Origin of the sequence: Paraburkholderia diazotrophica, from assembly GCF_900108945.1 — a bacterium.
Lineage (GTDB): Bacteria > Pseudomonadota > Gammaproteobacteria > Burkholderiales > Burkholderiaceae > Paraburkholderia > Paraburkholderia diazotrophica.
The window spans coordinates 1-55,371 of record NZ_FNYE01000017.1 but is presented as its reverse complement, the minus strand read 5'-3'; the positions used below and the strand labels follow the sequence as shown (position 1 = coordinate 55,371).

Annotated in this window: 58 protein-coding genes and 1 pseudogene (1 of these 59 only partly in view); 38 read left to right on the top strand and 21 right to left on the bottom strand. The window is 63.4% G+C overall.

What is annotated here, in order from left to right:
- The 3 genes from gcvA to BMW76_RS21485 all read left to right on the top strand — a co-directional run.
- Positions 1 to 700: the 3' portion of a transcriptional regulator GcvA gene (gene gcvA / locus BMW76_RS21490; RefSeq protein WP_090868714.1), read on the top strand. The gene continues 224 nt to the left of window position 1, outside the view; 700 of the gene's 924 nt are visible here — the last part of the coding sequence; the start codon falls outside the window, past its left edge; it ends in the stop codon at positions 698 to 700.
- A 55-nt stretch (positions 701 to 755) separates the two neighbouring features.
- A complete protein-coding gene (locus tag BMW76_RS40420; RefSeq protein ID WP_143062292.1) occupies positions 756 to 986 on the top strand; it encodes a hypothetical protein in 231 nt (76 codons plus the stop codon).
- Between the two features lie 175 nt (positions 987 to 1,161).
- Positions 1,162 to 2,076, top strand: coding sequence for a tyrosine-protein phosphatase (locus BMW76_RS21485; RefSeq protein ID WP_245763297.1), 915 nt, complete (start codon positions 1,162 to 1,164; stop codon positions 2,074 to 2,076).
- Between the two features lie 178 nt (positions 2,077 to 2,254).
- Here BMW76_RS21485 and BMW76_RS21480 read toward each other — a convergent pair whose 3' ends face one another.
- Positions 2,255 to 3,541 carry an ATP-binding protein gene (locus tag BMW76_RS21480; RefSeq protein WP_177200452.1) on the bottom strand — a complete coding sequence of 429 codons (1,287 nt, stop codon included), beginning with the start codon at positions 3,539 to 3,541 and terminating at the stop codon, positions 2,255 to 2,257.
- A 16-nt stretch (positions 3,542 to 3,557) separates the two neighbouring features.
- Positions 3,558 to 4,295, bottom strand: coding sequence for a response regulator (locus tag BMW76_RS21475; protein ID WP_090868708.1), 738 nt, complete (start codon positions 4,293 to 4,295; stop codon positions 3,558 to 3,560).
- Between the two features lie 364 nt (positions 4,296 to 4,659).
- Here BMW76_RS21475 and BMW76_RS21470 point away from each other — a divergent pair, with 364 nt between their 5' ends.
- The 4 genes from BMW76_RS21470 to BMW76_RS21455 are packed head-to-tail and all read left to right on the top strand — an operon-like array spanning position 4,660 to position 6,544.
- A complete protein-coding gene (locus BMW76_RS21470; RefSeq protein ID WP_090868864.1) occupies positions 4,660 to 4,851 on the top strand; it encodes a hypothetical protein in 192 nt (63 codons plus the stop codon).
- Between the two features lie 16 nt (positions 4,852 to 4,867).
- Positions 4,868 to 5,077 (top strand): DUF6726 family protein, encoded by a 210-nt coding sequence (locus BMW76_RS21465; protein WP_090868706.1) that lies wholly within the window; start codon positions 4,868 to 4,870, stop codon positions 5,075 to 5,077.
- Positions 5,078 to 5,107: 30 nt separating this feature from the next.
- Positions 5,108 to 5,833: a hypothetical protein gene (locus BMW76_RS21460; protein WP_090868704.1), complete on the top strand. Its 726-nt coding sequence runs from the start codon at positions 5,108 to 5,110 to the stop codon at positions 5,831 to 5,833.
- Between the two features lie 27 nt (positions 5,834 to 5,860).
- Complete coding sequence (locus BMW76_RS21455) at positions 5,861 to 6,544, top strand: flagellar basal body L-ring protein FlgH (RefSeq protein ID WP_090868702.1); 684 nt, start codon at positions 5,861 to 5,863, stop codon at positions 6,542 to 6,544.
- 17 nt (positions 6,545 to 6,561) lie between these two features.
- Here the strand turns inward: BMW76_RS21455 and BMW76_RS21450 are convergent, their stop codons facing one another.
- The 4 genes from BMW76_RS21450 to BMW76_RS21435 all read right to left on the bottom strand — a co-directional run bounded on the left by BMW76_RS21450 (position 6,562) and on the right by BMW76_RS21435 (position 9,822).
- Positions 6,562 to 7,308, bottom strand: coding sequence for a response regulator (locus BMW76_RS21450; protein ID WP_090868700.1), 747 nt, complete (start codon positions 7,306 to 7,308; stop codon positions 6,562 to 6,564).
- 164 nt (positions 7,309 to 7,472) lie between these two features.
- Positions 7,473 to 8,051, bottom strand: coding sequence for a hypothetical protein (locus BMW76_RS21445; protein WP_245763308.1), 579 nt, complete (start codon positions 8,049 to 8,051; stop codon positions 7,473 to 7,475).
- A gap of 42 nt (positions 8,052 to 8,093) precedes the next feature.
- Positions 8,094 to 8,591, bottom strand: coding sequence for a hypothetical protein (locus tag BMW76_RS21440; protein WP_090868696.1), 498 nt, complete (start codon positions 8,589 to 8,591; stop codon positions 8,094 to 8,096).
- Positions 8,592 to 8,865: 274 nt separating this feature from the next.
- The gene (locus BMW76_RS21435; RefSeq protein WP_090868694.1) at positions 8,866 to 9,822 is read right to left on the bottom strand and encodes a LysR substrate-binding domain-containing protein; all 957 of its coding nucleotides are present in this window, start codon (positions 9,820 to 9,822) and stop codon (positions 8,866 to 8,868) included.
- Between the two features lie 118 nt (positions 9,823 to 9,940).
- On the opposite strand from BMW76_RS21435, the gene BMW76_RS21430 reads away from it, so the two are divergent.
- From BMW76_RS21430 to BMW76_RS21370, 13 genes are all read left to right on the top strand, one after another.
- The gene (locus tag BMW76_RS21430; RefSeq protein ID WP_090868692.1) at positions 9,941 to 11,692 is read left to right on the top strand and encodes an IlvD/Edd family dehydratase; all 1,752 of its coding nucleotides are present in this window, start codon (positions 9,941 to 9,943) and stop codon (positions 11,690 to 11,692) included.
- Between the two features lie 24 nt (positions 11,693 to 11,716).
- Positions 11,717 to 13,300, top strand: coding sequence for an aldehyde dehydrogenase (NADP(+)) (locus tag BMW76_RS21425; protein WP_090868862.1), 1,584 nt, complete (start codon positions 11,717 to 11,719; stop codon positions 13,298 to 13,300).
- Positions 13,301 to 13,408: 108 nt separating this feature from the next.
- Complete coding sequence (locus tag BMW76_RS21420) at positions 13,409 to 14,338, top strand: dihydrodipicolinate synthase family protein (RefSeq protein ID WP_090868690.1); 930 nt, start codon at positions 13,409 to 13,411, stop codon at positions 14,336 to 14,338.
- A 5-nt stretch (positions 14,339 to 14,343) separates the two neighbouring features.
- Positions 14,344 to 15,273 (top strand): Gfo/Idh/MocA family protein, encoded by a 930-nt coding sequence (locus tag BMW76_RS21415; RefSeq protein ID WP_090868688.1) that lies wholly within the window; start codon positions 14,344 to 14,346, stop codon positions 15,271 to 15,273.
- A gap of 48 nt (positions 15,274 to 15,321) precedes the next feature.
- Complete coding sequence (locus BMW76_RS21410) at positions 15,322 to 16,326, top strand: arabinose ABC transporter substrate-binding protein (RefSeq protein WP_090868686.1); 1,005 nt, start codon at positions 15,322 to 15,324, stop codon at positions 16,324 to 16,326.
- Positions 16,327 to 16,368: 42 nt separating this feature from the next.
- A complete protein-coding gene (gene araG / locus BMW76_RS21405; RefSeq protein WP_090868684.1) occupies positions 16,369 to 17,919 on the top strand; it encodes an L-arabinose ABC transporter ATP-binding protein AraG in 1,551 nt (516 codons plus the stop codon).
- Between the two features lie 65 nt (positions 17,920 to 17,984).
- Positions 17,985 to 18,995, top strand: coding sequence for an L-arabinose ABC transporter permease AraH (araH, locus tag BMW76_RS21400; protein ID WP_090868682.1), 1,011 nt, complete (start codon positions 17,985 to 17,987; stop codon positions 18,993 to 18,995).
- Positions 18,996 to 19,198: 203 nt separating this feature from the next.
- The gene (locus tag BMW76_RS21395; RefSeq protein ID WP_090868680.1) at positions 19,199 to 20,167 is read left to right on the top strand and encodes an ABC transporter substrate-binding protein; all 969 of its coding nucleotides are present in this window, start codon (positions 19,199 to 19,201) and stop codon (positions 20,165 to 20,167) included.
- Between the two features lie 110 nt (positions 20,168 to 20,277).
- Positions 20,278 to 21,789 (top strand): sugar ABC transporter ATP-binding protein, encoded by a 1,512-nt coding sequence (locus BMW76_RS21390; protein ID WP_090868678.1) that lies wholly within the window; start codon positions 20,278 to 20,280, stop codon positions 21,787 to 21,789.
- A complete protein-coding gene (locus BMW76_RS21385; protein ID WP_090868676.1) occupies positions 21,789 to 22,829 on the top strand; it encodes an ABC transporter permease in 1,041 nt (346 codons plus the stop codon). The genes BMW76_RS21390 and BMW76_RS21385 overlap by 1 nt, the downstream gene beginning before the upstream one ends.
- Positions 22,826 to 23,905, top strand: coding sequence for a galactofuranose ABC transporter, permease protein YjfF (gene yjfF / locus BMW76_RS21380; RefSeq protein ID WP_245763296.1), 1,080 nt, complete (start codon positions 22,826 to 22,828; stop codon positions 23,903 to 23,905). The genes BMW76_RS21385 and yjfF overlap by 4 nt, the downstream gene beginning before the upstream one ends.
- A 318-nt stretch (positions 23,906 to 24,223) precedes the next feature.
- Entirely contained in the window at positions 24,224 to 24,472 is a 249-nt protein-coding gene (locus BMW76_RS21375; protein WP_090868674.1) for a helix-turn-helix domain-containing protein, read from the top strand.
- Between the two features lie 2 nt (positions 24,473 to 24,474).
- On the top strand, positions 24,475 to 25,818 hold the full coding sequence (locus BMW76_RS21370) for a type II toxin-antitoxin system HipA family toxin (RefSeq protein WP_090868672.1): 1,344 nt from the start codon (positions 24,475 to 24,477) through the stop codon (positions 25,816 to 25,818).
- A gap of 79 nt (positions 25,819 to 25,897) precedes the next feature.
- Here BMW76_RS21370 and glcF read toward each other — a convergent pair whose 3' ends face one another.
- From glcF to glcD, 3 genes are read right to left on the bottom strand one after another with little or no spacing between them, the layout of a single operon-like run.
- Complete coding sequence (gene glcF / locus BMW76_RS21365; RefSeq protein ID WP_090868670.1) at positions 25,898 to 27,175, bottom strand: glycolate oxidase subunit GlcF; 1,278 nt, start codon at positions 27,173 to 27,175, stop codon at positions 25,898 to 25,900.
- 13 nt (positions 27,176 to 27,188) lie between these two features.
- Positions 27,189 to 28,265 carry a glycolate oxidase subunit GlcE gene (gene glcE / locus BMW76_RS21360; RefSeq protein ID WP_090868669.1) on the bottom strand — a complete coding sequence of 359 codons (1,077 nt, stop codon included), beginning with the start codon at positions 28,263 to 28,265 and terminating at the stop codon, positions 27,189 to 27,191.
- Positions 28,265 to 29,764, bottom strand: coding sequence for a glycolate oxidase subunit GlcD (gene glcD, locus BMW76_RS21355; RefSeq protein WP_090868667.1), 1,500 nt, complete (start codon positions 29,762 to 29,764; stop codon positions 28,265 to 28,267). The genes glcE and glcD overlap by 1 nt, the downstream gene beginning before the upstream one ends.
- Before the next feature lie 225 nt (positions 29,765 to 29,989).
- On the opposite strand from glcD, the gene glcC reads away from it, so the two are divergent.
- Positions 29,990 to 30,766 (top strand): transcriptional regulator GlcC, encoded by a 777-nt coding sequence (glcC, locus tag BMW76_RS21350; protein WP_245763306.1) that lies wholly within the window; start codon positions 29,990 to 29,992, stop codon positions 30,764 to 30,766.
- A gap of 85 nt (positions 30,767 to 30,851) precedes the next feature.
- Here the strand turns inward: glcC and BMW76_RS21345 are convergent, their stop codons facing one another.
- Entirely contained in the window at positions 30,852 to 31,487 is a 636-nt protein-coding gene (locus BMW76_RS21345; protein ID WP_090868664.1) for a hypothetical protein, read from the bottom strand.
- A 273-nt stretch (positions 31,488 to 31,760) separates the two neighbouring features.
- Positions 31,761 to 32,468, bottom strand: a complete 708-nt coding sequence (gene phoU / locus BMW76_RS21340) for a phosphate signaling complex protein PhoU (RefSeq protein ID WP_090868663.1) — start codon at positions 32,466 to 32,468, stop codon at positions 31,761 to 31,763.
- A 426-nt stretch (positions 32,469 to 32,894) separates the two neighbouring features.
- Between phoU and BMW76_RS21335 the strand changes: the two genes are divergently transcribed.
- Together BMW76_RS21335 and BMW76_RS21330 are read left to right on the top strand one after the other, a co-directional pair.
- Positions 32,895 to 33,155, top strand: coding sequence for a hypothetical protein (locus BMW76_RS21335; protein ID WP_143062291.1), 261 nt, complete (start codon positions 32,895 to 32,897; stop codon positions 33,153 to 33,155).
- Positions 33,156 to 33,203: 48 nt separating this feature from the next.
- Entirely contained in the window at positions 33,204 to 33,401 is a 198-nt protein-coding gene (locus BMW76_RS21330; RefSeq protein ID WP_090868660.1) for a hypothetical protein, read from the top strand.
- 91 nt (positions 33,402 to 33,492) lie between these two features.
- Here BMW76_RS21330 and BMW76_RS21325 read toward each other — a convergent pair whose 3' ends face one another.
- Positions 33,493 to 34,398, bottom strand: a complete 906-nt coding sequence (locus BMW76_RS21325; RefSeq protein WP_090868658.1) for a LysR family transcriptional regulator — start codon at positions 34,396 to 34,398, stop codon at positions 33,493 to 33,495.
- A 111-nt stretch (positions 34,399 to 34,509) separates the two neighbouring features.
- On the opposite strand from BMW76_RS21325, the gene BMW76_RS21320 reads away from it, so the two are divergent.
- Positions 34,510 to 36,045 carry an MFS transporter gene (locus tag BMW76_RS21320; RefSeq protein ID WP_090868656.1) on the top strand — a complete coding sequence of 512 codons (1,536 nt, stop codon included), beginning with the start codon at positions 34,510 to 34,512 and terminating at the stop codon, positions 36,043 to 36,045.
- Between the two features lie 67 nt (positions 36,046 to 36,112).
- Here the strand turns inward: BMW76_RS21320 and BMW76_RS21315 are convergent, their stop codons facing one another.
- Entirely contained in the window at positions 36,113 to 36,754 is a 642-nt protein-coding gene (locus BMW76_RS21315; protein WP_090868654.1) for a DUF1109 domain-containing protein, read from the bottom strand.
- Positions 36,751 to 37,296: a sigma-70 family RNA polymerase sigma factor gene (locus tag BMW76_RS21310; RefSeq protein ID WP_090868860.1), complete on the bottom strand. Its 546-nt coding sequence runs from the start codon at positions 37,294 to 37,296 to the stop codon at positions 36,751 to 36,753. The genes BMW76_RS21315 and BMW76_RS21310 overlap by 4 nt, the downstream gene beginning before the upstream one ends.
- Before the next feature lie 329 nt (positions 37,297 to 37,625).
- Here BMW76_RS21310 and BMW76_RS21305 point away from each other — a divergent pair, with 329 nt between their 5' ends.
- The 3 genes from BMW76_RS21305 (at position 37,626) to BMW76_RS21295 (ending at position 39,374) form a co-directional block, all read left to right on the top strand.
- Complete coding sequence (locus tag BMW76_RS21305; RefSeq protein ID WP_090868858.1) at positions 37,626 to 38,264, top strand: cytochrome b/b6 domain-containing protein; 639 nt, start codon at positions 37,626 to 37,628, stop codon at positions 38,262 to 38,264.
- 20 nt (positions 38,265 to 38,284) lie between these two features.
- Positions 38,285 to 39,061: a molybdopterin-dependent oxidoreductase gene (locus BMW76_RS21300; protein ID WP_090868652.1), complete on the top strand. Its 777-nt coding sequence runs from the start codon at positions 38,285 to 38,287 to the stop codon at positions 39,059 to 39,061.
- 64 nt (positions 39,062 to 39,125) lie between these two features.
- Positions 39,126 to 39,374 (top strand): pentapeptide MXKDX repeat protein, encoded by a 249-nt coding sequence (locus BMW76_RS21295; RefSeq protein WP_090868650.1) that lies wholly within the window; start codon positions 39,126 to 39,128, stop codon positions 39,372 to 39,374.
- 80 nt (positions 39,375 to 39,454) lie between these two features.
- Here BMW76_RS21295 and BMW76_RS21290 read toward each other — a convergent pair whose 3' ends face one another.
- Complete coding sequence (locus tag BMW76_RS21290; protein ID WP_090868648.1) at positions 39,455 to 40,516, bottom strand: class I SAM-dependent methyltransferase; 1,062 nt, start codon at positions 40,514 to 40,516, stop codon at positions 39,455 to 39,457.
- A gap of 229 nt (positions 40,517 to 40,745) precedes the next feature.
- Here BMW76_RS21290 and BMW76_RS21285 point away from each other — a divergent pair, with 229 nt between their 5' ends.
- Entirely contained in the window at positions 40,746 to 41,165 is a 420-nt protein-coding gene (locus tag BMW76_RS21285; RefSeq protein WP_090868646.1) for a MarR family winged helix-turn-helix transcriptional regulator, read from the top strand.
- Positions 41,166 to 41,256: 91 nt separating this feature from the next.
- Positions 41,257 to 42,570 (top strand): chloride channel protein, encoded by a 1,314-nt coding sequence (locus BMW76_RS21280; RefSeq protein ID WP_090868644.1) that lies wholly within the window; start codon positions 41,257 to 41,259, stop codon positions 42,568 to 42,570.
- 99 nt (positions 42,571 to 42,669) lie between these two features.
- Here the strand turns inward: BMW76_RS21280 and BMW76_RS21275 are convergent, their stop codons facing one another.
- Positions 42,670 to 43,035 carry a hypothetical protein gene (locus tag BMW76_RS21275; protein ID WP_090868856.1) on the bottom strand — a complete coding sequence of 122 codons (366 nt, stop codon included), beginning with the start codon at positions 43,033 to 43,035 and terminating at the stop codon, positions 42,670 to 42,672.
- Between the two features lie 858 nt (positions 43,036 to 43,893).
- Here BMW76_RS21275 and BMW76_RS21270 point away from each other — a divergent pair.
- Positions 43,894 to 44,265, top strand: a complete 372-nt coding sequence (locus BMW76_RS21270; protein ID WP_090868642.1) for a porin — start codon at positions 43,894 to 43,896, stop codon at positions 44,263 to 44,265.
- 97 nt (positions 44,266 to 44,362) lie between these two features.
- Here BMW76_RS21270 and BMW76_RS21265 read toward each other — a convergent pair whose 3' ends face one another.
- The gene (locus BMW76_RS21265; protein WP_090868640.1) at positions 44,363 to 45,616 is read right to left on the bottom strand and encodes a LysR family transcriptional regulator; all 1,254 of its coding nucleotides are present in this window, start codon (positions 45,614 to 45,616) and stop codon (positions 44,363 to 44,365) included.
- A gap of 581 nt (positions 45,617 to 46,197) precedes the next feature.
- Here BMW76_RS21265 and BMW76_RS21260 point away from each other — a divergent pair.
- The 6 genes from BMW76_RS21260 (at position 46,198) to BMW76_RS21235 (ending at position 52,918) form a co-directional block, all read left to right on the top strand.
- The gene (locus tag BMW76_RS21260) at positions 46,198 to 47,502 is read left to right on the top strand and encodes a gallate dioxygenase (RefSeq protein WP_090868638.1); all 1,305 of its coding nucleotides are present in this window, start codon (positions 46,198 to 46,200) and stop codon (positions 47,500 to 47,502) included.
- 110 nt (positions 47,503 to 47,612) lie between these two features.
- Positions 47,613 to 48,974, top strand: coding sequence for an MFS transporter (locus BMW76_RS21255; RefSeq protein WP_090868636.1), 1,362 nt, complete (start codon positions 47,613 to 47,615; stop codon positions 48,972 to 48,974).
- Between the two features lie 105 nt (positions 48,975 to 49,079).
- Positions 49,080 to 50,105, top strand: a complete 1,026-nt coding sequence (locus BMW76_RS21250; protein ID WP_090868634.1) for an amidohydrolase family protein — start codon at positions 49,080 to 49,082, stop codon at positions 50,103 to 50,105.
- Between the two features lie 2 nt (positions 50,106 to 50,107).
- Positions 50,108 to 50,791, top strand: coding sequence for a 4-carboxy-4-hydroxy-2-oxoadipate aldolase/oxaloacetate decarboxylase (gene ligK / locus BMW76_RS21245; protein ID WP_090868631.1), 684 nt, complete (start codon positions 50,108 to 50,110; stop codon positions 50,789 to 50,791).
- Between the two features lie 14 nt (positions 50,792 to 50,805).
- Complete coding sequence (locus tag BMW76_RS21240) at positions 50,806 to 51,513, top strand: substrate-binding domain-containing protein (RefSeq protein WP_090868629.1); 708 nt, start codon at positions 50,806 to 50,808, stop codon at positions 51,511 to 51,513.
- A 184-nt stretch (positions 51,514 to 51,697) separates the two neighbouring features.
- Entirely contained in the window at positions 51,698 to 52,918 is a 1,221-nt protein-coding gene (locus BMW76_RS21235) for a porin (protein WP_090868627.1), read from the top strand.
- A 124-nt stretch (positions 52,919 to 53,042) separates the two neighbouring features.
- Here the strand turns inward: BMW76_RS21235 and BMW76_RS21230 are convergent, their stop codons facing one another.
- The 4 genes from BMW76_RS21230 to BMW76_RS21215 form a co-directional block, all read right to left on the bottom strand.
- Positions 53,043 to 53,327, bottom strand: coding sequence for a hypothetical protein (locus BMW76_RS21230; RefSeq protein WP_090868625.1), 285 nt, complete (start codon positions 53,325 to 53,327; stop codon positions 53,043 to 53,045).
- Positions 53,328 to 53,456: 129 nt separating this feature from the next.
- Positions 53,457 to 53,735 carry a hypothetical protein gene (locus BMW76_RS21225; RefSeq protein WP_090868623.1) on the bottom strand — a complete coding sequence of 93 codons (279 nt, stop codon included), beginning with the start codon at positions 53,733 to 53,735 and terminating at the stop codon, positions 53,457 to 53,459.
- 10 nt (positions 53,736 to 53,745) lie between these two features.
- The gene (locus BMW76_RS21220; protein WP_090868854.1) at positions 53,746 to 53,955 is read right to left on the bottom strand and encodes a hypothetical protein; all 210 of its coding nucleotides are present in this window, start codon (positions 53,953 to 53,955) and stop codon (positions 53,746 to 53,748) included.
- A gap of 24 nt (positions 53,956 to 53,979) precedes the next feature.
- The gene (locus tag BMW76_RS21215; RefSeq protein WP_090868621.1) at positions 53,980 to 54,225 is read right to left on the bottom strand and encodes a hypothetical protein; all 246 of its coding nucleotides are present in this window, start codon (positions 54,223 to 54,225) and stop codon (positions 53,980 to 53,982) included.
- 311 nt (positions 54,226 to 54,536) lie between these two features.
- On the opposite strand from BMW76_RS21215, the gene BMW76_RS21210 reads away from it, so the two are divergent.
- Both BMW76_RS21210 and BMW76_RS21205 read left to right on the top strand, forming a co-directional pair.
- Positions 54,537 to 54,857: a hypothetical protein gene (locus BMW76_RS21210; protein ID WP_090868852.1), complete on the top strand. Its 321-nt coding sequence runs from the start codon at positions 54,537 to 54,539 to the stop codon at positions 54,855 to 54,857.
- A gap of 199 nt (positions 54,858 to 55,056) precedes the next feature.
- Positions 55,057 to 55,371, top strand: a pseudogene (locus BMW76_RS21205) (hybrid sensor histidine kinase/response regulator); the annotation flags it as partial.

The window sequence follows — 55,371 nt, the reverse complement described above, 5'->3', positions numbered from 1 at the left end:
CGCGCTGGGAGAGCTGACGAGGGAGGCCGAACGTCTTCGTGCCCATGACAATGTCGCGCGCCTGAAGATCAATGCCAGCGTTTCGTTCGCGAACAAGTGGCTCGCGCCACGGCTGCATCGGCTGAAGGCGCTGCACCCGGAACTCGACGTTCATCTCGATGTGACCGACACGTATGTCGATCTGAACGACAGAGAGGTGGATGTGGCGATACGTTACGGGAGCGGTCGCTATCCGCGTGTTCTCGCCGAGCGGATTCTGGAAGAGACCGTGACGCCCGTTTGCAGTCCTGCCTATCGGGAGAAAATGGGGGGATTGTCGTCTGTGGCGAGTCTTGCTGGCTGTACCTTGTTGCACGAGGACGGCATGCTGGCCAACTGGGAGCAATGGTTCGCGCTGACGGGAGTAAGCAGCGTGCGTAGCGATCGCGGTTCGGCGTACAGCCACGGGAGCCTGGCCATCGAGGCGGCGATTCGCGGCGAAGGCGTCGCACTGGGACGCAGCGTGATCGTGGCGGACGACATCGCAGCGGGACGTCTGGTTGCCCCGTTCCCGCAGTTTCGTCTCAAGGCCGAGCGCGGCCATGACCTCGTCTATCGGATCGGAAGCCGGGACGACCCGAAGGTGTGCGCGTTGCGCGACTGGCTCGCTGACGAAGTCCGGCTGTTTCTGTCAGCTTCGCTACTGCGCTTCGAGCGATGAATCGCGATCGCGCAGACTGCTGTGTTCGCGATCCCGTAAGGCGAGCCTCGCGCTCGTGCTCGCGACGTTCGTTGCGATCGACGTGCTCAAGCTGCCGTTGCTGCTGGTGATCGCGTTGCTCGGGCCGGTCGGCGCGTGGCCCATGTATCGCGCGCGGCGCAACCGTCTGCGCATGCTGACGGAGAGATCTGCCAATCGATTTCAGGTGGATTGGGATCAACGAAAAGCCGCCGCACACACAAATACCGGCGCCCATTCCAATTCCTTACCGATTGCTACCGTGTAACCATGGACCAGTTTGGGTCCATTACACTGCGCACTGCGCGTTAATCCGTCGAACAACGATCGGCGCGTCAGCCCTGCACGCAGACCGCGTGCGTCTTCTTTCCGGCGCCCAGCACCTCATAGACACCACGATGAATTTCACCGCGGAAGCGGATTCTGCCCACGATCTCCGCCCCATGCCGCCCGAGATGCCGCAACGGCGCGCGCGCGCGCACGCCGATCCGACATCATCGCGCAGGCGCTTCCTGAAGAGCACGGCGGGCGCGCTGCTGTTGCCCTGCGTGGGAAGCACGCTTTTAATGACGGGATGCGGCGGCGGCAGCGTCGGATCGGATCAGCCGCCGACGCCGCGCCTCGCTTCGTTGGAAAATTTTCGCGATGTCGGGGGCGCGGCGGCCGGCTATTCGACCGTCGATGGCCGCATCGTGCGCCGCAATGCGTTCTATCGCTCGAACGCACTGACGGAAAACGCAACCGATGCAGCCCTGCTCGATTCGCTCGGGATCGTGGCCGTCTACGATCTGCGCACGCCCGGCGAAATCGGGCGCGCGTCCGACGCACTGCCTGTCAACGCGGCGTATCACCAGATCAACGTGACAGGGCTCGAAGACGTGAGCACGCCCGCTTTGGACAGCGCGGTGAGCGCGATTGCCGCAATGGAAAACGCGCAGCGGCTCTATGTAACGGATGCCGTGCAGCGCGCGGCGTTCGGTGCGTTGCTCACGCAGTTCGCGAGCATGCCGGGGCCGCAGCTGTTTCATTCGAGCGCCGGCAAGGATCGCGCGGGCTGGGCGGCGGCACTGCTGCTCAGCATCGCGAACGTGCCGTTCGACGTCATCATGCAGGACTATCTGCTGTCGAACACCTATCTGGCGAACTCGATTTCGGTGCGCGTCGAGGTGCGGCGTGAGGAGGGCGGCGACCTCGCTGCGAGCATCGAGAGGCCGCTCGCCAGCGTGCAAAGCAGCTATCTGCAGGCCGGCTTCGATCAGGTGCAGGCGAGCTACGGCACGATGTCGAGTTATCTGACGCGCGGGCTGGGTCTCGCGCAATCTACCGTCGATGCGCTGCGCGACCGGCTGCTGCTCTGATCTTCGATGTCGGAAAGAAAAAGCGGCCCGTCCCACGTGGCAGCGGGACGGACCGAACAGGGGAGCGCCGAGGACGCTGCCTGATTCCCCGTTCCACTATAGAGCGCGAGCCGCCGAAAAACGCCTGCTGGTAAGGCGAGGTAAGCGCCGCCGCCGGACGCGTAACGCACGCGTTACTTCACACTTCCGGCACGGCGTGCGGCAGCGCGATGCGCACGTGCAACCCGCCTTCGGGATGATTTTGCACGATGCACTTGCCGCCGCGATGATGCGCAAGCCGCACGACGATCGCGAGCCCCAGGCCGCAATGTCCTTCGCCGCCGCGCGCCGCATCGAGTCGCACGAACGGTTTCATCGCGGCCGCGATGCGCTCCTCGGGAATGCCTGGTCCGTGATCGCGTACATCGACGATCCACTGCTGTCCTTCGCGCGATGTCGCGATTTCGACGGGCGGAGCGCCGTGTTCGAACGCGTTGTCGACGAGATTGGTCACCAGCCGGTCAAGCAGCGTGCGCGGCAGCGTGAAGCGCGGTCCGGCCTGCAGATCGAGCGTGAACAGCGGCGCGTCGCCGTCGCCTTCATCGCCGCCGCCCGTGGCCGAAAACTGTTCGCGCAGGAAGGCGTCCACTTCCGTCATCGGTCCCGATTCCGCGGATTGCCCTGCGAATTCCAGAAACTGCTGAACGATATTGGTCAGCGAATCGACATCGCGGATCAGGCCCGCGCGTTCGTTTTCATCGGCCAGCACGCTTGCGCGCAGCTTCAGACGCGTGAGCGGCGCCTTCAGATCGTGCGCGACGCCCGCGAGCATCACGGCCTGATCGTCGCCTGCTTCGTTCAGGCGCCGCATCATGTCGTTGAACGAGCCGATCAGGTCGCGCAGTTCGCGCGGCCCCTGTTCCACGACGGGATCGGGCCGGCCGCCCGAGCCGAACGCGCGTGCGGCATGCGCGACGCGCGTGAGCGGCCGCTGCATCTGCCACACCGCGAGCAGCGACAGCAGCAGCGCGGCGAGCAGCATCGACACCGATTCGATCACAAAGCGCGGCCGTGGCGGAATGTCGACGGGTATCACGACCCACATCGACTTGCGCGGAAGGCGCACCCACATGCGCGGCTGATGCGTGTCGTCGACGGCGATTTCGGTGTCGGGCGGCAGGCTTGCGCGCAAGCGCCTCGTGAGCTCGACAAACGGCTTGCGGGTGGGTGCTTCGAGATGCACGGTCGACGGCATGTTCCATGTCGGCACGAGATGCACGCGCAATGCGGGCGCGACGTCTGCGCCGTTGACGGGCTCGCCGTTCGCAGCCTGCAGCGCAAGCAGAATGCCGCGCGCGTAACCATCCACTTCGTGATGCGGCGGCTGCATTACGACGAGCACGAACCAGCCCGCCTGAATCGCGAACAGCACGGCGGACGACAGCAACGCCATTCTGCCGAACAGCGTGTTCAACGGGTTCCTGATGCGGGTCACGCGCGAGCTACGCGGTATCGGCGGCGAAGGGCGCGCCGTTGGGGTCCGCGTCGGGGACGAACACATAGCCTTTGCCGCGCACCGTCTGCACGTAGCATGGGTTCGACGGATCGTTTTCGATCACGCGGCGCAGGCGCCAGATGGGCACGTCGAGACTGCGATCGCGGAACGGCAGGTCGTCGCGATGCACCAGATCGTGGATCAGCACGCGCGAGAGCACCTTGTACGGATTATTGACGAAGATTTTCAGCAGCGCGAATTCGCTGTCGCGCAGCGTGACGCGTGTGTCGTCGCGCGACAGCGTGCGCGTCGCGAAGTCCAGTTCGAACGTGCCGAACCGATAGCGCTTGCGCGGCTCGGGCGCGCTCGTCGTTGCGGGGCCGCGCCGGCGCAGCACCGTCTGGATGCGCGCGAGCAGCTCGCGCGGATCGAATGGCTTCGTCAGATAGTCGTCGGCGCCGAGCGACAGACCGATGATGCGATCGGCCACCGTGCCGCGCGCCGTCACGAAGATCACGGGAATGTCGTCGCCGGCGGCGCGCAGCGCGGTCAGCGCGCGCAGGCCATCCGTGTTCGGCATCATGATGTCGAGCACGACGACAGACGGCCGCTCGCGTTCGAGACGACGTTGCAGATGCGTGCCGTCGTGCAGCACGGACGCATCGTAGCCGTTCGATTGCAGGAAGCGGCAAAGCAGATCGCGCACGACGGGATCGTCGTCGACGATAAGGACCTGTGGATTCATGCCGAAATTCTAGCCCGGCGCGCTCGGGCGGCGCTTGACGCTTTTCTTACCAATGCTTACTCAAACTGTCCTGCCGCGTTTCCGCGCCGCGCGTCCCGGCGTCCGCGCGATTTGTTTGCGCTCGCAGCGCCTTCCCCTCGGCACGAGCGTCTGTGGATCTTTCAATGCATGGTTGCGGAAAGAATCCGCGTGCATTCGCAAGCGGTCGTAAGCACCTCCGGAATGGGCGTGTTGTTTGAGCGATCGCCGCAACGCATCGGAGCACATCATTCGTTCCGCCATGCGCCGTTGTGTCCCTGCGCACTTGAGCGTCGACGCGACGGTGCGGCGTTTTCAAACACTCTCGTCCTTCATGAGGTTCGCGATGACCGTTCAGAACAATCACTTTTCCACGCAACTGCAGCATGTGAATCATCCATCCGCAGTCGAAAGGCCGGCCGCGCGCAATTCGACTACGACGGCCGCATCGACGGAAACGGCGGAAAAGACCGACGCGACACCGGCGTCCGCATCGCCGGCCGGCCTCGTCGGCAATCACGTCAACACGACGGCCTGATACGGCGGAGCCTGATGTGTCGAAGAAACGGTTATCCGGGCGCGCTCGTCGTGCCGCCGCCTGGCTCGCGACGTGGTCGGTAGCGGGCGCGGCGCTGCTGTCGCTTAACGGCTGCGCCGTCGCCGCGCTGCCGTGCCGATTGACCTCGGCGACGCTCAAGATTTTTCCCGTTGTCGGCCATGCTGCCGCGACGCCGTTTGACGCCTGTGCAGCCGCAATCGACTGAGCCGCTGCGATCAACGCTATGAGTCGAGCCATGAAAGTCATTTCGATCCGACGCGCGCTGCTGGCTTGCGCCGTTGGGGTGTCGTGTGCAGGCGCCACGGGCACGGCGTTCGCGCAAAACATGTTGTCGCCGCAAAAGGCGGCCGCGCTGCGCATGGCGGCGATCGGCACGAAGAAGCGCACTCCCGGCAAGCCCTTTGCGTTTCGCGGCATTGCGCTTGGCATCACGCTCGACGAGTTCCGCGCCATCGGCCGCGTACGTGCGACGCCGCCCGGAAGCGTACCCGTCTGCGAGACGGATGGCGTCGCGGGCGCGCTCGGCATGCGGCTGAAGACATCGCGGAGCCTGACTGTCGCGTGTCGATGGGCGCATCGCGAGGCGAACGGCTGGGAAGTGTCGCGCGCCGTCGTCGATGGCGCGCCCGCCGACGAACATGTGCTGCGCTTCGTGCGCGTCGATGGGGAAAGCGCATTTCGGCTGTACGAAATCTCGTTCGTGATCGACGAGATCACCGCCGACGATCTGCGCGACGCATTCGAAGACCGCTACGGCGCGCCGCGCATATCGACGCAGACGGAATCGACCACGACGCGCATGTTGCCCGTCTACATCTGGGAAAACGACGTGAGTTCGATCACGTTGTGCCTCTTGCCCGCGACTCACAACGCGACGCTCACGTACCTGTTGAAGGACCCTGACGCGTACATCAAATCGGTCGTCCGTCAGTGGCAGGTGGGCAGTCCCGACGCGGGTTGATCCTGAGTGTTACGGGAGACAGCAACCATGAAACCGATACATACGTCGCGCGCGCTTGCGCCGATAAGTGCGGCGATTTTGCTCGCGCTCTGCGCATGCGGCAGCACGCACGATTCGATCGTCGATACGCCAATGCTGCCGCCAACCGTGTCCCCGCCGCTGAATGTGAACACTCAAGGCGCGATCTATCAGGCGGGAACGGGTATGTCGTTGTACGAGACACCGCGCGCCCAGCATATCGGCGATGTGCTGACGATACGTCTGTCGGAGTCGTACACCGGTTCGAGCAGCGCGAGCGCGCAGGCGAGCCGCGCAAGCGACATTACGGCAGAAGCAGCCGACAAGTCGACGGGTGCGGCGGCGCACCTTGCACGGCTCTTCAACATCGGTTCGGCGAACACGACGTTCAAGGGACAAGGATCGATTGCCGACACGAGCGGCATGACGGGCACGCTGGCCGTCACGGTAATCGGCACGTTGCCGACGGGCAATCTGATCGTGTCGGGAGAGAAGGTCATTTCGATGGGCGGCAATCGCGATCGATTGCGGCTGTCGGGCATCGTGAACCCGAAGGATATCGAAGCGGGCAATTACGTTGCGTCTGGCAAGGTGGCGAACGCGCGCATCGAACAGGCGGGCCAGGGCATGCTCGCCGATTCGACGACGCTCGGCTGGCTTCAGCGGATGTTCATGAGTGTTTTGACGTTCTAGCTTTCGCGGGTTTCATATCAGGCATTGCCGACGGGCGCGTCGTAACGGTCGGCCGCGCCCGTCTGGCCGTTCGGCACGAAAATATAGCCTTTGCCCCATACCGTCTGCACATAGCGCGGCTCGGACGGATCGACCTCGATCAGGCGGCGCAAACGCCATATCGACACGTCGAGGCTGCGGTCGCGATGCGTGTCCGTCGCACCGTATATCTTTTCGAGAAGTTGAGCGCGCGTGAGCACCGTCATCGCGTGCGAGACGAATACCTTTAGCGTGGCGAACTCGCTCGAACGCAGCGTGATCCGTTCGCCGTCGCAACGCAGTTCGCGTGCGGGAAAGTTCACTTCGAAGCGTCCGAAGCGATACGGTGCACGGTTTTCGGGCGCAGCGGGCGCTGCGCTTTCGCGCCGTCGCAGCACGCTGCGGATGCGGGCGACCAGTTCGCTCGGATCGAACGGCTTGCCCAGGTAATCGTCCGCGCCCAGTTCGAGTCCGATCACGCGATCGATCACATCCGCGCGGGCGGTCAGCAGGATCACGGGAATGTCGTCGCCCGCGTGCCGCAGCGCGCGTAATGCGCTGATGCCATCGAGCTCGGGCATCATGATGTCGAGCACGACGAGCGCGGGCCGCTCGCGTTGCAAAGCCTGCTGCAATGCGATGCCGTTTTCGAACACGGAGACCGCGAAGCCCCTGCCTTGCAGATAGTCGCGCACGATGTTGCGGATAACGGGATCGTCGTCGACGACCATGATGGATGGATTCATGCAGCAGATGGTAGTGGCGCGTCGGCTTGCGCGAAAGCGGGCGGTGCTTTCGAAATCTTTCGTGCGTGGTGATTTGTCTTTTTCGACTGCGATGCGGTTTTTACAGCCCACCAGGCTTGCTAGCGAAAACAGTTGCGAATGAGAAGAGGATGGCCGCGCGGCGATCAGTGCTCAAGCGCCGACGTTTGCATCGTCTCCGACGGCAAGTCGAGCCGGTTGACGACCATCTTGTCGATGAGTCCGTTGACCTTCACCGACGTGCTCGAAAACCTGTCGACGCCCAACCCTCCCGTCTGATATCGCGCCGTCACGAGAATACGTCCGTGCTGAATCAACGTGAGGTCGATCATCGAAAGATACTGAACGGCCTGGTCGCTAAACGAGCGGCGCCCGTAGTCGACAGAGGCGTTATACACGAGCCGCGCCTCGCAGCCGGCCGGCGACGTGCCCGGGTTATACACATCGGAACGCACGCCGCGCCGGTCGAGCGCGAGTTGCAGAGCAGGCACGAAGTCGCCGACCGACACCGTCTGGTTCACTTCGATGCATACGGTATCGACCTTCGCGGGGCGTCCGTTGACGAAGGTCGGCGACGAGTAGTTCGACGCGATCGCGTAGCCCGCCTGAATGACGGAACCCGTCGCGTCGGCGGCTGTGATCAGCGTCCATGCGCAGCCGTTCAGCAACGACAAACACAGCGCGGCCAACGCGATCCTCTTGACCTGCGGGATCAAAGAGGCGATCACGATGCGCTCGCGCATGGCGTATCGACGGCGCAAGAACGTTCAGCGCGCAATGCGCAGGCGCAACTCGTTCTGGCTTCGCACGCTGGCCGTGACGCTCACGCGCCGATCGGCGGTCTTCACGATGAAGTGCTGACGCGTCGGCGTATTGATGTCGTGCACGGCGTTGGGAAAACACGCGGCCATGTCCGCACCGATTTCTTCGAGCGGATCGTTGACGAAGCCGTCCGCTTCCCAATGCGCGCGCCAGTGGCAATCATATGAGTGCGCGTTGGCACGGCAGTCGTCGATGGAGTCGACGCCTGGTAGCTTTGCATCCCGTTCGCCGTCCAGTTTCTTGAAGTCAGCGGACGATACGATGTGCGACAGCGCAGGGCAAATGTCGACGGGCTCCTCGCGTGTGACGGGCGTCATCTGCGCGGCATGTGCAGCCGTCGCGAACAGCAGCGCAGCGGCGCCCATCAGCGTGGCGTCACGACGGGACTGCGCAACGCGAAAGGATAAACGGGACAGCAGGGAAAGGCGGCGGTCGATTGACATGGCAGATATTTCCAGTGACGTTGAACATGCGTCGCGGGCCACGTCGGGGAGCGCGTGGCCCACGATTCAATCGTCGCTGGAATGGGCTGCGCACAAAGCATCGAACAGCGCACGCGTTCCGGAAGTGCTTTCGAACTGTTCGCGGTTCTTTCCGGATGTTGCCTTGAACGGCGATCGATGCGCCCACAAGCGGAGATCGCGCGCCTGGTCGTGAACCCTGCGTCCAGTCGGCCTCTGCGCGCGAGCCGGGTGTGCGTGCATCAATGGCACCTGTTCAGGCACTGTAGGGCAGGTCATACGTCTCGCGGCTCGCTGCGCGCAGCGCGTCGATCATCAGAGCCGCAGCGGGGGACAGCAGTTTTTCACCGTGAGTGATGAGCCCGAAGTCGTCCATCCTGCACTCCATCGGGAGAGGCAGAATCTCCACCATGCCGTGCGCCGCGTAGTAGCGCGCCACGTCTTCCGCGAGCACGGCGATCATGTCGCTTTTTTCCAGCACACGCGTGACGAAGAGCAAAGCCGCCGTCTCGACGACGTTCGACGGCGGTGGGAGGCTTGCACGCTGAAACATCAGCTCGAAACGGTGTCGTAGCACACTGCCCGCTGGCGGCACGATCCACGCGCTGCGCTGGACGTCGGCCAGCTCGACTGGCGTACCCGTCAACAGCGGATGACCGCTGCGAACCACGGCGCGCACGGGTTCTCCCGCGAGCGCCTCGTAGCGCAGCTGAAGCTTGTCGTGCTCCGCCGACAGCCGCCCGATTACGATGTCGAGCTTGTCTTGCCCCAGCCGCTCGAGCAGCACATTGCTGGTGTCTATTTCAACCGAGATGCGGATGTTCGCGTGCATGCGCTTGACAGCCGCGACGGCTGCCGGAAGAACCCGCACGCCCGGCGACGTGATCGCGCCGACTGCCACATGACCGAGGCGTCCTGCCTTGAGAGCGGCGAGTTCATCCTGGGCCTGTTCGAGACTGCCCAGTACGACACGTGCATGCCGGACCAGCGCATCGCCATAGAGCGTTGGCCGTACACCGCGCGGCATGCGTTCGAACAGAACGGCCCCGACCATCTCTTCGAGTTCACGCAGCAGTTTCGACGCGGCTGGCTGCGTCATGTTCAGCGCCGCCGCGGCGCGATGAATGTTGCCTTCCTCTGCAAGCGCGACGACCAGCAGCAATTGCCGTGTTTTCAGGCGCGTGCGCACGTACCAAGGGTTCGTATCCAGCATGGACTAAGTATTAATACCGATATATGAATTGATATGGGAAACGTCCAACTTTTCATTAGTAGGTTATCAATTTTATTCATACACTGCACGCAAATCTGGCCTACCTAAAAGACGGACGATGTCGGCAACCAAACCCAAATTGCGGTCACAACAGTGGTTCGGCACCACTGACAAGAACGGCTTCATGTATCGAAGCTGGATGAAAAACCAGGGCATTCCCGATCACGAATTCGACGGCCGGCCGATCATCGGCATCTGCAACACGTGGTCGGAACTTACGCCCTGCAATGCGCATTTCCGCAAGCTCGCCGAGCACGTCAAGCGCGGCATCTATGAAGCGGGCGGTTTCCCTGTCGAGTTTCCGGTTTTCTCGAACGGCGAATCGAACCTGCGCCCTTCAGCGATGCTCACGCGCAATCTCGCGTCGATGGACGTGGAAGAAGCGATCCGCGGCAATCCCATCGATGCTGTCGTGCTGCTGTGCGGCTGTGACAAGACCACGCCCGCGCTGCTGATGGGCGCGGCGAGCGTCGATGTGCCCGCGATCGTCGTGACGGGCGGTCCGATGCTCAATGGCAAGCTCGAAGGCAAGGACATCGGCTCGGGTACGGCAGTGTGGCAACTGCACGAATCGCTCAAGGCGGGTGAGATCGATCTGCACCATTTCCTGTCGGCGGAAGCGGGCATGTCCCGCTCGGCGGGTACGTGCAACACGATGGGCACGGCTTCGACGATGGCCTGCATGGCCGAGTCGCTCGGCGTATCGCTGCCGCACAACGCGGCGATTCCGGCTGTGGACGCGCGCCGCTACGTGCTCGCGCACATGTCGGGCATCCGTATCGTGCAAATGGCGCTCGAAGATCTGAAGCTCTCGAAGATCCTCACGCGCGAGGCATTCGAGAACGCGATCCGCACGAATGCGGCGATCGGCGGCTCGACCAATGCCGTGATCCATCTGAAGGCGATCGCGGGACGCATCGGCGTGCCGCTCGAACTCGAAGACTGGATGCGCATCGGCCGCAACACGCCGACCATCGTCGATCTGCAGCCGTCGGGCCGTTTCCTGATGGAGGAGTTCTATTACGCAGGCGGTCTGCCGGCCGTACTGCGGCGCCTGGGCGAAGCGAACCTGCTGCCGCATCCCGGCGCGCTGACCGTCAACGGCAAGTCGATCTGGGACAACGTACGCGAGGCGCCCAACTACAACGACGAGGTGATTCGTCCGCTGGACAGACCGCTCATCGCGGACGGCGGCATCTGCATCCTGCGCGGCAATCTTGCTCCGCGCGGCGCCGTGCTCAAACCGTCGGCGGCTACACCGGAGCTGCTCAAGCATCGCGGCCGTGCCGTGGTGTTCGAAAACTTCGATCACTACAAGGCAACGATCGGAGACGAATCGCTCGACGTCGACAAGGACTCGATCCTCGTGATGAAGAACTGCGGACCGCGAGGCTATCCGGGCATGGCCGAGGTCGGCAACATGGGCTTGCCGCCGAAGCTGCTGCGCCAGGGCGTCAAGGACATGGTGCGTATCTCCGACGCGCGCATGAGCGGCACCGCATATGGCACGGTGGTGCTGCACGTCGCGCCGGAAGCGGCGGCGGGTGGTCCGCTTGCCGCTGTGCGCGACGGCGACTGGATCGAACTCGATTGCGAGGCGGGGCGCCTGCATCTCGACATCAGCGACGAAGAACTGAAACGCCGTCTCTCCGACATCGATCCGGCCGCTGCACCGGGCGTTGCCGAACAGATGGGCAAGGGCGGTTACGCGCGCCTCTATGTCGATCACGTGCTGCAGGCCGACGAAGGCTGCGACCTCGATTTCCTCGTTGGAAAACGTGGCGCTGCCGTGCCGCGCCATTCGCACTGACGCGCATCAAGGCAGATCATGACGATTCAACTCACGGGTGAGCTGCTGATCGCGGGCCGCGCCAGGCGCGGCGAAGGCGCGCTCTTCCAGGCGCTCGATGCGGCCACGGGCGAACCCATTGCGCAACCCGTATTCCACAGCGCGTTGAGCACCGACGTCGACGAAGCCTGCGAGCTTGCCGACGAAGCGTTCGACGTCTATCGCGCGTTGCACGCCGAAAAGCGCGCGCAATTCCTCGACGATTGCGCGGCGCGTATCGAAGCACTCGGCGATCGACTCATCGAGCGCGCGATGGCAGAAAGCGGTCTGCCGCGCGCGCGTCTCGAAGGCGAACGCGCGCGCACGGCGAACCAGTTGCGCATGTTCGCAGCACTCGTGCGCAGCGGCGATGCACTCGATGCGCGCATCGAACCCGCATTGCCTGACCGTCAGCCGCCGCGCACCGATCTGCGCTTCTGGCGCATCGGCGTCGGTCCTGTGGCGGTATTCGGCGCGAGCAATTTTCCGCTGGCGTTTTCGGTTGCGGGCGGCGATACGGCTTCGGCACTCGCGGCCGGTTGCCCCGTCGTCGTGAAGGCCCATCCCGCGCATCCGGGCACATCGGAGCTCGTGGGCCGCGCAATCCAGGAAGCAGTCGCGGCAGCCGGTTTGCCTGCGGGCGTGTTTTCGCTGCTGTTCGACGCGGGCCACGAAGTGGGCAGCGCGCTGGTCCAGCATCCGGCAATCCGCGCGGTGGGATTCACGGGCTCGCGGGCAGGCGGTCTTGCATTGATGAAGCTCGCAGCGGCGCGCGCCGAGCCGATTCCCGTTTATGCCGAAATGAGCAGCGTGAATCCAAACGTGCTGCTGCCCGGCGCGCTTGCCGCGCGCGGCGAGACGCTGGCGCGCGAGTTCGCCGCATCGGCGACGCTGGGCTGTGGCCAGTTCTGCACCAATCCCGGCCTGATGCTCGGGCTTTCGGGCAACGAGTTCGACGCTTTCGCTGCCGACGCCGCGCGGGAATTCAGCGGTGCGAGCGCTGGCGTGATGCTGACGCCGGGCATTCTGCGCAACTACGAACGCGGCATCGAACGGTTGATACGACACCCGCACGTGACAACGCTCGCACGCGGTAGCGCAGCGCCCGGCCGTGCACGAGCGGCACTGTTGCGCGTGAGCGCACAGGACCTGCTCGCGGACCCGACGCTCGGCGAAGAAGTTTTTGGACCCAGCAGCGTGCTCGTGGAATGTGCCGATGCGCTCGAGTTGCGCGCAGTGCTTCGCAAGATCGAAGGTCAGCTGACGATCACGCTGCACGCAGAATCCGCCGACGGCGAACTCGTGCGCTCGCTGCTGCCGCTCATCGAGCGCAAGGCGGGCCGTGTGCTTGCGAACGGTTTTCCGACGGGCGTCGAAGTCTGCGACGCGATGGTTCACGGTGGCCCGTTTCCGGCCACCTCGGATGGCCGCAGCACCTCGGTGGGCACGGCGGCCATCGAGCGCTTCCTGCGCCCGGTCTGCTACCAGAATCTCGCCGATGACCTGCTGCCCGACGCACTGCGCGACGCCAATCCGCTCAACTTGCGCCGGCGCTATGCGGGCAAACCGGAAACGCAGCGCACGCCTTAAAGCGCGGACCAGGAAGATCCGCGGGTGCCAGTGCGCGTCGCGAATCGTGAACGTGGTGAGAGCGCCGATCGCGCGGGGCAACGAAATATTTGAAGCAGGACTGACAACATGAATATGAGCCGTACGCCCCGTTACCGGGGCATCTTCCCCGTCGTGCCGACCACTTTCACGGAAACGGGCGAACTCGATCTGGCCAGCCAGAAGCGCGCTGTCGATTTCATGATCGACGCGGGCTCGGACGGCCTGTGCATTCTCGCGAACTTCTCGGAGCAGTTTTCGCTGTCGGACGACGAACGCGAAGTCATCACGCGCACCGTGCTCGAACACGTCGCGGGCCGCGTGCCCGTGATCGTCACCACCACGCATTACGGCACCAACGTGGCGGCCGCGCGCAGCCGGCGCGCGCAGGAGCAGGGCGCGGCCATGGTCATGCTGATGCCGCCGTATCACGGTGCGACTTTCCGTGTGCCCGAGTCGCAGATCTACGAGTTCTACGCGCGCGTGTCCGACGCCATCGACATTCCGATCATGATCCAGGACGCGCCCGCGAGCGGCACCGTGCTTTCGGCGGCGCTGCTTGCACGCATGGCGCGCGAGATCGAGGAGGTCTCGTACTTCAAGATCGAAACGCCGGGCGCGGCAAACAAGCTGCGCGAGCTGATCCGGCTCGGTGGCGATGCAGTGGAAGGACCGTGGGACGGCGAGGAAGGCATCACGCTGCTCGCTGACCTGAACGCGGGCGCGACGGGCTCGATGACGGGCGGCGGTTTTCCGGACGGCATTCGCCCGATCATCGAGGCGCATCGCGAAGGCCGCATCGACGACGCCTTCAACCTTTATCAGAAGTGGCTGCCCCTGATCAATCACGAGAACCGCCAGGCGGGTCTGCTCGCCTGCAAGTCGTTGATGAAAGAAGGCGGCGTGATTGCGTGCGAACTGCCGCGCCATCCGCTGCCCGCGATGCATCCGGACACGCGCGCCGAACTGATCGACATCGCGCGTCGTCTGAATCCGCTTGTATTGCAGTGGGGCAAATAAAAAGCATGAACGCACCCTACAGATTAGGCATCGTCGGCGTGGGCAAGATCGCGCGCGACCAACATCTGCCGGCGATCGCAGGCAACGCGGGGTTTGCGCTCGTCGCGGCCGCGAGCCGAAATGCGCATCTGGAAAACGCGCGCAACTACACGCATCTCGGCGCAATGCTCGACGCCGAACCCGACCTCGATGCCGTCACACTGTGTGCGCCGCCGCAGGTCCGCTATGAACAGGCGCGCGCCGCGCTCGAAGCGGGCAAGCACGTGATGCTGGAAAAGCCGCCGGGCGCGAGCGTGAGCGAGGTCATCGCGCTTTCTGAATTTGCGCGCAAGCAAAACCGGACACTGTTCGCCACCTGGCATTCCCGCTGTGCCAGCGCTGTCGAGCCCGCGCGCAGCTGGCTCGCCGAACGGACGATCCGCGCGGTGCATGTGCGCTGGAAGGAGGACGTGCGGCGCTGGCATCCGGGGCAGCAATGGATCTGGGAACCGGGCGGCCTCGGCGTGTTCGATCCAGGCATCAACGCGCTGTCGATCGTGACGCGCATCCTGCCGCATGAAGTCCTTCTGCGCGGCGCAACGCTGCATGTGCCGGCCGATTGCGCGACGCCCATCGCTGCGGAACTCGACTGCATCGACGCAGATGGCGCGCCCGTGCGCGTCGAATTCGACTGGCGTCATGGCCCTGTCGAGCAATGGCAGATCGATGTCGAAACGACGGATGGCCTGCTTTCGATCAGCGAAGGCGGCAAGCGCCTCGCAATCGCGGGTGTTCCTGTCGAGCTCGAACCAGAGCGCGAGTACGCGGCGCTCTATGAACGCTTTCACTGGCTCATCGCGCACGGCACCGACGACGTGGACGTGCGACCGTTGCGCCTCGTCGCCGATGCATTCCTGCTTGGCAAGCAGATTGAAGTTGAGGCCTTCGGCCGCTAGACGCTTTATCGACCCTTAGCAACGACCATATCAGAGGAGACTAGAAACATGACCAGCAAAATCCGCCGTTTCACGCTTCGTGCGATGTTTGCGGCAATGTGCATTGCGCCGCTCGGCATGAACATGGCGGCGCACGCCGATTCGCCGACCAAGATCGGCTTTCTCGTCAAGATGCCTGAGCAGGCGTGGTTTATCAACGAGCAGAAGGCCGCTACGGCGCTCGGCCAGAAAGAGAACTTCTCGGTCGTCAACATCGGCACGCCCGACGGCGAGAAGGTGCTCGCCGCGATCGACAATCTCGGCGCGCAAGGGGCACAGGGCTTCGTGATCTGCGCGCCCGACGTGCGTCTCGGACCGGCTATCCGGGCCCGCGCAAAGCGTTACAGCATGAAGTTCGTCACCGTCGATGACCAGTTGGTCGACTCGTCGGGCAAGCCGCTCGGGGACGTCCCGCACCTCGGCATGTCCGCGTTCAAGATCGGCAATCAGGTCGGCCAGGCGATCTCCGATGAAATGAAGAAGCGCGGCTGGAAGCCGGAAGAAGTGGGTGCGATCCGCATCACCGACTACGAACTGCCGACTGCGAAGCTGCGCACGGATGGCGCGACGCAGACGCTGCTCGCGAACGGTTTCAAGAAGGACAACATCTTCGACGCGCCGCAAAAGACCACTGACGACGAAGGCGGCTTCAATGCGGCATCGCCCGTGTTGTCCAAGCATCCGAACATCAAGAAGTGGGTGGTTTTCGCGCTGAACGAGGAAAGCGTGCTGGGTGGCGTGCGTGCGACCGAGCAACTGCACATCCCTTCAGCGGACGTGATTGGCGTCGGCATCAATGGCGCGGGTGAGGCGTTCGCCGAGTTCCAGAAAAAGGAACCAACGGGCTTCTTCGGCACGATCGCTGTCAGCTCGACGAACCACGGCAAGCAAAGCGCACAGAACCTCATCGACTGGATTCGCGGCGGCAAAGAACCGGCCGCGGACACCCAGACCACCGGCAAGCTGATGACGCGCGAGAACTGGCAGGCCGTGCGCACGGAACTGGGTATCTGACGATCGCGTCGAGCGTAAAGGCGAAAGAAGAGCAGGGATGCAATGACTGAAACCATGACTTGTGCGGACGCGACGGAAGCGGCGAACGCTGAAGCTCAACAGGGCAAGCGCGCCTATCTGGAACTTAACGGGATCACCGTGAGCTTTCCGGGTGTGCGCGCGCTCGACAGGGTGTCGCTGGAAGTGCGCGCGGGTGAAGTGCACGGCCTGATGGGAGAGAACGGCGCGGGTAAATCCACGCTGCTCAAGGTACTGTCGGGTGTGAATCAGCCGCAGGAAGGCACGTTGCGTCTGAACGGCGTCGAACACAGGTTCGCGACGACGAAGGCCGCGATCGAGGCCGGCATCGCAATCATCTATCAGGAACTGCATCTCGTGCCCGAGCTGACGGTCGCTGAAAACCTGATGCTCGGACAACTCCCCAATCGTCTTGGCGTGCTCGACGAGCGTGCGCTCGTCGAGCGTGCGATGGATGAGCTCAAACGTCTCGGCGAGCGCATCGATCCACGCACGCCCGTCAAGAACCTCTCGATCGGCCAGCGCCAGATGATCGAGATCGGCAAGGCGCTGATGCGCGACGCGCGCGTGATCGCCTTCGACGAACCCACGAGTTCGCTCTCGGCGCGCGAAACCGAGAACCTCTTTCGCATCATCAACGCGCTGCGTGCAGAAGGCCGCGCGATCGTCTACGTCACACACCGCATGGACGAGGTGGATGAGCTGTGCGATCGCGTCACGGTGTTTCGCGATGGCAAGCGCATCGAGACCTTCGAATCCGTGGCCGAACTCGACCGCAACCGGCTGATCGCCGCGATGGTGGGCCGTTCGATTTCGGATGTCTACGGCTATCGTCCGCGAGAGGCCGGCGATGTCTTGCTCGAAGCGAAAGGACTGCTAGGGCCGGGACTTGCCGAACCGATCTCGTTCACGGCACGGCGCGGCGAGATCGTCGGTTTCTTCGGGCTCGTGGGCGCGGGCCGCTCGGAGCTGATGAAGCTGATCTATGGGGCGACACGCGCCAGTGCGGGGCACGTCGAGCTCGACGGCAAGCGCGTGAACTTCGCGAGCCCGCGCGATGCCGTGCGCGCCGGCATCGCGCTGTGTCCCGAGGACCGCAAGCAGGAAGGCATCGTCGCAATCGCCTCGGTGGCGGACAACCTGAATATCAGCGCGCGCCGTCACTTCAGTCCCGCGAGATTCCTGCTCGATCCGAAACGCGAGCGCGAACTGGCGCAGGACTACATCCAGAAGCTCGCGATCAAGACGCGCAACGGCGAAACAGCGATCGGCACGCTCTCGGGCGGCAACCAGCAGAAGGTCATCCTCTCGCGCTGGCTCGCCGAACGCATTGAAGTGTTTCTGATGGACGAACCCACGCGCGGTATCGATGTCGGCGCGCGTGCCGAGATCTACAACCTGCTGTACGAGCTGGCCGAGGCGGGGCGCACGGTAGTGATGGTGTCGAGCGATCTCGCCGAAGTGATCGGCGTAGCAGACCGCATCATCGTCATGCGCGAAGGGCGCATGGCAGGCTGCGTGCCGAAGGCCCAGGCATCGCCTGATGAACTGATCAGAATGGCGCTGCCGCACTGAAGCAACTGATTTGCCGTGCGCGCTCGCAGCACTGCAGCGCTCACGATTCGAATGATGAACCAGAGATGAGTCAAGCCATGCAATCACAGGGCACTTCCGCCGCCAACCAGTCCGCTGCGCCTGTCACGCCTTCGCGCGCACGCGCATGGGACACGATCAACAGGTCGGGCATCGTCGTGGTATTCGTGGTGCTGTTTGCGGTGCTTTCCGCAACGGTGCCGGACTTCCTCACGTCCCGCAACATCCAGGGCCTTCTGCTCTCGGTTACGCTGATCGGCTCGATCGCGGTCACGATGATGTTCGTGCTCGCGCTGGGCGAGGTCGATCTTTCCGTTGCTTCGATCGTCGCGTTTTCGGGTGTTGTCGCGTCGACCGTGATTACGCAGTCGCATAGCGTGCTGCTCGGTGTCGCTGCGGGCGTGTTGGCGGGCGGAGCCGTAGGGCTCGTCAACGGCGTGCTGATCGCCCGCTTCAAGATCAACTCGCTGATCGCCACGCTTGCGATGATGGAAGCCGTGCGCGGCCTCGCGTTCCTGACTTCGAACGGCGATGCCGTGATGATTTCCGAGGAGAGCTTCTTCGATCTCGGCGGCGGCTCTTTCCTCGGAATCTCGTTTCCGATCTGGAGCAACATCATCGGCTTTGCCGTTTTCGGCTTTCTGCTCAAGAAGACCGTGTTCGGCAAGAACGTACTCGCGGTCGGCGGGAACAGCGAAGCGGCGTTGCTGGCGGGCCTGCCCGTCACGCGCATCAAGGTCGCAGTGTTCGTCCTGCAAGGTCTCGTGACAGGCTTTGCCGGCGTCATGCTCGCATCGCGGATGAGCCTCGGGGACCCGAAGACTTCCGTGGGCCTCGAACTCGGCGTGATCTCCGCATGTGTGCTGGGCGGCGTGTCGCTCACGGGCGGCGTGGCGACGATTTCGGGCGTGCTGGTCGGCGTGCTGATCATGGGCGCGGTCCAGGACGCGATGAGCCTCATGAACGTGCCCACTTTCTATCAATACCTGATTCGCGGCGGCATTCTGCTGCTCGCGGTGTTGTTCGACCAGTTCCGCCGCAGCAAGCGGGCGGTTTGACTTTAACCGGGCCCGCGCGGCGAAGATTCCGGATCAGCATGCGCGGGCACTTGTAATCAGTAATCCGTAAAGGAGGACACGAGCGAAGTAGGGCCTCGCAGACGCGCTCTGACCGCGCAGATGGTCGTTATGCCACGTCGAGACGTCGGCCCGTATCAAGCGGGAAGGCAGTACTAACAGATTTAGTACATAGGAGACAGAACATGAGACTCATCAGCAGGCTTGCGTTCGCCGCGTTCGTCAGTACGGCACTGACATTTGCGGCGGGTACCAGCGCATCGGCTCAGGAAAAGCAGATTACGCTCGGGTTTTCACAGGTCGGCGCAGAAAGCGCGTGGCGCACGGCCAATACCGTGTCGGTGAAAAGCGCTGCAAAGGATGCGGGGATCAACCTGAAGTTCTCCGATGCCCAACAGAAACAGGAAAACCAGATCAGGGCAATCCGTTCGTTCATCGCGCAAAAGGTGAATGTCATTGCGTTCTCGCCCGTCGTGGAATCCGGCTGGGAGCCGGTGCTGAACGAAGCTAAGGCGGCGCACATTCCGGTGATCCTCACCGATCGTGCCGTCGACGTGAAAGATACTTCGCTCTATGTGACTATGATTGGCTCTGACTTTCTGGAGGAAGGACGGCGAGCCGGCCGGTGGCTCGAAGAACGTTACAAGAACGAGCCGGGCCCCATCAACATTGCAGAGTTGCAAGGCACAGTCGGATCGGCGCCCGCCAACGATCGCCACGCGGGCCTGATGGAAGTGGTCAAGAAGGACCCGAAGTTCAAGATCATTGCTTCGCAAAGCGGCGACTTTACGCTCGCTGGCGGCAAGCAGGTCATGGAAGCGTTCGCCAAGTCATATGGCAAGCAGATCAACGTCGTGTACGCACATAACGACGACATGGCGCTCGGCGCGATCCAGGCCATGGAGGAAGCGGGCATCAAGCCGGGCAAGGACGTGACCGTCGTATCGTTCGACGCAACCAAAGGCGGCTTCGAGGCGATGATCGCCGGCAAGATCAACGTGGACGTCGAATGCAGCCCGCTTCTCGGACCACAGCTGATGTCGGCCGTGAAGGACGTCGTCGCAGGCAAGCAGGTGCCCAAGCGCATCGTGACGAATGAGACGGTATTCCCGATGAACGTCGCGGCGCAGACTCTTCCGAGCCGCAAGTACTGACGGACGCCCGAAGCTGACGGCTTTCGCAACGCGGTCCGGTGCTGCCATCCGGACCGCTGCCGCCTGTTCATGATCATCCTGGCAGGCCGCTTTTCAGGTGCTTAACGGCCATGAATCCAACACCCATCCTCGAAATGTCCGGCATCGACAAGACGTTCCCGGGCGTGAAGGCATTGCAGCAGGTGAATTTCCGGCTCTTTCCCGGCGAGATCCATACGCTGATGGGCCAGAACGGTGCGGGCAAATCGACGCTCATCAACGTGCTGACTGGCGTGCTCGGACACGATCGAGGCGAGATCCGGCTAGGCGGAAAGACCGTGCACTTCGCGGCCCCGCTCGACGCGGAAGCGGCGGGAATCCAGACGATCTATCAGGAAGTGAACCTGTGCCCGAACCTGTCGGTGGCGGAGAACATCTTCGTCGGCCGGCAGCCGATGAAGCACGGTGCGATCGACTGGAAAACCATTCATATACGCGCCCGCAAGGTGCTTGCGGACCTCGATCTTTCCCTCGATGTCACGCGCTCGCTCGACGCCTATCCGATCGCCGTGCAGCAGATGGTCGCGATCGCGCGGGCGGTCTCGGTCGACGCGCGCGTGTTGATTCTCGATGAGCCCACATCGAGCCTCGACGACGGTGAGGTCATGCGACTGTTTTCCGTCTTGCGGCGACTCAAGGCATCGGGGATGGCGATACTGTTCGTCACTCACTTCCTCGAGCAAACCTACGCCGTCTCCGATCGCATTACCGTGATGCGTAACGGCGAGCGCGAGGGCGAGTATCTGGCAAGTGACTTGCCCGTCGAAGTGCTGGTCGCGAAGATGACGGGCCACGAACGGATGAGCGAGCGGCTCAAGGAAGGCGCGTCGGAAGCGGCGCGCGAGGACAATCATATGGAGCCGCTGCTGTCGATGAGCGGCGTAGGCCGGCGCGGGCTGATGAATCCCGTCGATCTCGAAGTACGGCCAGGCGAGATCGTGGGCCTTGCGGGACTGCTCGGCTCGGGGCGTACGGAGACGGCGCGGCTCGTGTTCGGCGCCGAGCGCGCCGACACGGGCTCGATGCAGGTGGACGGCGCGAACGTGAAGCTGACGTCGCCGCATCACGCGGTGCGCCATGGCATCGCGTATTGTCCGGAGGATCGCAAGAAGGAGGGCATCGTCGCCGCGCTGTCGATTCGCGAGAACATCGTTCTTGCACTCCAGGCTCGACGCGGCTGGTGGCGCATGATCAGGCCATCGCGCCAGCGCGAGATTGCGGACGAGTACATCGCACGGCTCGATATCAAGGCACGCGATGCGGAGCAACCCATCGGCCTGCTCTCGGGCGGCAACCAGCAGAAGGTGCTGCTTGCCCGGTGGCTCGCCACCGAACCCAGGCTGTTGATCCTCGATGAACCCACGCGCGGCATCGATGTCGCGGCAAAGTTCGACATCATGGATCGCGTGCTTTCACTGTGCGCGAAAGGTCTGGCGATTCTTTTCATTTCGTCGGAAGTCAGCGAGGTCGTGCGCGTGAGTCACCGGATAGCCGTGCTGCGCGACCGGCGCAAGGTCGCGGAGATCGCCGGCGATGGCGTGTCGGAAGACCAGGTGTATCGGCTCATCGCAGGAGGGCAGTGATGAATCGGATCAGGACATGGTTTCACCATCAGCTGGTCTGGCCTGCGTTGACGCTCGTGTTGCTGTTTGCGCTCGACCTTGCGCATCGGGCCAACTTCCTTTCGATCACGCTGCTCGACGGCCATCTGTTCGGCGCGCCAATCGACATCCTGAACCGCGCGGCGCCGCTCGTGATCGTCTCGCTCGGCATGACGCTCGTCATCGCGACACGCGGCATCGACATCTCGGTCGGCGCCATCGTTGCGATTGCGGGTGCGGCGGCCGCGATCGTTTTGCAGGAGGACTCTTCGCGCGTCGGCGTCGCACTGCTTGCGGCGCTCGGCGTCGGCCTGCTCGCAGGCGTCTGGAACGGTGTGCTCGTCGCATTCGTCGGCATGCAGCCGATCATCGCCACGCTCATCCTGATGGTCGCGGGGCGCGGCGTCGCTCAACTGCTGACAAGTGGACAGATCATCCCCATTGGCGCGCCGGGCTACCTGAAACTCGGCGACGGTTATATCGCGACGGTGCCCTGTTCGGTGTGGATCGCGATAGCCGTGACCGCGATGACGGCGCTGCTCATCCATCGCACGGCACTCGGTCTCTTCATTCGCTCGATAGGCGTGAACCCCGTCGCGACCCGGCTCGTCGGTCTGCGCTCCGGCGCCATCGTGTTTAGCGTCTATGTGTTTTGCGGAGCGATGGCGGCGATTGCGGGAATCATCGCGAGTTCGAACGTGCGCAGCGCGGATGGCAACAATGCGGGCTTGCTGCTCGAACTCGATGCGATCCTGGCGGTGACGCTCGGCGGTACATCGCTGCTCGGCGGACGCTTCAGCCTTGCCGGCACCGTGCTCGGCGCGCTCATCATCCAGACGCTTACCTATACGACGTACTCGATCGGCGTGCCGCCGGAAGCGACGCTGGTCGTCAAAGCCGTCGTCGTGATCGTGGTCAGCATGATCCAGTCAGAAGCAACTCGCCGCTTGCTGGTCAGGCAGATCAGGCGAGTCCTCCCTTCCACGCAGTCGGGTGCAGCCACGGGATCGACGACGTTATGAACAAGCTCATTGGCCGCCTGGCCGACCCTCGTACGCTGCCCATCGTCGTGACGATCCTGTTGTTTGCCGCGCTGTTCGGATTCGGCTCGGTCATGTACACCGGCTTCTTCTCGATGCAGGTGCTCACGGGTCTGTTCGTCGACAATGCGTTTCTTCTGATCGTCGCGATCGGCATGACGTTTGTGATCCTGTCGGGTGGTATCGATCTGTCTGTCGGCGCAGTCGTTGCATTGACGACGGTTCTCTGTGCGATGGGCGCCGAACGGCTGCATTGGCCGATCTGGGTGATCGTGCCGCTCGTACTGGTCTTTGGTGCGCTGTACGGCGCGGCGATGGGCGCGCTGATCCATTTCTTCAGGCTCCAGCCGTTCATCGTGACGCTCGCCGGCATGTTCCTCGCGCGTGGTGCGTGCTTCCTCATTACGACGCAGTCGATCACGATCAACGAACCGACCTTTCACGCGATCGCCAGTTTGAGTGTCCCCATTGGCGGCGGGTCACTCAATGCGGGTGCGCTTATCGCGATTGCCATGCTCGCGTTCTCCGTCTACGTCGCGCACTTCACGCGCTTCGGCCGGAATGTCTATGCGGTCGGAGGCAATGAGCGGTCAGCGCTGTTGATGGGGCTGCCCGTCGCGCGCACGAAGGTGGGCGTGTATGCGCTCAGCGGGCTGTGTTCAGCGCTGGGAGGGGTCGTGTTTACGCTTTACGTGCTATCCGGATACGGGCTCCAGGCGCAGGGCATGGAACTCGACGCGATCGCCGCCACTGTGATTGGCGGCACCTTGTTGACAGGCGGGGTCGGCTATCTGATCGGATCGTTGTTCGGCGTCGGCATACTCGGCACGATCCAGACGTTGATCACGTTCGATGGCACGCTCAGTTCATGGTGGACGCGCATCGTGATCGGCGCATTGTTATGTGTCTTCTGTGTGCTGCAAAGAATCATCGAGCGCCATGCGGCACGACGGCAATCGGGTGGTACGGGTCTGGGCACCAAACCCGATTCGCCGCCGGGCACCCGGCGACCGGACACAGGTGTTCCCGACGAGACAGCCCTTGTCAAGACTGTGTGATCCATTTATGGAGAGCGCACGTGACTGCGCAGAGCACTGCTGATGCGCAGGTCAGATTTATTTGCAGGCAGCCGTACGCATAAGACCCTGGCGCCAGACCACCTTCGTTCGTCTAGCTCCATCACATCAGGCTCGTCGCAGAACAGATTTGTTTGTCTGCCACCTGGACGCCCGCGCGCAAGAGGCGAATCGCGATGACGACGCATTACCTGTAAAACAGTTAATCGTCATTTACCTGTATAACAGTTATCTTGCAATTACCCGTTTTGCGAGTAAAATGCAATTACCTGCCATACAGGTATCCCGTAAGCCGCCTCGATGAAACGCACGCTGATCACTCCACACCAGCTTGGCCTGATCCTTCGCACCGCCCGGCGCGCGAAAGGGCTTTCGCAGGCCCAGGCGGCGTCGCGCATGGGCTTGAGCCAGAGCCGGCTGTCGGCGATGGAACTCCATCCCGACTCGATCACAACCGCGCAGCTTTTCACGCTGCTGGCCATGTACGGCCTCGAACTGGTCGCGCAGACGCGGCCCACGCGCGCAGAGCCGTCGAAGGAGGACTGGTAGTCATGGGCCGGCCGTCTCACGCGCGCGCGCTGTCGGTGTGGACCAACGGGCTGCGGGTCGGCACGTGGCGCATTCCCTCGCGCGGCGACATGGAGCTTCAGTACGATCGCGGCTGGATGACTTCGTCCACGGGACGGCCGCTGTCGCTGTCGCTGCCGTTCGGCATCGACGATGCGCCGTTGCGCGGCGAGCGTGTGCGCAACTACTTCGACAACCTGCTGCCCGACAGCGAGCCGATCCGGCGGCGCCTCGCGACCCGCTTCAGGACGGCCACCACCGACGCCTTCGATCTGCTCGAAGCCATCGGACGCGACTGCGTGGGCGCGGCGCAACTGCTTCCCGAGGACGCGCAGCCGGAAGGGTACGACGGGATCGACGGCACGCCGATGTCGGACGAAGAGATCGAACAGATGCTGGCGCGCACCGTCGCATCGGGCGGTCCGGGCGCGGGCGGCGACCACGACGACTTTCGCATCTCGCTCGCGGGAACGCAGGAAAAGACGGCGTTTCTCCAGCACGACGGAAAGTGGATGCGCCCGCATGGCGCAACGCCTACCACGCACATCTTCAAGCTGCCGCTGGGACTTGTGGGCAACAAGAAGGCGGACTGGACGACGTCCGTCGAAAACGAATGGCTGTGTCTCGCGCTCTTCAGGGCGTTCGGTTTGCCCGTGCCGAACGCAGACATCCTGACTTTCGGCGAGCAGAAGGTGCTGGCCGTCGAGCGCTTCGATCGCCGGCTGCATCCTTCGGGGCAATGGATCTTGCGGCTGCCGCAAGAAGATTTTTGCCAGGTGCTCGGCAAGCCGTCGCATCAGCGGTACGAAGCGGACGGCGGGCCCGGCATGGTCGACATCGCCGCCGTGCTGCGCCAGTCCGAGCGGCCCGACGCCGATCTCGCGACGTTCCTCACCACGCAGATTCTATTCTGGATGCTCGCCGCGCCGGATGGCCACGCGAAGAACTTCAGCGTGCATCTGCTGCCGGGCGGGCGCTACGCGCTCACGCCGCTATACGACATCATGTCGATCTGGCCCGTCGAAGGCGACGCCGGCAATCAGTGGTCCTGGCATAAGGCGAAGCTCGCGATGGCCGTTGCGGGCAAGAACCGGCACTACCTGATGAAGGACATCCAGCGCCGCAACTTCAACGCGATGGCATCGCGCTGCTTCTACGGTCCCGACGCCGAACGGCTGATCGGCAGGCTGATCGAGGCCACGCCCGCCGCCATCGACAAGGTCGCCGCCACGCTGCCCGATGGCTTCCCGGCGCGCGTCGCGGAGCGCATCTTCGGCGGATTGCGCGCTTCGGCCGAGCGGCTTGCCGCGATGTCGCCGGGGATCTGAGCTGCCCGTGCGTTAAGCGCCTCTTAGGCAGGCTCGGCGGCGTGTGCGGCCGCGCAGCATGTTCGCTGAGCGGCGGCTGTCACGCAGGCTCCGTCGCCGCGCTTTCGCGCGTCGAACGCGCATTCGACGCATCGAGCGCTTCCTCCACCAGCTCGATCCAGTGACGCACGCGCGTTCTGCCCGCGCCATCCAGATGCATCTGGCAGCCGATATTCGCCGTCGCGATGATATCGGGCTGTCCGCTTTCGAGCGCGGCCATCTTGTTGTCGCGCAGCTTCTGCGCGAGTTCGGGCTGCGTGATCGAATAGGTGCCCGCCGATCCGCAGCATAGATGCGCGTCGGGCACAGCCGAAAGATCGAAGCCGAGCCGCGTGAGCACGCTTTCCACCGCGCCGCCGAGCTTCTGCGCATGCTGCAGCGTGCAAGGGCAGTGAAACGCGATGCGTGCCGCCACGGCATCGTCGGCGGGCTGCAATGCGTCGAGCGGCTCCGCCGCCAGCACTTCGACGAGATCGCGCGCGAGCGCGCTCACACGCGCGGCCTTCGCGGCGTAGACGGGCTCGTTGCGCAACAGGTGCCCGTATTCCTTCACGAAGGCGCCGCAGCCGCTCGCCGTCTGCACGATCGCTTCGGCGCCGGCTTCGATCGCGGGCCACCATGCGTCGATGTTGCGGCGCGCGCGATCGAGTCCCGCGTCCTGTGCGTTCAGGTGATAGTCGGTCGCGCCGCAGCAGCCCACTTCGCTGATGGGCGTCACGCTGATCCCGAGCCGGTCGAGCACGCGCGCCGCCGCCGCATTGGTGTTCGGCGACAGCGATTGCTGCACGCAGCCTTCGAGCATCAGCACGCGCCGCGCGTGACGCGGCGCCGGGCGCGGCTTCGCCGGCACGGCGGCGTGCTTCGGAATCTTCGCCTGCGCGGTAGCGGGCAAGAGCGGCCGTATGGCGCGCCCCGTCTTGAGCAGCGCATCGAATACGGCGGGTCGCGGAATCACCGCGCGCAGGCCCTTGCGCGTCAACCGTTCGCCGACGGGCCGCTCGACGCGGCGCTCCAGCTCGGCGCGTCCGATGTCGAGCAGCCGGTGATACGTGACGCCCGATGGACACGTCGTTTCGCAATTGCGGCACGTGAGGCAGCGGTCGAGATGCAGTTGCGTCCTGTCGCTGACGGGCTCGCCTTCGAGCAGTTGCTTGATCAGATAGATGCGCCCGCGCGGCCCGTCGAGTTCGTTGCCGAGCAGTTGATAGGTCGGGCACGTCGCATTGCAGAAGCCGCAATGCACGCACGAACGCAAGATGCTTTCCGCTTCTGCGGCGTCGGGCAGCGCTTTCGCGTGAGAGTCGAGATTCGTTTGCATGATTGCGTTCGCTTCAAAGGTCGGCGTACAGGCGGCCGGGGTTCAGCACGCCGCTCGGATCGAGGCGGCGTTTCAGTTGATGCTGATAGCGCAGCAGCGGCGCGGCGAGGGGATGAAACGGCTCGCGCTCCAGCGACGGCGTGAAGCACGTCGCGTGTCCGCCTGCCGCGTGCGCGAGCTGGCGAATGTCGGCGGCTTGCGCGTCGCTCCTGAGCCAGCGCTGCGCGCCCGCCCAGTCGATCAGCACATCGCCGGGCAGCGGCATCAGCGGCGTCGCATTCGGCAGCGACAGACGCCACAGCGGCCTCGTGTCGGTACCGTTGTCGAAAAACGGCAGACGATGATCGCGCAAAGCATCCCAGAACGCGCAGTCGATTTCTGCACCGCCGATCCGGTCCACCGCCGACTTCACCGATCCGCTGCCGCCTTCGAGCCGCACATGCAGCTTGCCGTCGAAATAGCACGCGCCCGTCACGGGCAGCGCGGCCTTGCGCCACGCCGATAATTCCTGCAGCGCTTGCTCAGCGCCGAGCGTGAGCGCGAACGTGCGCCGCTCGCGCGGCTTCGGCAGCACTTTCAGCGACACTTCCGTCAGCACGCCGAGCGAACCGAAACTGCCCGCGAGCAGACGCGACATGTCGTAGCCCGCGACGTTCTTCATCACCTGGCCGCCGAAGCGCAGATGGTCTCCATCGCCCGTGATGACGCGGCAGCCGAGCACGAAGTCGCGCATCGAGCCCGCCCACGGACGGCGCGGCCCAGAAAGCCCGCTCGCAACCGCGCCGCCGATCGTTCCCGTGCTGTTGAAGAGCGGCGGCTCGCAGGGCAGCATCTGGTTCGCGTCGTCGAGCACGGTGTTCAGTTCGGTGAGCGGCGTGCCCGCGCGTGCGGTGATCACGAGTTCCGTCGGGTCATACGCGACGATGCCGCGATGCGTGCGCGTGTCGAGCTCCTCGCCTTGCACATCGCGCCCGAGAAAACGCTTGCTGTCGCTGCCGCGAATGCGCAACGGCGTGTGCTCCGCGATCGCGCGCTGGACCTGTGCGATGAGGCGCGCGCTATCGTCGGTTGAATCGAATTCGCGTCGCATCAGAAACGCTCCAGCTCGGGAAACGGCAGTTTGCCGTGATGAATGTGCATCGCGCCGAATTCGGCGCAGCGATGCAGCGTCGGAATGTTCTTGCCGGGATTGAGCAAGCCGTCGGGATCGAACGCGGCCTTCAGCGAATGGAACAGCGTGAGTTCTTCGCTGCTGAACTGCACGCACATCTGATTGATCTTTTCGCGTCCGACGCCGTGTTCGCCCGTGATGCTGCCGCCCACTTCGACACACAGTTCAAGAATCTTCGCGCCGAGCGTTTCGGCGCGCTCCATTTCACCGGGTGCGTTCGCATCGAACAGGATCAGCGGATGCATGTTGCCGTCGCCCGCATGAAAGACGTTGGCGACGCGCAGACCGTATTCGTTCGACAGCTCCGCGATGCCGCGCAGCACGCGCGCCAGTTCGCGGCGCGGGATCGTGCCGTCCATGCAGTAGTAGTCGGGCGAGATGCGGCCCACGGCAGGGAACGCATTCTTGCGGCCCGCCCAGAAGCGCTGACGCTCGGCTTCATCCTTCGCGATGCGGATGTCGGTGGCGCCCGCTTCGCGCAGCAGCGCGCCGACGCGATCGCAATCTTCCTGCACGTCGGATTCCGCGCCGTCCAGTTCGCACAGCAAGATCGCTTCGGCGTCGACGGGATAGCCCGCGTGAATGAAGTCTTCGGCGGCGCGAATCGAGAGGTTGTCCATCATTTCGAGGCCGCCCGGAATCACGCCCGCGCCGATGATCTGCGCGACGGCATCGCCTGCTTTCTCCACGTCGTCGAAGCTCGCGAGCAGCACCTTCGCGCTCTGCGGCTTGGTCAACAGCTTCACCGTGACTTCCGTGACGATGCCGAGCATGCCTTCGGAGCCCGTCAACAGCGCGAGCAGATCGAAACCCGGCGAGTCGAGCGCTTCGGAGCCGATCGTCAGACGCTCGCCGTCGATGGTCAGCACTTCGAGCTTCAGGATGTTGTGCACCGTCAGGCCGTATTTCAGGCAGTGCACGCCGCCCGCGTTCTCGGCGACATTGCCGCCGATCGAGCACGCGATCTGCGACGACGGATCGGGCGCGTAGTAGAGGCCGTGAATCGCGGCCGCCTGCGAGATCGCGAGATTGCGCACGCCGGGCTGCACGCGCGCGATCGATGCTTCAGGATCGATGTGCAGGATGCGGTTGAAGCGCGCCATCACGAGCAGGATGCCCTTTTCGAGCGGCAGCGCGCCGCCCGACAGACCCGTGCCCGCGCCGCGCGCGATCACGGGCACCTTGCGCGCGGCGGCGAATTTCAACAGCGCTTGCACCTGCGCGATCGAGTCGGGCAGCGCGACCATCATCGGTGTCGTGCGATAGGCAGAGAGGCCGTCGCATTCGAACGGGCGCAGATCTTCCCTGTCGTGCAACAGCTGCATGCCGGGCACGAGGCGTTGAAGCTCGGCGACCAGCGTGGACTTGTCATGCGAGGGAAGCGTGCCGTCGATCCGTTCGTCGTAGGCATAGCTCATCGGGTGTCTCCATGAGCGCGGGGACTGGTTTCCACGCGCCGCTTATCCGTATTGCCGCCGATTGTTCCCGTTTCGCCTTCCGCTGTCGATGGAGGCCGCAAGTGGTCGTACCAGTTTTTTCGCGGCGACAATGCCGTGCCGGAGCCGTGCAATCCGGCCTTGCGATGAAATCGGCGGTATCATGGCGGACACGCGAAACCCGCTTATCAAGTGGTCATACCAGTGATTTCAAGCACGGAAAACGACGTCAACGAGCCCGATCGCAAGATTGCCGATGTGGTCGCCGAGCGCATCGAACGCCTGATCGTGGACGGCGTGTTGAGGTCGGGGCAGGCGCTGCCATCGGAGCGGCGGCTGACGGACAAGCTCGGCGTATCGAGAACCGCGTTGCGCGAAGGGCTCAAGCTGCTGCGCGCGCGGGGCATCATCGAGACGGCGCACGGCAAGGGCTCGTTCGTCGCGAATCTCACTGCGCAGCCGCCGCAATCGCCGCTGATGCACCTGCTCGCGTCGCAACCGCGCACGCTCTACGATCTGTTCGAAGTGCGCGGCATGCTCGAGGCGGAATCGGCGCGGCTCGCCGCATTGCGCGGCACACCTGCCGACTACATGATGATCACGCGGCGCTATGAAGAAATGCTCGCCGCGCACAACGCCGAAACCGATCCGGCGACACATGCGCGACTCGATCACGCGTTTCATCTCGCGATCTGCGAGGCGTCGCACAACCCGGTGCTCGTGCACACGTTGCGGTCGTTGACGGAGCTGCTGCTGAGTTCGGTGTTCGCGTCGGTGAACAATCTTTATCACCGGCAACCGCATCGCAAGCGCATCGACCGGCAGCACGCGCGTCTCTACAACGCGGTGACGGGCAAGCTGCCCGAGCAGGCGTATCGGGCCGCCGCGGATCACATCAACGGCGTGCGCGAAAGCCTGCAGGAAATCGAACAGGAAGAACAGCGGCTGATACGGGCGACGCTCAGGCTAGAAGGGTGGAAGTGAGCCGGGCATGTCGATCGACATGCATGCGCTGTCCGCGTCCTGCGCTTCGAGGCGAGAGCGGGTGCACCGGTGACGGCCGGACGCCTTAGCCTGCCTCGAGGCGGTTGTCCTGATTGGCCGATACATCGCGCTTGCACATCGGGGGCGCGTATCCCGACGGTTCGACCAGCTGGCAAAGACGCTCCAATATGTGTTTTGCCGACGCCGGGCTGTCGATGATGGCATCCACGCCAGGCCAACCTTTAAACGGCGAAGGCGCCGTAGACAGGATCGCGGTGACGCACTGCGGACTGTGCTTTTTGACTCTCTCGATTGCCCGTATCTTGGACGCGATGTGACAGTTCGCGTCAAGGAAGACCAGTTGCGGACGGCTCAAATCCGCTGCTTGTGCCGCGTTGCGACACGCTTCGCAAGTCGATGCAAATCCTCGGACCAGAGACAGAACGAAAATGGACTCCGCAATCGGTTCGGGCGGATCGCGAAGCACGAGCAGACGCCGTCCATCGCCGATGTTCTGGAGCCGGGCCCGCGCTCCATCCGCAACGAGCGAGACGTGGTCGGCCTGCAACTTGAGCAGCGCAATGCGGTAGCGATCCCGCGCTCGCGCAAACTCGACCGAGTCCTCGCCGAATGTATTGCATGCGACGTTCATTGCGTCAAAAGTGAAATTGACCAGTCGCAGCGATGCATCGAATGCCTCGCGTGTACCCATGGCGACCATCCGTGCTCTGTTCGTCCGATTCAAAGCATAGGGCCCGATGAGGACCCGAAAAACGGGTGCCGAGCGAAAAGCAAAATCAATGTCTGCACGGCCGCCATTGTGCGTGAAGTTTCCCAATGAAACAGCCGGATTCGGGAACTCCTTTCAATCTGTACAGTGACGTTCCGAAGGATTTCGGGAAACGGTTCGCGCGCTTGCGTCGGCACTGCAATCGAACGCTCTTACTCCCGCATAGCAATCGAAATGCCGCATGAGCGCGGTTTAATCACCGGCTCAAATCTCAAACGCTTCGCGTTCGAGTTCGTCCAACGGGACGTGACGCACATCGCGGCCTCGAACGGCATAGACGATGAATTCAGCGATATTTTTCGCATGATCGCCTATGCGTTCGAACGCCTTGGCGATGAACAGATAATCCAGCGCGACTGAAATCGTTCCGGGCGCTTCCTGCATCCGCGTGATGAGCTTGCGGACAAGGTCGCGAAATATCTCGTCGACGGCCCTGTCGTCGCGAACGACATGCGCGGCGGCGGCGGCATCCATTCGTGCGAACGCATCGAGTGCCTGATGCAGGACGGACGCGGCCATTGCACCGCATTTTTCGAGTCCGATGACGTGAACCGAAGGCGCGCCGCCCGTCTCGTCAATGCGGCGCGCGCGCTTTGAGATCTTGCGCGCCTCATCGCCGATGCGTTCGAGGTTCGTCACGCATTTCGACATCGCCATCAGCAGGCGCAGGTCGCGTGCGGCGGGTTGTCGACGGGCAATCACGCGATGAATTTCTTCGTCAATGTCGAGTTCGAGCGCATTCACCTGTCGCTCGCTCTCGCGAACCTCGATAACCAGCGCCGGATCGTATGTGTTCAGCAGTTCGAGGCAGCGAGCAATCTGCCGTTCGACAAGGCCGCCCATCGTCAGGAGATCAGTCGAAAGCATGTCGAGCGCAGCATCGAACTGACTGGAAAGATGCTTGTCGGGCATGGTGAACTCCTTTGCTTTAAAGCTCTGCGACGAATACGGACAAGTCGAAATGGACGTCGTGCTGCCCGTCTGTCAAGAGCGCTTGAAAACTATATATACCGTTTTATGTCCACGATGCAAGCGGCCAGAAATAGCTGATGAATAACGACAACAGACCCTCTTGCAAACGGACCAGTACCCGCAATCCGTAAAAAGTACATCGTTATTCAAGGCAGAGGAAATAATTGCGCTGAACCTTTTCGCAGTTGACGAAGATATTGACGGCCGCGACCGACCGGGCGTCCGCACCTGAGCGCACTGGCATGTCCGTAAAGTACGAGATACGGACAGAGGCGGCTACTTAACATCTATATCCGAGGCCACATAAAATCAAATGTCCCCGATGACGGCGCGCCGAGGCAAAAAATGTCGAATGGCACTGAAAACATGCGGCTTTTCTACCGGCAGGGCGAGATCGATTTTCAGCTGGAACTGTCACGAGGCGCCTCGTGCATCGCCAGCTGTGAGAGCGAGGCGAGCTTGCGCGATCAGGTGGAAGAGACGGTGCACTGTTTCCTGCAGATTCACGGCCCCAGCCGCTTTGCCGAATTTCGCGGCAGTCTGGCCAACAAGCTGATCGCGCGTGGCCGGCGCGACGCGGCGCTGTTCGTCGCGTCTTACCCATTGCCTCCGCAGGCGATGAGCTAGTCGTTTCTATAGCGGCAAAAAAATTAACCGATATGACGGAGACACGACATGCTGAGTCCTCATGAGTTCGCCACCCTGATGCTGGTGAAGTCCGCTCCCGACCAGATCGAGCTTGACCGTGCGGAACTGGATCAACTGCTCGAACAACAGCTTGTCGCACTCGAAGAGATTGCGGGCGGCGTTCGGCGTCCGCGCCTGACCATCCACGGCGATTCCCTGCTGCAGGCCATCTCAAGAAAAGAGTGACACGCACGCGCTGCACTCAAACTTCCAGTCTTTCCAAACGCAGCAGCAAATAGCGCGGCCGCTTCGCAATGCACACGCGAAGCAGCCGCGTTCATTCGTCGATCATCGCCGGAATCTCCTCGACGAGCGCATCGATCGCGCAACGCGTTTTAGAAGGCATATACCGGGTTCGCGGCCAAACGACGTTGATCTCCTGTGGCGGCAGGCTGCAACGTCCCTTGACCAGCACCAGTTCTCCCGTCTTCGCGTATCGCGTGAGCAGCCAGGACGGAATGCGCGCAAGCCCGAAACCCGCAACGGCCGCGGACGCGATCGCCTGCACGTCGTCCATGCTCAGCTGCGGGCGAATCTTCACGCGTTTCACCTGACCTGAGTCGTCGCGCAGATCCCACGGTACCAGCGCGCCGGCGCGCGCATAGACGACGCCGTCGCGTCCGTCCATGTCGTCGAGCGAAACGGGTATGCCGTGTTGCGCGAGATACGACGGCGCCGCGCCGATGCTCGTGTATTGCACGCCGAGCCGCCGTGCCGCGAGACTCGCACTGTCGCGCAGTTCGCCGATTCGCACGGCGAGATCGAAGCCTTCTTCGACGAGATCGACCATGCGATCAGTGAACGACATGTCGATCTGCAACTTCGGATGCCGGCGCGCGAGATTCATCAAAACAGGCGCGACGCACAGTTGGCCGAACGCGAGCGGCAGACTGACGCGCAGTCGTCCACGCGGCGCACGACGGCCGCCTTCGAGCTCGGCCTCGGCGGCCTCGAGTTCCGCGAGCGCGCGCACGCAGCGCTCGTAGTACGCCTGGCCGTCTTCGGTGAGGCTCTGGCTGCGCGTCGTGCGATGAATCAGCCGCGCGCCAAGCCGCATTTCCAGCCGCGCGATCACCTTGCCCACGGCCGAGCGCGTCAGGTTCAACCGTTCGGCCGCCAGCGCGAAACTGCCCGCATCGACGACCTGCACGAAGGTCGCCACGCCATCGAGACGATCAGTCATCACGCCCCCTCATTGGTTCCGTAATGGACGCATTCATCGGAAATCGGCTCGCCAATAGGGACTGAAGTTCCCGATATATTAACCGTTCATTCACTGCGTCGGGTTCACGTCATGCCGCCACTCCTCTCTCGCAAGAACACGCTTGCGCTGCTCGCCGCGTGCCTCTCGTCATTGATGTTCGGTCTCGAGATTTCCAGCGTCCCCGCGATCCTGCCGACACTCGAACATCTTCTGGGCGGTGACTTCAAGGACATCCAATGGGTCATGAACGCCTACACGATTGCGTGCACGACCGTCCTGATGGCGACGGGCACGATCGCGGATCGCTTCGGACGCAAGCGTGTGTTCGTCGTCAGCATCGCGTTGTTCGGCGTTACGTCGTTGCTATGCGGGCTCGCCGCCAACATGGCGGTGCTGATCGCGGGGCGCTTCCTGCAAGGCGCAAGCGGCGGCGCGATGCTCATCTGCCAGGTGGCCGTGCTTTCTCATCAGTTCCGGCAGCCGCGCGAGCGCGTCAACGCGTTTGCTGCGTGGGGCATCATCTTCGGCATCGGGCTGGGGTTCGGGCCGATCATCGGCAGCGCGACGGCCGCGCTCGTTGGCTGGCAATGGGTCTTTCTGGTTCACGCACCATTGGCGCTTGCAACGATTGCACTCGCGGCGAGCGGCGTCAGCGAATCGCGTGATCCGCATGCGCAAAAGCTCGATGCATGGGGCGCCGCGACGCTGTCGCTCGCCCTATTCGGCCTCGCTTTCTATATCACGCAGGGCGCGGACCTCGGTTTCACGAGCCTGTCTGCGCTCGGCATTGTCGCGATGAGCGCGCTCTGCCTGATCGCATTCGTCGTCGCCGAGAACATGAGTGCGCATCCGATGTTCGACTTCTCCGTCTTTCGCATCCGCGCGTTCTCGGGCGCGTTGATCGGCTCAGCGGCGATGAATTTCAGCTTCTGGCCTTTCATGATCTATCTGCCCGTGTACTTCCACAATGCACTCTGCTACGACGATCTTCGCGCGGGACTCGCGCTGCTCGCCTATACGCTGCCGACGCTGGTGGTGCCGCCCGTCGCGGAACGCCTCGCTTACCGCTATCGCCCGGTCTACGTCATTCCAGGCGGACTGTTCACGATCGGCGTGGGTTTCTTTCTGATGCGCATCGGCAGCGTCGCCGAACGCGCGAGCTGGATCACGATGCTGCCCGGTTGCGTTATTGCGGGCGTCGGCCTGGGCCTCACCAACACGACAGTGACGAACACGACCACGGGCGCGGTGCCGAGCGCGCGCGCCGGCATGGCTTCGGGCATCGACATGAGCGCGCGCATGATCGCGCTCGCTATCAACATCGCATTGATGGGGTTCGTATTGGTGGCGGGCGTCGATGCATCGTTGTCCCGCACGCTTGCGGGCGCGCACGACGCCGCGCAGATTCATGCGCTAAGCGTTGCGATTGCGGCAGGCCACAGTGTCGCGCTCGATCAGAAGACCGCGCACGATGCGCTCGTGCGTGGCTTCGGCTGGGTGATGCTGTATGGCGGCGCGGGCGTGTGGATACTCGCGGCTGCGAGCTTTCTGACCTTCGGCGCGGCGGCCAGCCTTCGGCAACACGGTGAAGCCCAAGCGACCACACGTGCGCAATGCGCAGATTGAACTGACTCGCAAGCGCGACAAGGACGCCCAAGGCTTTCGAGCGCGCGAACCGGCGATGAGGCGCGTCCTACCATCGCAATAACTTCGGTCCGAGCCACGCGCCGATGCCCGCGGGCATCAGCATCCCGATTGCGTACCACACGCTCCAGAATGCCGGACTCATCTCGGGGCAATGCAGGCAGTACACGACCGTTGCGGTGGAACTCGCGAGCAGGCCGGCGGCGGCACCCGCGAGCCGCAGATGCGTCGGCGCGAGCGCCTTGACGGCCCAGAACACGGCAGGAAACGTCGGCACGGAAAGCAGCAGGATGTTGAACGGACACGTGCGCCACGTTTGACCGAGCACGAGCGGCCAGCGTCCCTCGGGCGCCACGCCATCGAGCACGAGCGCGCCCGCGACCCACACCGCGACGAACGGCAGCGCGACGAGCGCCCACGTATAACCAGCTCTCGCGCCCGGACGGCCGAGCCGCATCACGGCGAGCATCGCGCCGACGGCAATCGCGAACGGATACGCGAGCTTCGCCCAGAAGATGCTCGTGCGCGCGACGCTGCCGAGGTCGTGCCGCACGCCGAACACGACGGTCATCAGGATCAGCGAGCCCAACGCGCCGAGCAGCATCGCCTTGATGAAACGGCGCGCGACGGCCACGCGATCGACGCGCGTCACATGGTTCGACAGGAGGCTAATGAGATCGTCGGTCTTCATCGCAGCCCCCGAATGAGTGCAGCCAGTGCCTTGAGGCCACGATGCACGCCCACCTTGACGGCCGATTCAGAGAGACCGGTGATGCGTGCCGTTTCCGTCACCGACAAGCCTTCGAGTTTCATATGGACAATGGGCAGCCGCTGCTTGTCCGGCAGATGCGCGAGCAGCTTGCCGATGTCGTGACGCGCCTGCGCGGGTTCGTCGTCGGTGTCGGCGAGCAGGTCGGCGTGATCGTCGAGCGGATCGTTCAACGATTCGCGGCGGGCGCGCGAGCGGAAGAAGTCCATCAGCTTGTAGCGGGCGATCGCATGCAGCCAGGCGGTCAGCGGTTCGTCCGCGCGATACGTGTGACGCGCGTTGTGCACGGCGAGCAGAATCTCCTGGACGAGGTCTTCGACGTCGTCGCGGTAGTTCGGAATGCGCTTGCGCAAGTAGCCGCGCAAATGACGGGTGAGCGCTTGCAGAAAGCTGCGATAAGCGTCGGCATCGCCGTCGAGACCGCTGACGAATAGCGCTTTCAGGCGGCTTTCCGCGTCTTGCAACATGGTTCCCCTATTGGCGAGACGACGAGTCGACGACCCATGCGAATAGCCCGCGTCCGCAGACGCGAGCGCGCCGCCCAGTTTCAGATCGATCGTTTCGGAACAGCCGAAGCCGTGATGCGCCACTATAGCGCGGTCGTGGTCCATCGTCGTCACCCGCTTCCTTTATCACGCTAGTTCGCGCTTTCGCGGCTGCCGGTTACACCGCGCGCGAAATTTTTCACGCCGGTCAAAAACGTTGAACGCATCTGCGCGATGAGCGGGCGATGCTGTAACCAACTGCGCGTCGGCAGCGAATTGACAGGTATCCGACCGTCATGGTGATCGACATGGAAACGATGAAAGCGCCACTCACGCCAGCGCGCGAGACTTCGCCACGCAATCCGCCGATTCATCCCGTCTGGCTGCGCATCACGCATTGGCTCAATGCATTGGCCGCGCTGATCATGATGTTTTCCGGCTGGCGTATCTACGACGCTTCGCCCGTGTTTCATAACATCGTGATTCCCCCGTCGATCACCCTCGGCGGCTGGCTCGGCGGCGCGCTGCAATGGCACTTCGCGGCGATGTGGCTGCTGGTGTTCAACGGGCTGGTCTATCTCGCGCTCAACATCGCGAGCGGGCGCTTTGTTTCGAAGTTCTTTCCGCTGTCGCCGCGCGACGTGCTGCGCGATCTGATTGCCGCATTGAGCGGCAAGCTCTCGCACGCGGACTTGCGCCACTACAACGCGGTGCAGAAGCTCGCGTATCTCGTCATCGTCATCGATCTTGTCGTGCTCGTGCTGTCGGGGCTCGCGATCTGGAAGTCCGTGCAATTTCCGCTGTTGCGCGAGCTGATGGGCGGCTACGACAACGCACGCATCGTTCACTTCTGCGCAATGGCGGTGATGGCGGCGTTCGTCGTCGTGCACATCGCGATGGTTGCGCTCGTGCCGCGCTCGCTGCTGACGATGCTGCGCGGCCGCTGATCTTTGTCGAGGGACACGCCATGAGCATCAACGACAGAAAAATCATCAAGCTCGACCGCGCCGCGATTCTGGCGGATGCGAGCCGCGAACTGGACATGCCGTCGCGCCGTCTGTTCGGCAAGCGGCTGTTGACGTTGGGCGGACTGTCGCTGTTGACAGGCTGCTCGATCACCGATGACGAGTCGGTCAACAAGTTTCTGATGGCGGTCTCGCGCCTGAACGATCGCGCGCAGGCGCTCCTGTTCGATCCGAACCGCCTCGCGCCGACCTACACCGAAGCGCAGATCACGCGGCCGTTTCCGTTCAACGCATACTACGGCATCGACGAAGTGCCCGAGGTGGACGGCAGCGACTATCGACTGAAAGTGAGCGGCCTGGTAAGCGGGCAGCGCGTGTGGACACTGCCCGAGTTATACGCACTGCCACACGCGGAACAGATTACGCGGCACATCTGCGTGGAAGGCTGGAGCGCGATAGGGCACTGGGGCGGCACGCCGTTTCGGGAGTTCCTGCGCCGCGTGGGTGCCGACACGACGGCGAAATACGTCGGCTTTCGATGCGCGGACGACTACTACGAGAGCATCGACATGCCGACGGCACTGCATCCGCAGACCCTGCTCACGTTCGACTACGGCGGCGAGCGTCTGCCCGCGAAATACGGCTATCCGATGAAGCTGCGCATGCCGACCAAGCTCGGCTACAAGAACCCGAAGCATATCGTCGAGATCTTCGTCACCAACACGTATCCCGGCGGCTATTGGGTCGACCAGGGCTACAACTGGTTCGGCGGTTCGTGAGCGCCGCCCGTTTTACTGGTTCCGGTATGGCCGGATGCCACTTTCAACCCCAAGGAGATGAGCAATGAAACGACTGATGACGGCAATCATCGCGGCAACGCTGGCAATGGGCACCTCCGCTGCATTCGCGCAGGCGAGCGGCGCGATGTCGAACGATCAGATGTCACACGACACAATGGGCAAGGGCAACATGTCTCATGACACGATGAGCAAGGACGGCAAGTCTCACGACAAGATGAGCAAGAGTCACAAGATGAAGAAGAACGATTCGATGAAAATGGATCATCCCGCGTCAGGCGCGATGTCCGAGTAGGCGTAGGGCAGCGAGCGAGACCGGGCGTGCGTGCGCGCCCGGCCCGTTTTCATAGCTGTTCCATGTGTCGGCGCATCCGTTTACGCCTGCGCCTGAAAGACCAGATTGAATGGCGTCTGCGTTGCGCGTCTGAAGCGCGTGAAGCCGCCCGCCGTCACGACTTCCTTGAGCCGTGCTTCGCCTGCTTGCGCGCCCAGCGCCTTTCTGCCTTCCTGCGATAACGACGCGGCCGTGCAGATCATCGTCGATGCCGAGTAGTACACGCGTCCGACAGGGTTCAGATTGTCTTCCAGCCGGTCGTTTGCGAAGGGCTCGACGATCATCCACGAGCCATCGGGCTTGAGTGACTGCAGCACATGGGCCGCAGCACCCGTCGGGTCGCCCATGTCGTGAAGACAGTCGAAGAATGCGACGAGATCGTAGCCACTTCCTGGGTATTGCTGCGCGCTGGCCACTTCGAATGTGACGCGATCGGCGACGTCCGCTTCGCCGGCCAGTTCGCGCGCTCTTTCGATGGACGGCTCGTGATAATCGTAGCCGACGAACGTGACGTTCGGATAGGCCTGCGCCATCAGGATCGTCGACGTGCCGTGTCCGCAACCGACGTCGGCGACTTTCGCGCCGCGTCCCTTCAGAACCGCTTCGACGCCGTCGAGCGCGGGAATCCATTCGTCGACGAGATGCGCTGCGTAGCCAGGCCGGAAGAACCGCTCGGTGCCCTTGAACAGCGACGGATAATGCTGGTGCCATCCGACGCCCAAGCCGGTGCGAAACGCCGCTTCCAGTTTGGGTATTGCGCGGAACATCGCTTCGGCGCAGTCGCAGAAGCCCGGAACGAAGGTCGGGCTAGTCTCTTCCGCGAAGCACATCGCCATTTCGTTTTCGAGCCGGTAGCGGGCGGTCGCTGCGTCGTAACTGATGAAGCCCGACGCGGCCTGGGCTGCCAGCCACTCGCGCACGTATCGTTCGGCAAGACCCGCGCGCTCTGCAACCTGCTCCGAGGTCATCCAGCCCTGTTCGGTCATCGCCTTGTAAATGCCGAGCCTGTCACCCAGCACAATGAGCGGCGCGGACGCCACTGCGCCGAACTCTTCGACCATGCGCGCCATGAAGTCCTGCACTTTCTGTTCGTCGTATTGCATGTGCCACCTCCTTGACGAAGGCCGAATTGATCTGACCATACGAGCGTCGCTCGCTGCCGACGATGTGCCTGCCTCGCCCATGCAAAGTATAGGAAGAAGAAAGGCGGGCGGACGACAAAGTGCGGGTACTCGCGGCCGTTTCCATCGTGTGTATGATCCGCGAACGTCGCCGGCGATCTCGCTGAAGCACTGCGTGACTCGCCGGCCCATCAACACACGAGGACCTCGAATGAGTTCAGGCAGGCAACCCGGAAAGGCGCTTCCGGGCAAAGAGGAACTGGAAGCCATGTCGGCATTCCGCTATGAACTGCGCAAGTTTCTGCGTATGTCGGAAGAAATCTCCAGCGCGGCAGGCGTCACGACGCTTCAGTATCAGCTGTTGCTGCACGTGCGCGGGTTCGAGGGGCGGCAATGGGCCACGGTCGGCGAACTCGCGGAACGCCTGCAGGCTGCGCCGAACGGCACGGCCGCGCTCGTGTCGCGCTGCGAATCGGCTGGGCTCGTGACGCGCAAGCCCGACGCGAGCGATCGACGTCAGGTGCAGGTGCATCTGACGCGAAAGGGCGAACGTTGCCTGCTCAAACTTGCCGCCGAGCACAAGGCGCACTACGGATCGTTCGGCTGGGTGTTCGGCGATAGCGGCGCATAGCCTCGCGTGAGTGGATATGCGGGTCGGCGCGGCGGGTTATGAATTTATGTCACAATCTGCCTTAATTTGCTTCGACCAGACGATCTCATCAATGCGCATTCCCGGATTTATCGACCGACGCACGATCATGCGCGGCAGGCGGCTTTGGCTGCACTACGGCGTGTTCTGGCTCGGCGCGATCGCTACCGGGCTCATTGCTGTGATGTACGCGCGGCTGATCGATTTCGGCTACGCCACGTTTCTGCGCTATGCGGCTTCGTTCTGGTGGCTGCCGCTGCTGCTCACGCCCGCAGTTGGCGCGTTCGGCGTATGGATCACGCGGCGCTGCTTTGCAGGCGCCGAGGGCAGCGGCATTCCGCAGGTCATCGCGACGCTGCATGAAGGCGGTGAACTCGGACCGCGTCTGCTGAACGTGCGTATTCTCATCGGCAAGATTGCCGTGTCGTTTCTGTCGATCCTCGGCGGCTTCACCATCGGCCGCGAAGGGCCGACGATACACGTCGGCGCTGCGCTCATGTTCAGCTTGCGGCGCTTCTATCCGGTGCGCTTCCGCAATATTCGCGGCGCAGGGCTCGATCGCAAGCTCGCGCTCGCGGGCGCTGCCGCGGGTCTGTCGGCCGCGTTCAATGCGCCGCTCGCCGGAGTCGTATTCGCAATCGAAGAACTGACGCGCAGCTTCGAACAGAGAACGAGCGGCGTCCTCATCACGGCGATTATTTTTGCGGGCATCGTCTCGCTAGGCTTGCAGGGCAACTACACGTATTTCGGCACGATCGAAGTCGACGGACACTTTCCCGATCTGCTTGCCGTCGCGGTCGTCATGCTGGGCGCCGTGACAGGCGTTGCGGGCGGCGCGTTCTGCTGGCTGCTCCTGAACACGGAGCGCTGGATGCCGGCGCGATTCGGAGCGTGGCGCAAAAGACATCCGGTGGCATTCGGCGCCGCATGCGGGCTGTTCATTGCTGCGCTCGGCGTAGCGGCCGGCGGTCATACGTTCGGCAGCGGCTATGCAGAAGCGCGCGGCATGCTCGAAGGAAACACACAACTCGGCGCGAGCTATCCGCTGCTGAAGATGGCGTCGATGATCGGCTCGTATCTACCTGGGGCGCCGGGCGGACTTTTTGCGCCTTCGCTTGCGATCGGTGCGGGCATCGGCAACGCGCTGCATCTGGTGTTCGGGCACATGCAGCTGCCGATGCTGATCGCGCTCGGCATGGTCGGCTATCTCGCGGCCGTTACGCAAAGTCCCATCACGGCATTTGTGATCGTGATCGAGATGATCAACGGACACGCGCTCGTGCTCTCGCTGATGGCGACAGCGCTGATTTCCAGCCAGGTGTCAAAGCTGTTTGCGCCACCGCTTTATGAGGCGTTGGCGCAGCGGTACGTGGCTACCCAAACATAAGCATGTTGCCTTCGGACACGATCGTTCGGCTCGAACAAGGCGCGCCGTTTTTCGGACATGGAGTGGGCTCGCGCGTGTCCCCGATAGAGCATGCGACGACTATCTTGGGGTCACACTTTCACCCTTGTGCCCCGGGTTAGCGGCAGAGGTATCGGCTGTGCAAAGTTCCAATGCGGTGATGGCCTTCCTTGCAACCGCCAACGTTTCGTCGCACGCAGCAGGCTTCTCCGATCTTGGGCATCCGCTTTGGGACGCTCGAGCGAACATCTGGCGCACTTTTTGGAGCGCCGCATCGGGCGAACCGCTGTCGTAGATCAGACGCGCGACGTTGAAGCTGCTTCCCGATGGTAATTCGACAAAATCAGGGCATTCTGTCCGAGCGGCGGCATCCGCTTCGATAAGCGCAAACGTCGCGGCCAGAGCGGCTGTACAAACGAAGCGCGAGCCAGCAGTGCTCATTTCCATGGATGGCTCCCTCATAGGTATTCGTCAACGGATGACGTCCGTCAAACAGGCGAACCCATGTTCAGGTGGGTTTCGCAAAGATGGGTGAGCAAGCGACAAACCATACGCCATTTATCGCCGGCTCGCTCGGCAGGGAGAGGGGAATTCGGACCGTTGCGCGTCCGTAGACGCCAAAGGCGCTATAGGCGATAAACGTGCCGGCTCGGCGGGTCCCGGCTCAACAAGGGCGAGCCGGCGTGCCTGAGCCACAGCGGGCTCAACGTTGCTGCGAGTTTTATTTTCAAACCGTGGCGACTTTTTCTTCGTCGAACGACCGCCCACGACGACAGCTTTCTACGCATCGCCATACCGATACGACACTTTGCCATTCGCAATCTGCTGCGCCATCTGCCACAGATCGACAGGCGTGTTCTTCTTCGCAAGCAATACGTAAGCTTGTTCGAACGCCATGCCTCGATTTCGATGGGGGCTGGCTGGCGGAAGAATTCGAGCGTGGACGTTGCCCTTGAGTTCAGCCAGGGCGATGGAAAGGCGAAGAAGCGCAGTTCCAGCTCTACCGTATCGTCGACGCGAGCGCGTCGCGCGACATTCACGCGGCCATCTACGACGCCTACAGGCTTTGCCTGGCGCTGTGAAGGCTCGTCGATCCATCCGCGTTCCATAGCGGTCTCACCCGTTCCCATAGCGAGAAAACCGGATCAGCAAGAATCTATTGCGGCGGCGCATTTTGAATGACAACGCGTAGTCGCTCCGCCATACACTGCCTTCCGTCCGTTGCAAACAGCCGTGACGATAGTCCGGAGGATTCAACACATGGCCCGCGCAGCAGGCGCGCGGCACGAAAACGATGGAGGCGTTATGCGCAAGTTTTTCCACGTACGTGGCAGCTATACGAATGTGTTGTTCAGCTATTCGGATTCGACCGGTTTGCGCTTGCAGAATCTTGAAGCATCGGGTTATGAATTTTTCACGCCGACTGTCGAAGTGGGGCTCTCATACGTCTATACGCACGGCAATTATTCGATTGGCCGCTCAACGCACTATAAACAGGTGGATCTCGCTACTCATTACCTGCTGTCGAAGCGCACGGAGCTGTATCTCGTCGGCATTCACCAGCGCGCAAGCGGTCCTGGCACGTACGCGCAGATCTATACGGCCTCACCTTCTTCCGGAAAAAACAAGACGCTTGTCCAGACGGGGATCATGCACAAGTTCTGGCAGGATGCGTGAGCCTGAGAGAGTACGGGTTGCAGGACAACCTCGACGCGCTACGCGACGTGACGGACCTGAACTTGCTGTCGGGTTCACAGCTCGGTGAACGTTACGTTTATTGCGCGCGTTCGGCCGTATGCGGCGCGCGCGCGACCTCAGTCGCAACGAGGCGGATTGCGTCGATCAGCGCACGCGCGGCCGGCGACGGCGGGCTGCCGGCGCGCAGCGTCAGCCCGATGTCACGCCGCGTGTCGTGCATCGGCACGTCGAGGACGACCAGCTGGCCGGACTCGCACTCGTAATGCAACTGCTGCGCGGACAGCGTCGCGATCATATCCGTGTGCAGCAGCAGGCCGCGAATCATCGCGAGATCGGCGGTTTCGACGGTCGGCATCGGCGGCTTCATCTTCATCCGCCGGAACATCTTTTCGAACAGACCGCGCGCCGGCGAATGCGTGCGCGGCAGAATCCATTGAGCCGTCGTCAGCTCGCGCAGCGACAGCTTCGACGCGGCGGCCAGCGGGTGTCCGCGCCGCGCGAGCACGACGAGATTCTCCGACATCAGCCGCTCGTTCTCCAGACCGCTCGCCGCGTCGTTCGCGCGCAGCGCGCCGAGGATGAAGTCGATGTCGCCGGCGCGCAGCCCCGCAACGAGCCCCTCGTACGCACTTTCATCCGTGATCACGCGGACCTTCGGATGCTGCGTGACGACGCGCGCGACCGCTTCGGGCAGGATCAGCGTGCGGCCGAGCGGCAGCGCGCCAACCGTTACTACGCCCTGGATGCTGCCGCGCAGTGCCGCGATGTCGTCGGACACATGGCCCAGTTCGTTCAGTGCGCGCCGCACGTGCAGCAGGAACGTCTCGCCGTCGGTTGTCAGCAGCAGCCCGCGCGGATGCCGATGGAACAGCGGAAAGCCGGCGCCGCTCTCGAGAATCCGGACCGCGCTGCTGACGGCCGGCTGCGTGACGCCCAGCGTGCGCGCCGCGCTCGGCATGTGCCGATGCCGTGCGAGCGTCGAGAACAGTTGCAGCCTGCGCGTGTTGAGCAGGTACGCGGGTCGGCCCGCATCGGGCACGGTGCGCCGGCGCGACTGGCGGATTCCGCACCAGCGCGCGAGCTCGTCGAGTTCGGCGAACACACGCTCGCTGCGCTTGAGTACGGCGCGCCCGACGGGCGTCGGCAGCATTCCGGACGGTTTGCGGTCGAACAGCGACGCGCCGAGCGCGGCCTCGATTTCCTGCACGGCACGCGTGACGGCCGATTGCGCGCGAAACAGAGTGGCCGCCGCGCGGCTCACGCTGCCGGTTTCGGCGACGCGCTGCACCGCGTGCAGGCCTGCGAGGTTAAGAAGTTCCGTGCGTTCCATTGAGTTGTCGAGACAGTTGCACTCGGCAAAGCGACGCCGTTGCATCGAGTTGTGTGTTCGCGAACGCGCGTCGCGCGTCGGCCATCGGAGAGACCAGTTCGACACGATTGTCCGCGCAACGCGGGCACGCGCGTTTGCGTCGTGCTTATCGGGGTATCTATTTTATTTATCGTATGCAACATCCGCCAGATGACGAACGGTCCCGCAACGCGTGCTGTTCGATGCGACGCGGCCCGCTTGCGGCGGGTGTTTCGACTAATTGCGGGGTCGCCGCGCGAGCAAAAAAGGCTTGTATCAGCACGTGCTTCGCATGGTGCGTAAGCGTTAACCCTGACTATCGGCACGTAGCGCTGGATCGGTACTGTCTGGACCCGTGATGGCTGGCATTGGCGTGCGGCGACACGGTCTGCTATCTGATCGACTGTTCGGCACGCGAGCGTATCGCCGCGCAGCACCCAAAGTGGCGATTCACGGATTCGATTCACGGATTCGTGCCACGGATTCGAGCCACGGATTCAAACGACGACGGGTCGTTGTACGAACGCCGCCCGGCACACGAGGAAATACGAAGGAGCATACGCATGGCACGCATCATCGGAGGCATCGCGGCCTCGCACACGCCCACGATCGGGTTCGCATTCGACAAGAACAAGCGCGACGACCCGGTATGGGCGCCCATCTTCGAGAACTTCGCGCCATTGTCCGCGTGGATCGAGGAGAAGCGCCCGGACGTGCTGCTGTTCATCTACAACGATCACGTGACGTCGTTCTTCTTCGACCACTACTCGGCGTTTGCGCTCGGTATCGGGCCGCAATGGCAGCCGGCGGACGAGGGCGGCGGCGCGCGCGATCTGCCGCCGATCGACGGTCATCCCGCATTCGCCGCGCACGTCGGCCAGTCGCTGATGGCCGACGAGTTCGACATGTCGTTCTTCCAGAACAAGCCGCTCGATCACGGCTGCTTTTCGCCGCTGTCGATGTTGTGCGCGCACCGTCCGGCATGGCCCGTCAAGCTCGTGCCGCTGCAAATGGGCGTGCTGCAATCGCCGGTTCCGTCGGCGCGCCGTTTTTATCGGCTCGGTCAGGCGCTGCGGCGCGCGATCGAGAGCTATCCAGAAGACCTGCGGGTCGCGATCGTCGCGACGGGCGGCCTGTCGCATCAGGTGCACGGCGAGCGCTCAGGCTTCAACAACCCAGAATGGGACGAGCGTTTCCTCGATCTGTTCGAGCGGGACCCAGAGCGGCTCGCGAACATGACGATCGCCGACTATGCGACGCTCGGCGGCTACGAAGGCGCCGAAGTCGTGATGTGGCTCGCGATGCGCGGCGCGCTGCCCGCGGGCGTCGTCTGCAGGCATCGCAGCTATTACCTGCCGTCGATGACAGGCATCGCGACGGCGATCTACGAAGGCGTCGACGCGGAGCCAGACCCGTCTGCTGTCGAGCGCCATCGCGAGCGAATGGCGGATCAGCTCGACGGCATTGAGCGGCTGCCGGGCACGTACCCGTTCTCGGTCAGCACGGCGGTGAAGGCGTACTGGATCAACGACTACCTGCACCGGATGATCGAGCCAGATCATCGCGCGCGCTTCCTGAGCGATCCAGAAGGCAGCTTCGAGGCGGCGGGCCTGTCGCCCGAGGAACGCGAGCTGATTCGCCGGCGCGACTGGCCGGGCCTGCTGCGCTATGGCGTGATCTTCTTTCTGCTCGAGAAGCTCGGTGCCGTAACGGGCGTGTCGAACCTGCACATCTATGCAGCGATGCGCGGCGAGTCGCTCGAAGACTTCCAGCGGACCCGTAACGCGCCGGGCGCACTGTACTCGGTTGCGGGCAAGGGCGCTGGCGATCCCGCCTGGGACAAGAACGTCGCGCGCGACGACGAATGACGCGGCGGTGAACGTGGCGGCGCGCATCGTGCGCGCAGGCCATGAAACCGGATTATATGAACAGGATGACTAACTAAATGACGATGTCCAGAGGAGACGGGAGGCTCGCAATGACAGGCGGAAACATAGGCGGAAAGACAATCGACATCAAGGCCTTTATCGACGAGCGGCCGGTATCGCGATACCAGTGGCTGCTCGTGGTGCTGTGCTGTCTGGTCGTGATCGCCGACGGCATGGACGTCGCGATCATGGGTTTCGTTGCGCCGTCGGTGATTCGTGACTGGGCGATCTCGCGCCCCCAGTTCGGCCTCGTGATGAGCGCCGCGCCGATCGGGCTCGTGATCGGCGCGCTGGTCGCGGGACCGAGCGCGGATCGCTTCGGGCGCAAGACAGTGCTGATCGCGTCGGTATTGCTGTTCGGCATCTTCACGATCGCGACTGCGCAGGCGGGGTCGCCTGTCGAAATGGCGGTGCTGCGTCTGCTGACGGGCATCGGTCTCGGCGCCGCGATGCCGAACACGACCACGCTGCTGTCCGAGTATGCGCCGCAACGGATGCGCTCGCTGATGATCACCGTGATGTTCACGGGCTTCAACCTCGGGTCGGCGCTGATCGGCTTCGTCGCGGGCTGGCTGATTCCCGAGCACGGCTGGCGCGCAGTGCTGATGTTCGGCGGCGCGCTGCCGCTGCTGCTGATTCCGCTGCAACTCTGGCTGCTGCCCGAATCGGCGCGCCTGCTCGCGGTGCGCGGCGCGCCGGCGCAGCGGATCGGCGCGATTCTGGGCCGCGTCTGCGGCACGCGGTTCGCCGGCGACGAGACGTTCGTGTCGAACGAACCGCCGCTGCCGACGCGCAAGCCGATCGGCGTGCTGTTCTCGCAGGGCTACGGACGCGTGACCGTGTCGCTGTGGATCACGTACTTCATGGGGCTGCTCGTGATCTATCTGCTGACGGGCTGGCTGCCGACGCTGATCAAGGATGCGGGGCTTTCCGTCAGCACCGCCGCCAATGTGACGGCGATGTTCCAGATCGGCGGCACGATCGGCGCGATCATCGTCGGCTGGCTGATGGACAAGGTGCGGCCGGCGCCCGTGATCGGCATCGCGTACCTCGGCGGCGGCGCGTGCGTCGCGCTGCTTGCGTGGGCGGGTGCACTGTCGTCGTCGCTCACGCTGCTGGTGTTCGCCGCGGGTTTCTGCATGAGCGGCGCGCAGACAGGGCTCAACGCCTACGCACCGGGCCGCTATCCGACCTTGGCTCGCGCAACGGGCGTGAGCTGGATGCTCGGCATGGGCCGCTTCGGCAGCATCTTCGGCTCGGCGATCGGCGGCGCGCTGCTCGGGCTCGGCTGGAAGTTCGACGCGATTCTGTCGATGCTCGCAGTGCCCGCGACGCTGGCGGCGATCTCGATCGTGACGACACAGCGCGCACAACGGCACGAGCCTGCCGAAATCGAAAACCCGGCGCACTGACCACACGGGATTTGCGAATTCGCGCGGCCTTCGCGACGAGGGCGGCTGCGCGATTCTCGACGTTCCTCGGCATCGCCGGAAGGTTCATCAATTGCAGGAGTGTCAATGATTATCGATATTCACGGCCACTACACGACCGCGCCAAAAGCGCTGGAGACGTGGCGCAACCGGCAGATCGCCGGCATAGGCAATCCGTCTGCGATGCCGAAGATATCCGAGCTGAACATCAGCGACGACGAATTGCGTGAGTCGATCGAGAGCAACCAGTTGCGGCTGATGCGCGAGCGCGGCCTCGACCTGACGATCTTCAGTCCGCGCGCGAGCTTCATGGCGCATCACATCGGCGATTTCCAGGTGTCGAGCACGTGGGCAGCGCTCTGCAACGAGTTGTGCTATCGCGTGAGCCGGCTGTTTCCCGATCGCTTCGTACCCGCAGCGATGCTGCCGCAGAGCCCTGGCGTCGATCCGGCGACGTGCATTCCCGAGCTGGTCCGCTGCGTCGAGGAATACGGCAATGTCGCGATCAACCTGAATCCCGATCCGTCCGGCGGCCACTGGACGAGCCCGCCGCTGTCAGACCGCCAGTGGTATCCGATCTACGAGAAGATGGTCGAGTACGACATCCCGGCGATGATCCATGTGAGCACGAGCTGCAACGCGTGCTTCCATACGACGGGCGCGCACTACCTGAACGCCGACACGACCGCGTTCATGCAATGCCTGACGTCCGATCTGTTCAAGGACTTCCCGACGCTGCGCTTCGTGATTCCGCACGGCGGCGGTGCAGTGCCGTACCACTGGGGACGCTTTCGCGGGCTCGCGCAGGAGCTGAAGAGGCCGCCCCTCGACGAGCATCTGCTGAACAACGTGTTCTTCGACACGTGTGTCTACCATCAGCCGGGCATCGATCTGCTGACGCGCGTGATTCCCGTCGACAACATTCTGTTCGCGAGCGAGATGATCGGCGCCGTGCGCGGCATCGACCCGCAGACGGGCCATCACTTCGACGACACGAAGCGCTATATCGAAGCGGCCGACATCGCGCCGCAAGACCGCTATCGGATCTACGAGGGCAATGCGCGACGCGTGTATCCGCGCCTCGACGCACAACTGAAATCGAAAGGGCTGTAATCATGTACGAACTCGGAGTCGTTTATCGCAACATTCGCCGCGCGGACCCGGGCGTCGCGCAGCGGCTCGGCGAACTGGGATCGGCGACGGTGCACGAAGCGATGGGCCGCACGGGTCTGCTGAAGCCGTATATGCGGCCGATCTATCCGCGCGCGCGGGCGGCGGGCACGGCCGTCACCGTGCTGCTGCATCCCGGCGACAACTGGATGCTGCATGTCGCCGCCGAGCAGATCCGGCCCGGCGACGTCGTCGTCGCGGCGATCACGGCCGATTGCACGGACGGCTATTTCGGCGATCTGCTCGCGACGAGCTTCAAGGCACGCGGCGCGAAGGCGCTGATCATCGACGCGGGCGTGCGCGACGTCGCGGTACTCGACGAAATGCAGTTCCCCGTGTGGAGCAAGGCGATTTCGGCGAAAGGCACGATCAAGGCGACGCTCGGCTCCGTGAATATTCCCGTCGTCTGCGCGGGCGCGCTCGTCCATCCGGGTGACGTGATCGTTGCGGACGATGACGGCGTCGTCGCCGTGCCCGCCGCAAGCGCCGTGCAGGTGCTCGAAAAGGCCGTCGCGCGCGAGGCGAACGAGGCGGCGAAGCGCGCGAAGCTCGCATCCGGCGTGCTGGGGCTCGATATGTACGACATGCGCGAGCCGCTGCGTCAGGCCGGTCTGCGCTACATCGACTGAGACGGGTGCAGCCGATGGACTATGCAGCACGGACTTCGATTGAGGTGACCGGCATCGGGTCGATGGCGACGCGCCAGATCCTCGCGCGGCTCGCGACGCAGTTCGAGCGCGACACGGGTTGCCGCGCAGCGATCACCTCGGTCGGCGGCGTCGAAGCCGCGCGTCGCGTGCAGGCGGGCGAAGCGTTCGACTTCGTGGTGCTCGCGTCCGACGCGATCGACCGGCTCGCCGCCGACGGTTGCATCGACCCGGGCAGTCGCGTCGATATCGCACGCTCGCATGTGGCGATTGCGGTTGCGGCGGGCGCGCCGCAGCCGGACGTGAGTTCGGAAGATGCGGTGCGCAACGCGATTCTTCGGGCTGGCCGGATCGGCTATTCGACGGGGCCGAGCGGCACGCATCTGAAACGCCTGTTCGCGCACTGGGGCATTGATGACGCGATCGCCTCGCGCATCGTACAAGCGCCGCCAGGCGTGCCCGTCGCGACGCTGATTACAAACGGCGATGTCGATCTCGGGTTCCAGCAGTTGAGCGAGCTGATGCACGTACCGGGTATCGACATCGTCGGGCCGTTGCCGCCTGCAATCCAGATCGTCACGGTGTTTTCGGCCGCGACGTGCCGTGCAATGCACGAGCGTCAGGCGACCCAGCAGTTCCTCACGTTCATGGCGTCGCCGCATGCGGATTCCATCAAGCGCGAGCACGGAATGGAGCCGGCATAACAGCCGCTTCGCAGCGCGATAAACAGATCAGATGGAGTGACGCATTGTTCGCAATGCGCGTACGCCGACAGATTAGGTAACCTAATGGACGCGCATGCGGTGCGCGGTGCAGCGACTGCGCGCGATCGCTCGGTATGCGTGTCCGACTCACACAATTTCAACAGGCAGCAAGGAGACTTCATCGATGAAGAAGCAGCATCCGGTTCACCTGGTCTTGGCCTCGGCCGCCGTGCTCGCATTCGCGGCGCCGGCTTTCGCGCAAAGCAGCGTCACGCTGTACGGGATCGTCGACAACGGCATCGGCTATCAGAGCAATTCGACGACCGTCGGCTCGACGACGGGCGGCAAGTCGGTCGTGAAGATGAACCAGGGCGTGTGGGCCGGCAGCCGCTTCGGGCTGCGCGGCGCCGAGAATCTCGGCGGCGGCACGAAGGCGATCTTCGTGCTCGAATCCGGCTTCAATTCCGCGACAGGCGCTGCCCAGTTCAGCGATGCGATCTTCGGCCGTCAGGCATGGGTCGGACTGACGAACGCGACGTACGGCACGCTGACGGCTGGCCGCCAGTATGCGTCCTACTACCAGACGATGTCGCCGTTCAGCCCGATCACGTGGATCACCGGCTACTACGGCGCGCACCCGGGCGACGTCGACGGACTCGACACGATCTACCGCGCGAACAACACGATCGAATACACGTCGCCGAAGCTGTATGGCTTGACGGTCAGCGGCTCGTATTCGCTCGGCGGCGTCGCGGGCAGCACGAACGCCGGCTCGACGTGGGCGACGGGCATTCAGTATGCGGCCGGCCCGTTCGGTCTGGGCATCGCGTTCGAGCGCGTGAACAATTCGAACACTGCGGGCGGCGCGTGGGGCGCGAACTCGACGACGTCGAACGGCGGCGCGCAGATCGGCGTGTCGGCGGTGACGAACGGCTATCAGACGGCGCGGGCGCAACAGCGTTTCGCGATGGGCTTGAGCTACCGTTTCACCGATGCATGGGACGCGACGGCGACGTACACGAACACGCAGTACATCCCAGGCTCGGGTTCGAAGTTCCTGAACACGGCGATCTTCAATACGGCGGGCGGCGTGCTGCACTGGAAGCCGTCGTCCGTGTGGGACTTCGGCGCTGGCTACGCGTACATGAGGGCGACGCAGGCGAACGGCATTACCGATAGCGCGCAATACCACCAGTTCAATCTGTCGCAGTATTACTCGCTGTCGAAGCGCACGGGACTGTATCTGCTTGAAGCGTATCAGCACGCGAAGGGCAAGACGCTCGGGACGAGCGGGGCGGGCAGCATCGTCGATGCGACCGCGACGCTGGGTGACGGTCTGAACACCGCGCCGTCGTCGACGGGCAATCAGTTTGCGGTCGGCGCGGGCATCATTCACCGCTTCTGACGGGACGCTGCGATGCGCGGCTGTTCATCGCCGCGCATCGGCGCGAAGTCGTGACGAAGCGCTTGCGCAACCCGTGACGCTGTCCAGTCGAGATACACATGAAAAGATTTTCCTCGTACTGCACTCACGATTGAAGCATCCTGGCTGAGGCGAGTTCATCACCATCCGCCAGCATGGCGTCGATAAGGGCGCGAGCCGCGCGGTCGACGCAAGTGAGAGCGAGGCTGTCCGAGTCGTATATGACGGGATCGGCAACGTCGCCGAGGACCCTTTGTTTTGACGCCACCGCACGCAACGACCACGAGACGCGGTATCTCAGCGCCAATCCATCGGATGAGCGGGCCGTCCGCGGCTCGATGCGCGCTTCAATAACGAATCCGCGATAACGCCCGACGATCTGGTGTTTCATCGATTGACTCCACAGTTTCGCGAGCAATAGCACCTACGGCACGGAATCGCCGGGCATCGTCGATCATCGCCGAGCGCGGCGACGATGGCCGTCATTGGACCGATGCCACCGCTGGTGTGTTCGTGTCCGTCAGCGTCCGTGATCATCCGCATCCGGACGCGCACTGAAACGCGGCTCGTTGATCCATGCGGCGAGCCAGTCGTGGAATTGCCCCCAGTCGTCGGCGAGGTCGAGTTCACGTGCGTGCAATCCGCCGCGCCTGTCATCGTCGCCGCTGCCGATCCACGCGTAGATTGTCCGCGTGCCATTCCACCAGGCGATCATGCCGTCCGTCAGATCGGCTATCGTCCCGGCGGGCATCGTGACCAGCAGGCGCGACAGGCGGGTATCGAACTCTTCGAACCTCATCGCTCGCCCCTCAATGCACGTAGCCAAAGAACGCCATCGCGCCTTCGGCTGGCGTCAGGCCCGCCCTGAAGTAACCCTCGAGCCGGTCCGCAATCGCTTCGTCGAGCTTGAAGGGCGGATGGATGTAGCCCACATTGAACGCATGGTCGTACCAGTCGCTGAGCCACGCGCGCAGTTCGATCACATATTGCGGCAATGCATTCGAAGCGTCATCGTGCATGTGCGTCTCCTTCTTGCAGAACAATCAGGCTGCCTTGCGCTCTATCCCCATCTCCGGTCGGCGCCTGTCCGGCGGAAACACGTGCCACGTGCCGTCGGCATGGCGAAAAAAGAAGAGGGAGAACGCCCCGGTTGGCCGGCTGATCTGAATGCACACGCGACACGTTCCGCCCGAGCGGGAGCGTTCCAGCAGGCGCACGCGCGCTGTACGGTCACGCGTCGAGCCGACCAGTTTTTCGACCTGAGAGCGCAGCGATTTGTTGCCCGCCATGACTTTCTCCGCGATGCACGATGAATCGATGCTACGGGTGACCGATGCGCGTGCCCAATCGGCGGCGGCGGAATGTCGTCTCAGGAAGCGCTGATTTCGGCCGTCAGGATTTCCTTAACCGGAACAGCGTGAAGCGCCGGCATATAAGGGTTTTTACGGGGCGCCGTGGATTTCCTCATGAATGGACGTTAAGGATTTCCTGACACGCGAATCAGGATGTCACACGACCGTCTTTGCGCGTGCGCTGACTGCAACACGAGTTCTGATCGCAGATGATGAGTCATCGAAACGCGATGTTGAGCCGATGCATCATGATGGCCTATCTGTCCGAGCGGGAGAACGTTGTCGAGCAGGTCGAGTCGCTCTGTCTGCGGCTGTTCGACGCCTGGTGCGAGACGCGCAGTGTGACGCCGCTCGCCTATCTGTTGCATTGCTGGCCGTTGACGGACAGCGCGCCGGGCGCTTTGCGGCGGGTCGGTGAAACGATGCGCTATCTGCGGCGCCATCACGCGGACCAGCTCGACGCGTACGGCTTTCACGCGCTGTGTGAATTGGCCGATCTGATCGACGAACTGATAGAACGTCCGGCGCGCACGGTCCGGCTGATGGCGGTGGGGGACGTGCCGGAATAGTGAGCGGACAACGCAGGCAAAACGGGCAAAGACAACCGACAAAGACAACGGGTAAAGACATATGGGCTGGCCGCAGTGGCTGCGGTAGGCGCACGCGTTGTTTCATCGGATGTTTGAAAGCGGGGTGAGGCGCGGTAGACCGGGCTTTGGCATCGAGTGCAGAATAGGACACACACGACGGCAGCACTCGCAGGAAGATATGGCTCTCGACAGGTTCGACGCATGGTGGAGCGGGCTCCGTTACGTGCGGCGCAGCGTGGTGCTGCGGCTGCTGGCGACGGTGCTCGTCTTTAGCTGCGCGATCACGCTGATCCTGACGGCGGTGCAGCTCTATCGCGACTACGAGCGCGGCATCGCGCAGATTCAGAACCGTCTCGTCGATATCGACCGCAGCTATCGCGACAGTCTCGGCGAAGCGCTATGGCGGCTCGATCAGCCGCAACTGAAGCTGGAACTGGATGGCATGCTTCGCCTCGCCGATATTCGCGCGGCCGAAGTGCGCGAGTCGCCGTCG

What these genes read in the sequence shown, in the direction of transcription:
- BMW76_RS21475 (WP_090868708.1), bottom strand. Translation starts at nt 4,295, where the DNA reads ATGAATCCACAGGTCCTTATCGTCGACGACGATCCCGTCGTGCGCGAT.
- BMW76_RS21375 (WP_090868674.1), top strand. Translation starts at nt 24,224, where the DNA reads ATGAAACGCACGCTGATCACTCCACACCAGCTTGGCCTGATCCTTCGC.
- phoU (WP_090868663.1), bottom strand. Translation starts at nt 32,468, where the DNA reads ATGCCCGACAAGCATCTTTCCAGTCAGTTCGATGCTGCGCTCGACATG.
- BMW76_RS21390 (WP_090868678.1), top strand. Translation starts at nt 20,278, where the DNA reads ATGAATCCAACACCCATCCTCGAAATGTCCGGCATCGACAAGACGTTC.
- BMW76_RS21280 (WP_090868644.1), top strand. Translation starts at nt 41,257, where the DNA reads ATGCGCATTCCCGGATTTATCGACCGACGCACGATCATGCGCGGCAGG.
- BMW76_RS21235 (WP_090868627.1), top strand. Translation starts at nt 51,698, where the DNA reads ATGAAGAAGCAGCATCCGGTTCACCTGGTCTTGGCCTCGGCCGCCGTG.
- BMW76_RS21435 (WP_090868694.1), bottom strand. Translation starts at nt 9,822, where the DNA reads ATGCTGGATACGAACCCTTGGTACGTGCGCACGCGCCTGAAAACACGG.
- BMW76_RS21415 (WP_090868688.1), top strand. Translation starts at nt 14,344, where the DNA reads ATGAACGCACCCTACAGATTAGGCATCGTCGGCGTGGGCAAGATCGCG.
- BMW76_RS21295 (WP_090868650.1), top strand. Translation starts at nt 39,126, where the DNA reads ATGAAACGACTGATGACGGCAATCATCGCGGCAACGCTGGCAATGGGC.
- BMW76_RS21250 (WP_090868634.1), top strand. Translation starts at nt 49,080, where the DNA reads ATGATTATCGATATTCACGGCCACTACACGACCGCGCCAAAAGCGCTG.
- BMW76_RS21345 (WP_090868664.1), bottom strand. Translation starts at nt 31,487, where the DNA reads ATGGTCGCCATGGGTACACGCGAGGCATTCGATGCATCGCTGCGACTG.
- BMW76_RS21330 (WP_090868660.1), top strand. Translation starts at nt 33,204, where the DNA reads ATGCTGAGTCCTCATGAGTTCGCCACCCTGATGCTGGTGAAGTCCGCT.
- BMW76_RS21230 (WP_090868625.1), bottom strand. Translation starts at nt 53,327, where the DNA reads ATGAAACACCAGATCGTCGGGCGTTATCGCGGATTCGTTATTGAAGCG.
- BMW76_RS21460 (WP_090868704.1), top strand. Translation starts at nt 5,108, where the DNA reads ATGAAAGTCATTTCGATCCGACGCGCGCTGCTGGCTTGCGCCGTTGGG.
- BMW76_RS21420 (WP_090868690.1), top strand. Translation starts at nt 13,409, where the DNA reads ATGAATATGAGCCGTACGCCCCGTTACCGGGGCATCTTCCCCGTCGTG.
- yjfF (WP_245763296.1), top strand. Translation starts at nt 22,826, where the DNA reads ATGAACAAGCTCATTGGCCGCCTGGCCGACCCTCGTACGCTGCCCATC.
- araG (WP_090868684.1), top strand. Translation starts at nt 16,369, where the DNA reads ATGACTGAAACCATGACTTGTGCGGACGCGACGGAAGCGGCGAACGCT.
- BMW76_RS21455 (WP_090868702.1), top strand. Translation starts at nt 5,861, where the DNA reads ATGAAACCGATACATACGTCGCGCGCGCTTGCGCCGATAAGTGCGGCG.
- glcF (WP_090868670.1), bottom strand. Translation starts at nt 27,175, where the DNA reads ATGCAAACGAATCTCGACTCTCACGCGAAAGCGCTGCCCGACGCCGCA.
- BMW76_RS21410 (WP_090868686.1), top strand. Translation starts at nt 15,322, where the DNA reads ATGACCAGCAAAATCCGCCGTTTCACGCTTCGTGCGATGTTTGCGGCA.
- BMW76_RS21255 (WP_090868636.1), top strand. Translation starts at nt 47,613, where the DNA reads ATGACAGGCGGAAACATAGGCGGAAAGACAATCGACATCAAGGCCTTT.
- BMW76_RS21370 (WP_090868672.1), top strand. Translation starts at nt 24,475, where the DNA reads ATGGGCCGGCCGTCTCACGCGCGCGCGCTGTCGGTGTGGACCAACGGG.
- BMW76_RS21325 (WP_090868658.1), bottom strand. Translation starts at nt 34,398, where the DNA reads ATGACTGATCGTCTCGATGGCGTGGCGACCTTCGTGCAGGTCGTCGAT.
- glcD (WP_090868667.1), bottom strand. Translation starts at nt 29,764, where the DNA reads ATGAGCTATGCCTACGACGAACGGATCGACGGCACGCTTCCCTCGCAT.
- BMW76_RS21260 (WP_090868638.1), top strand. Translation starts at nt 46,198, where the DNA reads ATGGCACGCATCATCGGAGGCATCGCGGCCTCGCACACGCCCACGATC.
- BMW76_RS21210 (WP_090868852.1), top strand. Translation starts at nt 54,537, where the DNA reads ATGATGGCCTATCTGTCCGAGCGGGAGAACGTTGTCGAGCAGGTCGAG.
- BMW76_RS21220 (WP_090868854.1), bottom strand. Translation starts at nt 53,955, where the DNA reads ATGCACGATGACGCTTCGAATGCATTGCCGCAATATGTGATCGAACTG.
- BMW76_RS21270 (WP_090868642.1), top strand. Translation starts at nt 43,894, where the DNA reads ATGCGCAAGTTTTTCCACGTACGTGGCAGCTATACGAATGTGTTGTTC.
- BMW76_RS21385 (WP_090868676.1), top strand. Translation starts at nt 21,789, where the DNA reads ATGAATCGGATCAGGACATGGTTTCACCATCAGCTGGTCTGGCCTGCG.
- BMW76_RS21395 (WP_090868680.1), top strand. Translation starts at nt 19,199, where the DNA reads ATGAGACTCATCAGCAGGCTTGCGTTCGCCGCGTTCGTCAGTACGGCA.
- BMW76_RS21305 (WP_090868858.1), top strand. Translation starts at nt 37,626, where the DNA reads ATGGAAACGATGAAAGCGCCACTCACGCCAGCGCGCGAGACTTCGCCA.
- BMW76_RS21315 (WP_090868654.1), bottom strand. Translation starts at nt 36,754, where the DNA reads ATGAAGACCGACGATCTCATTAGCCTCCTGTCGAACCATGTGACGCGC.
- BMW76_RS21290 (WP_090868648.1), bottom strand. Translation starts at nt 40,516, where the DNA reads ATGCAATACGACGAACAGAAAGTGCAGGACTTCATGGCGCGCATGGTC.
- BMW76_RS21275 (WP_090868856.1), bottom strand. Translation starts at nt 43,035, where the DNA reads ATGGAAATGAGCACTGCTGGCTCGCGCTTCGTTTGTACAGCCGCTCTG.
- BMW76_RS21300 (WP_090868652.1), top strand. Translation starts at nt 38,285, where the DNA reads ATGAGCATCAACGACAGAAAAATCATCAAGCTCGACCGCGCCGCGATT.
- BMW76_RS21320 (WP_090868656.1), top strand. Translation starts at nt 34,510, where the DNA reads ATGCCGCCACTCCTCTCTCGCAAGAACACGCTTGCGCTGCTCGCCGCG.
- BMW76_RS21215 (WP_090868621.1), bottom strand. Translation starts at nt 54,225, where the DNA reads ATGGCGGGCAACAAATCGCTGCGCTCTCAGGTCGAAAAACTGGTCGGC.
- BMW76_RS21440 (WP_090868696.1), bottom strand. Translation starts at nt 8,591, where the DNA reads ATGTCAATCGACCGCCGCCTTTCCCTGCTGTCCCGTTTATCCTTTCGC.
- ligK (WP_090868631.1), top strand. Translation starts at nt 50,108, where the DNA reads ATGTACGAACTCGGAGTCGTTTATCGCAACATTCGCCGCGCGGACCCG.
- BMW76_RS21285 (WP_090868646.1), top strand. Translation starts at nt 40,746, where the DNA reads ATGAGTTCAGGCAGGCAACCCGGAAAGGCGCTTCCGGGCAAAGAGGAA.
- BMW76_RS21240 (WP_090868629.1), top strand. Translation starts at nt 50,806, where the DNA reads ATGGACTATGCAGCACGGACTTCGATTGAGGTGACCGGCATCGGGTCG.
- BMW76_RS21335 (WP_143062291.1), top strand. Translation starts at nt 32,895, where the DNA reads ATGCGGCTTTTCTACCGGCAGGGCGAGATCGATTTTCAGCTGGAACTG.
- glcE (WP_090868669.1), bottom strand. Translation starts at nt 28,265, where the DNA reads ATGCGACGCGAATTCGATTCAACCGACGATAGCGCGCGCCTCATCGCA.
- araH (WP_090868682.1), top strand. Translation starts at nt 17,985, where the DNA reads ATGAGTCAAGCCATGCAATCACAGGGCACTTCCGCCGCCAACCAGTCC.
- BMW76_RS21225 (WP_090868623.1), bottom strand. Translation starts at nt 53,735, where the DNA reads ATGAGGTTCGAAGAGTTCGATACCCGCCTGTCGCGCCTGCTGGTCACG.
- BMW76_RS21470 (WP_090868864.1), top strand. Translation starts at nt 4,660, where the DNA reads ATGACCGTTCAGAACAATCACTTTTCCACGCAACTGCAGCATGTGAAT.
- BMW76_RS21485 (WP_245763297.1), top strand. Translation starts at nt 1,162, where the DNA reads ATGCCGCCCGAGATGCCGCAACGGCGCGCGCGCGCGCACGCCGATCCG.
- BMW76_RS21450 (WP_090868700.1), bottom strand. Translation starts at nt 7,308, where the DNA reads ATGAATCCATCCATCATGGTCGTCGACGACGATCCCGTTATCCGCAAC.
- BMW76_RS21430 (WP_090868692.1), top strand. Translation starts at nt 9,941, where the DNA reads ATGTCGGCAACCAAACCCAAATTGCGGTCACAACAGTGGTTCGGCACC.
- BMW76_RS21265 (WP_090868640.1), bottom strand. Translation starts at nt 45,616, where the DNA reads ATGGAACGCACGGAACTTCTTAACCTCGCAGGCCTGCACGCGGTGCAG.